This window comes from Alkalimarinus coralli, assembly GCF_023650515.1.
Lineage (GTDB): Bacteria > Pseudomonadota > Gammaproteobacteria > Pseudomonadales > Oleiphilaceae > Alkalimarinus > Alkalimarinus coralli.
The window spans coordinates 280,686-338,356 of record NZ_CP096016.1 but is presented as its reverse complement, the minus strand read 5'-3'; the positions used below and the strand labels follow the sequence as shown (position 1 = coordinate 338,356).

General features: G+C 46.8%; 47 protein-coding genes (1 of these 47 only partly in view). 23 read left to right on the top strand and 24 right to left on the bottom strand.

What is annotated here, in order from left to right:
* Nucleotides 1–258 precede the first annotated feature (258 nt).
* From MY523_RS01480 to MY523_RS01470, 3 genes are all read left to right on the top strand, one after another.
* The gene (locus MY523_RS01480; RefSeq protein ID WP_250657041.1) at nucleotides 259–1,554 is read left to right on the top strand and encodes an NCS2 family permease; all 1,296 of its coding nucleotides are present in this window, start codon (nucleotides 259–261) and stop codon (nucleotides 1,552–1,554) included.
* A gap of 11 nt (nucleotides 1,555–1,565) precedes the next feature.
* Nucleotides 1,566–2,144, top strand: a complete 579-nt coding sequence (locus MY523_RS01475; protein WP_250657040.1) for an adenine phosphoribosyltransferase — start codon at nucleotides 1,566–1,568, stop codon at nucleotides 2,142–2,144.
* Between the two features lie 288 nt (nucleotides 2,145–2,432).
* Nucleotides 2,433–2,987 (top strand): outer membrane beta-barrel protein, encoded by a 555-nt coding sequence (locus MY523_RS01470; protein ID WP_250657039.1) that lies wholly within the window; start codon nucleotides 2,433–2,435, stop codon nucleotides 2,985–2,987.
* A gap of 111 nt (nucleotides 2,988–3,098) precedes the next feature.
* On the opposite strand, the gene MY523_RS01465 is transcribed toward MY523_RS01470, so the two are convergent.
* Nucleotides 3,099–4,070 carry a zinc transporter ZntB gene (locus MY523_RS01465; RefSeq protein WP_250657038.1) on the bottom strand — a complete coding sequence of 324 codons (972 nt, stop codon included), beginning with the start codon at nucleotides 4,068–4,070 and terminating at the stop codon, nucleotides 3,099–3,101.
* Between the two features lie 30 nt (nucleotides 4,071–4,100).
* Nucleotides 4,101–6,212 carry a mechanosensitive ion channel family protein gene (locus tag MY523_RS01460; RefSeq protein ID WP_250657037.1) on the bottom strand — a complete coding sequence of 704 codons (2,112 nt, stop codon included), beginning with the start codon at nucleotides 6,210–6,212 and terminating at the stop codon, nucleotides 4,101–4,103.
* Between the two features lie 221 nt (nucleotides 6,213–6,433).
* Between MY523_RS01460 and MY523_RS01455 the strand changes: the two genes are divergently transcribed.
* On the top strand, nucleotides 6,434–7,882 hold the full coding sequence (locus tag MY523_RS01455; RefSeq protein WP_250657036.1) for an OmpA family protein: 1,449 nt from the start codon (nucleotides 6,434–6,436) through the stop codon (nucleotides 7,880–7,882).
* A 188-nt stretch (nucleotides 7,883–8,070) separates the two neighbouring features.
* On the opposite strand, the gene rimK is transcribed toward MY523_RS01455, so the two are convergent.
* The 5 genes from rimK to MY523_RS01430 all read right to left on the bottom strand — a co-directional run bounded on the left by rimK (nucleotide 8,071) and on the right by MY523_RS01430 (nucleotide 13,203).
* Nucleotides 8,071–8,976, bottom strand: coding sequence for a 30S ribosomal protein S6--L-glutamate ligase (gene rimK / locus MY523_RS01450; RefSeq protein ID WP_250657035.1), 906 nt, complete (start codon nucleotides 8,974–8,976; stop codon nucleotides 8,071–8,073).
* A 274-nt stretch (nucleotides 8,977–9,250) separates the two neighbouring features.
* The gene (locus tag MY523_RS01445; RefSeq protein ID WP_250657034.1) at nucleotides 9,251–9,823 is read right to left on the bottom strand and encodes a mechanosensitive ion channel domain-containing protein; all 573 of its coding nucleotides are present in this window, start codon (nucleotides 9,821–9,823) and stop codon (nucleotides 9,251–9,253) included.
* Nucleotides 9,824–9,993: 170 nt separating this feature from the next.
* A complete protein-coding gene (locus MY523_RS01440) occupies nucleotides 9,994–11,334 on the bottom strand; it encodes a magnesium transporter (protein WP_250657033.1) in 1,341 nt (446 codons plus the stop codon).
* Entirely contained in the window at nucleotides 11,331–12,188 is an 858-nt protein-coding gene (locus MY523_RS01435; protein WP_250657032.1) for a magnesium transporter MgtE N-terminal domain-containing protein, read from the bottom strand. Before MY523_RS01435 ends, MY523_RS01440 begins: the two co-directional genes overlap by 4 nt.
* A 1-nt stretch (nucleotide 12,189) precedes the next feature.
* On the bottom strand, nucleotides 12,190–13,203 hold the full coding sequence (locus MY523_RS01430; protein ID WP_250657031.1) for a mechanosensitive ion channel family protein: 1,014 nt from the start codon (nucleotides 13,201–13,203) through the stop codon (nucleotides 12,190–12,192).
* Between the two features lie 294 nt (nucleotides 13,204–13,497).
* Here MY523_RS01430 and MY523_RS01425 point away from each other — a divergent pair, with 294 nt between their 5' ends.
* Nucleotides 13,498–14,610, top strand: a complete 1,113-nt coding sequence (locus tag MY523_RS01425) for a peptidase M42 (RefSeq protein ID WP_250657030.1) — start codon at nucleotides 13,498–13,500, stop codon at nucleotides 14,608–14,610.
* A gap of 83 nt (nucleotides 14,611–14,693) precedes the next feature.
* Nucleotides 14,694–15,203, top strand: coding sequence for an MgtC/SapB family protein (locus MY523_RS01420; RefSeq protein ID WP_250657029.1), 510 nt, complete (start codon nucleotides 14,694–14,696; stop codon nucleotides 15,201–15,203).
* Between the two features lie 24 nt (nucleotides 15,204–15,227).
* Here the strand turns inward: MY523_RS01420 and rluF are convergent, their stop codons facing one another.
* Both rluF and MY523_RS01410 read right to left on the bottom strand, forming a co-directional pair.
* Nucleotides 15,228–16,184, bottom strand: a complete 957-nt coding sequence (gene rluF / locus MY523_RS01415) for a 23S rRNA pseudouridine(2604) synthase RluF (protein WP_250657028.1) — start codon at nucleotides 16,182–16,184, stop codon at nucleotides 15,228–15,230.
* Nucleotides 16,185–16,277: 93 nt separating this feature from the next.
* Nucleotides 16,278–17,585 (bottom strand): ABC1 kinase family protein, encoded by a 1,308-nt coding sequence (locus tag MY523_RS01410; protein WP_250657027.1) that lies wholly within the window; start codon nucleotides 17,583–17,585, stop codon nucleotides 16,278–16,280.
* Between the two features lie 392 nt (nucleotides 17,586–17,977).
* Between MY523_RS01410 and MY523_RS01405 the strand changes: the two genes are divergently transcribed.
* A complete protein-coding gene (locus tag MY523_RS01405; RefSeq protein ID WP_250657026.1) occupies nucleotides 17,978–18,547 on the top strand; it encodes a PEP-CTERM sorting domain-containing protein in 570 nt (189 codons plus the stop codon).
* A gap of 152 nt (nucleotides 18,548–18,699) precedes the next feature.
* Here the strand turns inward: MY523_RS01405 and MY523_RS01400 are convergent, their stop codons facing one another.
* A complete protein-coding gene (locus MY523_RS01400; RefSeq protein ID WP_250657025.1) occupies nucleotides 18,700–19,365 on the bottom strand; it encodes a fumarylacetoacetate hydrolase family protein in 666 nt (221 codons plus the stop codon).
* A 205-nt stretch (nucleotides 19,366–19,570) separates the two neighbouring features.
* The gene (locus tag MY523_RS01395; protein ID WP_250657024.1) at nucleotides 19,571–20,965 is read right to left on the bottom strand and encodes a D-2-hydroxyglutarate dehydrogenase; all 1,395 of its coding nucleotides are present in this window, start codon (nucleotides 20,963–20,965) and stop codon (nucleotides 19,571–19,573) included.
* A gap of 236 nt (nucleotides 20,966–21,201) precedes the next feature.
* Between MY523_RS01395 and serA the strand changes: the two genes are divergently transcribed.
* The gene (gene serA, locus MY523_RS01390; RefSeq protein WP_250657023.1) at nucleotides 21,202–22,431 is read left to right on the top strand and encodes a phosphoglycerate dehydrogenase; all 1,230 of its coding nucleotides are present in this window, start codon (nucleotides 21,202–21,204) and stop codon (nucleotides 22,429–22,431) included.
* Between the two features lie 82 nt (nucleotides 22,432–22,513).
* On the opposite strand, the gene MY523_RS01385 is transcribed toward serA, so the two are convergent.
* Complete coding sequence (locus MY523_RS01385) at nucleotides 22,514–23,170, bottom strand: YiaD family glycine zipper/OmpA-like lipoprotein (protein ID WP_250657022.1); 657 nt, start codon at nucleotides 23,168–23,170, stop codon at nucleotides 22,514–22,516.
* A 59-nt stretch (nucleotides 23,171–23,229) separates the two neighbouring features.
* Entirely contained in the window at nucleotides 23,230–24,189 is a 960-nt protein-coding gene (locus MY523_RS01380) for an alpha/beta hydrolase (RefSeq protein ID WP_250657021.1), read from the bottom strand.
* A 300-nt stretch (nucleotides 24,190–24,489) separates the two neighbouring features.
* On the opposite strand from MY523_RS01380, the gene MY523_RS01375 reads away from it, so the two are divergent.
* From MY523_RS01375 to MY523_RS01355, 5 genes are all read left to right on the top strand, one after another.
* The gene (locus MY523_RS01375) at nucleotides 24,490–25,224 is read left to right on the top strand and encodes a DUF1538 domain-containing protein (protein ID WP_250657020.1); all 735 of its coding nucleotides are present in this window, start codon (nucleotides 24,490–24,492) and stop codon (nucleotides 25,222–25,224) included.
* Between the two features lie 19 nt (nucleotides 25,225–25,243).
* Nucleotides 25,244–26,041 (top strand): DUF1538 domain-containing protein, encoded by a 798-nt coding sequence (locus tag MY523_RS01370; RefSeq protein ID WP_250657019.1) that lies wholly within the window; start codon nucleotides 25,244–25,246, stop codon nucleotides 26,039–26,041.
* 50 nt (nucleotides 26,042–26,091) lie between these two features.
* On the top strand, nucleotides 26,092–26,442 hold the full coding sequence (locus MY523_RS01365) for a P-II family nitrogen regulator (protein ID WP_250657018.1): 351 nt from the start codon (nucleotides 26,092–26,094) through the stop codon (nucleotides 26,440–26,442).
* Nucleotides 26,439–26,846: a CBS domain-containing protein gene (locus MY523_RS01360; RefSeq protein WP_250657017.1), complete on the top strand. Its 408-nt coding sequence runs from the start codon at nucleotides 26,439–26,441 to the stop codon at nucleotides 26,844–26,846. The genes MY523_RS01365 and MY523_RS01360 overlap by 4 nt, the downstream gene beginning before the upstream one ends.
* 174 nt (nucleotides 26,847–27,020) lie before the next feature.
* Entirely contained in the window at nucleotides 27,021–28,322 is a 1,302-nt protein-coding gene (locus MY523_RS01355; RefSeq protein ID WP_250657016.1) for a DEAD/DEAH box helicase, read from the top strand.
* A 441-nt stretch (nucleotides 28,323–28,763) separates the two neighbouring features.
* Here the strand turns inward: MY523_RS01355 and MY523_RS01350 are convergent, their stop codons facing one another.
* From MY523_RS01350 to tkt, 7 genes are all read right to left on the bottom strand, one after another.
* Entirely contained in the window at nucleotides 28,764–30,113 is a 1,350-nt protein-coding gene (locus MY523_RS01350) for an SPM autocatalytic domain-containing protein (RefSeq protein WP_250657015.1), read from the bottom strand.
* Between the two features lie 120 nt (nucleotides 30,114–30,233).
* The gene (locus tag MY523_RS01345) at nucleotides 30,234–31,814 is read right to left on the bottom strand and encodes a phospholipase D family protein (protein WP_250657014.1); all 1,581 of its coding nucleotides are present in this window, start codon (nucleotides 31,812–31,814) and stop codon (nucleotides 30,234–30,236) included.
* A gap of 22 nt (nucleotides 31,815–31,836) precedes the next feature.
* Nucleotides 31,837–32,775 (bottom strand): RT0821/Lpp0805 family surface protein, encoded by a 939-nt coding sequence (locus MY523_RS01340; RefSeq protein ID WP_250657013.1) that lies wholly within the window; start codon nucleotides 32,773–32,775, stop codon nucleotides 31,837–31,839.
* Nucleotides 32,776–33,011: 236 nt separating this feature from the next.
* On the bottom strand, nucleotides 33,012–34,061 hold the full coding sequence (gene fba / locus MY523_RS01335; protein ID WP_250657012.1) for a class II fructose-bisphosphate aldolase: 1,050 nt from the start codon (nucleotides 34,059–34,061) through the stop codon (nucleotides 33,012–33,014).
* A 165-nt stretch (nucleotides 34,062–34,226) separates the two neighbouring features.
* Nucleotides 34,227–35,390: a phosphoglycerate kinase gene (locus MY523_RS01330; protein ID WP_250657011.1), complete on the bottom strand. Its 1,164-nt coding sequence runs from the start codon at nucleotides 35,388–35,390 to the stop codon at nucleotides 34,227–34,229.
* A 61-nt stretch (nucleotides 35,391–35,451) separates the two neighbouring features.
* Nucleotides 35,452–36,522 carry a type I glyceraldehyde-3-phosphate dehydrogenase gene (gap, locus tag MY523_RS01325; protein ID WP_250657010.1) on the bottom strand — a complete coding sequence of 357 codons (1,071 nt, stop codon included), beginning with the start codon at nucleotides 36,520–36,522 and terminating at the stop codon, nucleotides 35,452–35,454.
* Nucleotides 36,523–36,617: 95 nt separating this feature from the next.
* The gene (tkt, locus tag MY523_RS01320; protein ID WP_250657009.1) at nucleotides 36,618–38,612 is read right to left on the bottom strand and encodes a transketolase; all 1,995 of its coding nucleotides are present in this window, start codon (nucleotides 38,610–38,612) and stop codon (nucleotides 36,618–36,620) included.
* A gap of 247 nt (nucleotides 38,613–38,859) precedes the next feature.
* Here tkt and MY523_RS01315 point away from each other — a divergent pair, with 247 nt between their 5' ends.
* From MY523_RS01315 to MY523_RS01275, 9 genes are all read left to right on the top strand, one after another.
* Complete coding sequence (locus MY523_RS01315) at nucleotides 38,860–39,885, top strand: ArsR/SmtB family transcription factor (RefSeq protein ID WP_250657008.1); 1,026 nt, start codon at nucleotides 38,860–38,862, stop codon at nucleotides 39,883–39,885.
* Between the two features lie 148 nt (nucleotides 39,886–40,033).
* Nucleotides 40,034–41,194: a methionine adenosyltransferase gene (gene metK, locus MY523_RS01310; RefSeq protein WP_250657007.1), complete on the top strand. Its 1,161-nt coding sequence runs from the start codon at nucleotides 40,034–40,036 to the stop codon at nucleotides 41,192–41,194.
* Between the two features lie 166 nt (nucleotides 41,195–41,360).
* Entirely contained in the window at nucleotides 41,361–42,758 is a 1,398-nt protein-coding gene (gene ahcY, locus MY523_RS01305) for an adenosylhomocysteinase (protein ID WP_250657006.1), read from the top strand.
* A 94-nt stretch (nucleotides 42,759–42,852) separates the two neighbouring features.
* On the top strand, nucleotides 42,853–43,722 hold the full coding sequence (gene metF, locus MY523_RS01300; protein ID WP_250657005.1) for a methylenetetrahydrofolate reductase [NAD(P)H]: 870 nt from the start codon (nucleotides 42,853–42,855) through the stop codon (nucleotides 43,720–43,722).
* Nucleotides 43,723–43,880: 158 nt separating this feature from the next.
* Nucleotides 43,881–44,615: a 16S rRNA (uracil(1498)-N(3))-methyltransferase gene (locus tag MY523_RS01295; protein ID WP_250657004.1), complete on the top strand. Its 735-nt coding sequence runs from the start codon at nucleotides 43,881–43,883 to the stop codon at nucleotides 44,613–44,615.
* Nucleotides 44,616–44,769: 154 nt separating this feature from the next.
* Nucleotides 44,770–46,032, top strand: coding sequence for an efflux RND transporter periplasmic adaptor subunit (locus MY523_RS01290; protein ID WP_250657003.1), 1,263 nt, complete (start codon nucleotides 44,770–44,772; stop codon nucleotides 46,030–46,032).
* On the top strand, nucleotides 46,029–49,256 hold the full coding sequence (locus MY523_RS01285) for an efflux RND transporter permease subunit (RefSeq protein ID WP_250657002.1): 3,228 nt from the start codon (nucleotides 46,029–46,031) through the stop codon (nucleotides 49,254–49,256). Before MY523_RS01290 ends, MY523_RS01285 begins: the two co-directional genes overlap by 4 nt.
* A gap of 580 nt (nucleotides 49,257–49,836) precedes the next feature.
* Nucleotides 49,837–51,063, top strand: coding sequence for a DUF445 domain-containing protein (locus tag MY523_RS01280; protein WP_250657001.1), 1,227 nt, complete (start codon nucleotides 49,837–49,839; stop codon nucleotides 51,061–51,063).
* A gap of 301 nt (nucleotides 51,064–51,364) precedes the next feature.
* Nucleotides 51,365–51,574, top strand: a complete 210-nt coding sequence (locus MY523_RS01275) for a hypothetical protein (RefSeq protein ID WP_250657000.1) — start codon at nucleotides 51,365–51,367, stop codon at nucleotides 51,572–51,574.
* A gap of 44 nt (nucleotides 51,575–51,618) precedes the next feature.
* Here MY523_RS01275 and MY523_RS01270 read toward each other — a convergent pair whose 3' ends face one another.
* The 4 genes from MY523_RS01270 to MY523_RS01255 all read right to left on the bottom strand — a co-directional run bounded on the left by MY523_RS01270 (nucleotide 51,619) and on the right by MY523_RS01255 (nucleotide 57,342).
* Nucleotides 51,619–52,929: a YhjD/YihY/BrkB family envelope integrity protein gene (locus MY523_RS01270; RefSeq protein WP_250656999.1), complete on the bottom strand. Its 1,311-nt coding sequence runs from the start codon at nucleotides 52,927–52,929 to the stop codon at nucleotides 51,619–51,621.
* Between the two features lie 32 nt (nucleotides 52,930–52,961).
* Nucleotides 52,962–55,802, bottom strand: coding sequence for a response regulator (locus MY523_RS01265; protein WP_250656998.1), 2,841 nt, complete (start codon nucleotides 55,800–55,802; stop codon nucleotides 52,962–52,964).
* A 112-nt stretch (nucleotides 55,803–55,914) separates the two neighbouring features.
* Nucleotides 55,915–56,334, bottom strand: coding sequence for a secondary thiamine-phosphate synthase enzyme YjbQ (locus MY523_RS01260; protein WP_250656997.1), 420 nt, complete (start codon nucleotides 56,332–56,334; stop codon nucleotides 55,915–55,917).
* A 21-nt stretch (nucleotides 56,335–56,355) separates the two neighbouring features.
* A complete protein-coding gene (locus MY523_RS01255) occupies nucleotides 56,356–57,342 on the bottom strand; it encodes a D-2-hydroxyacid dehydrogenase (RefSeq protein ID WP_250656996.1) in 987 nt (328 codons plus the stop codon).
* Nucleotides 57,343–57,646: 304 nt separating this feature from the next.
* Between MY523_RS01255 and MY523_RS01250 the strand changes: the two genes are divergently transcribed.
* A protein-coding gene (locus MY523_RS01250) for a PrkA family serine protein kinase (RefSeq protein WP_250656995.1) crosses the window boundary here: on the top strand, nucleotides 57,647–57,671 show its 5' end (the start). It continues 1,898 nt past the right edge of the window; only the first 25 of its 1,923 coding nucleotides appear in the window; it begins with the start codon at nucleotides 57,647–57,649; its stop codon lies off the right edge, out of view.

The following is a 57,671-nucleotide window of genomic DNA, read 5'->3' as shown; positions in this document are numbered from 1 at the left end:
CTACGCATTGCATTATCTATATACCTAACGTTATCTATATACGTAACGTTATCTGTATATACTTAAGGCAGTATACATAAAAAGAAGCTGTTATAATTTTTGGCCGCTAGCGGACAAATACTGAGTCTAGTCAATAATTTACCAGAATAAAAATATTTTTTTCAAATTTATTTCCCATACTCTTAATGATTGTGCTTTAAAGAATAGCTTCGAATGATTAAAATCTGCTCCTTTTTTCGTTCGAACAGGTCCAATTTCATGCTAGAAAATCTATTTCGGTTGAAAGAACACGGCACGGATGTCAAAACAGAGATAATTGCAGGTGTTACCACCTTTCTCACCATGGCTTACATTATTGTAGTCAACCCAGACATTCTGTCGGCATCTGGCATGGATTATGGTGCTGTTTTTGCCGCCACCTGTATCGCGGCAGCCATTGGCTCTTTGATCATGGGTTTGTTTGCGAACTATCCTATTGCACTGGCACCAGGCATGGGGCTCAATGCCTTCTTTGCTTTTGCGGTTGTACAGGGCATGGGGCACACCTGGCAAGTGGCACTCGGGGCCGTTTTTCTTTCCGGCCTGATATTTTTCTTCTTAAGCGTATTCAAAGTGCGCGAATGGATAATCAATAGTATTCCTTTGTCACTGAGGTTTGGCATCTCGGCAGGCATTGGCTTTTTCCTTGCGCTGATTGCGCTCAAAAATGCAGGTATTGTCGTTGACCACCCTGCGACCTTTGTCTCACTGGGAGATGTCACGAGCATGCCCAGCTTGCTGACGCTTGGCGGTTTCTTCGTTATCTGTGCCCTTGCCTACCGGCGCGTAACCGGCTCAGTAATGATTGGCATTATCACAATAACCGTGATTGCATTAATACTGGGCATGATTGAATACAAAGGTTTCGTTTCTGCACCTCCAAGCCTGGCCCCCACATTTATGCAGATGGATATATCAGGCGCTTTGAATGTTGGTTTAGTCAGCATTGTATTTGCGTTTCTTTTTGTTGACCTGTTTGATACCTCAGGAACACTTATTGGTGCCGCTCACCAAGGCAAGCTGCTGGACAAAGACGGTAAACTTCCTCGTCTCGGCAAAGCCCTAATGGCTGACAGTGTTGCCACAATGGGCGGCGCAGCACTTGGCACATCAACAACCACAAGTTATATCGAAAGTACCGCGGGTATCTCTGCGGGCGGCCGAACAGGCTTAACTGCGGTCGTGGTTGCAATTCTGTTTTTGCTCTGCCTGTTTCTCTCGCCAATTGCTTCTATCGTACCGGCCTACGCAACCGCGCCTGCCCTGCTCTATGTATCGGTACTAATGGCAAGCGGCTTATCGCATGTTGAGTGGGATGATATTACCGAAGCCGCACCTGCCGCCATTACCGCACTGATGATGCCGCTCACCTTCTCTATTGCAAACGGAATCGCCATTGGCTTTATCGCCTATACTGCAATCAAACTTTTCAGCGGAAAGCTCAGCGCTCTGAACATCAGCCTGGTACTTATTTCGATACTGTTTATTCTTAAGTTTGTATTTTTGGGCGCTTAAAGGGGTTGGTCATGGATAATAAACTTAATGAAAGCCTCCGCTTAAGCGAAGAGTACTTTAGCGATGTGGTGAAAAACGCAATCAGGACTGTGCCAGACTGGCCGGAGCAAGGTGTTATGTTTCGGGATATCACCACGGCGTTGCAAGACCGAACGGTATTCAGAAAGCTAATAGACGCGTTCATTCACCGTTACCACCACCTGTCCATTGATGCCGTCGCGGGCGTCGATGCAAGAGGGTTTATCATTGGCTCAGTGCTGGCCTATGAACTTAACGCCAGCTTTGTGCCAATCCGCAAGAAGGGTAAACTCCCATTCGATACGGTGTCTGAGAGCTACGAGCTGGAATACGGTAAAGCAGAAGTTGAAATCCACAAAGACGCCTTTAAGCAGGGTGACAAAGTAATACTGGTTGATGACCTGATTGCAACGGGCGGAACACTGCTCGCTGCATCCTCGTTAATTGAACGGCTCGGGGCAGAAATCATTGAAGCGGCAGCCATTATTGACCTGCCAGATCTTGGCGGTTCCAGAAAACTTCAAGACAAAGGTTTGGCGGTTTATAGCGTTTGCCAGTTCGAAGGCGGTTAATCTAATTTAGCGTACCGATTGCATCTACCAGAACATTTAAGTTCCTTGTGAATATTCTGGACTTACGCCGGTGAAGTACTACACTAAGTCGCCTGTACTAAATTAAGTAGCATGTACTACATTAAGTTGCATGTACTGGATTTAAATCGCGTCTACCGCAATAAATACGCCTGTACTATCGTGTTTCTATAGGCCATCATTTGTACCCGGCAAGGTCTTTGCGCGACAACAGAGCATACGAAGACATACAAAAATACGACGTTAAAAAGTGCTAAAAGGGAGAAAGCAATGAAACGCATTGTACTGATGATAGTCGCTGTATTAACCATGAGTTCGGCCTTCGCAATGGCAGCACCAGAAAAAAAGTTCTCCACGTTGGGGACGTATTTCGGGATTGCACAAGGCTGGGTTGAGGTTGAAGAAAACAACCTGAACAATGAGTTCGAGATGTACACCTTTGACCTCATCGGCGGTGCAACATTTCACCCTAACATGGGTATAGAAGGGCGCCTTGGTTTTGGTGGATCAGATCGGTCTGGCAGCAAAAGCTACTCTCTGGATCATTATTTCTCGCTGTATTTTAAGCCACAATATACCTTTGGCCGGTTAAATACCTATGCTCTGATCGGCGCAAGCCATGTCTCCTCAGAGACCAGTCAAACCATCTGCGGTGTTTTCTGCTTTCAGTCCAAAAATGAAAATAGCGAATTCTCACTTTCATATGGTGCAGGTGCCATCTATTACTTTGACCGCTTAATGCTTGGCCTGGAATACGTTAAAGTGCTGGATAAGGATCGGGTTGATATTGATCGCGGAGGATTACTGTTCGGATTTGTTTTCTAACAGCCTAAACCAATTGCCCCTGCGGCCAGGGGCAAGGGCAATATCGAAAGGTACTATTGCAGAGTGCTATCGCGGAATAAAACCTCACACATGACGCGCCAAGCCGTCGCATTAAAACCACCGCCTAACCTTGAATAGCCATACCTGTAGGCTGACCACAACCACTAAGAACAATATAAATATCATAAACGAGTCAGGGTTTTCTGCCCCCGGAATGCCCCCGACATTGATGCCTAAGAGCCCGGTAAAGAACCCTAACGGTAAGAAAATTGCGGCAACAATCGACAGTACATACATGCGGTTATTCAACTGCTCGGATAACCTGTTGACCAGCTCTTCCTGAGTCACTGCCGCGCGGTCTCGCACTGAGTCAAGATCTTCAATGTATCGAATCAGGTGATCTGTCGTCTCCCTTAAACGAACAAGATCATCCGGCTTAAACAACACCATTTTCTCACTCTGCAATTGCAGCATTGCCTCCCGCTGCGGAGCCAGATAACGTCTCAACGATATTGCCTGCCGCCTTAAGTCTGCAATCTCGCTGCGCAACGAGTAAGACTCTGCCGTAAGCACCTCTTCTTCAATCTGGGCAACCCTATCCTCAGTATCTTCTATCGTATCCTGCATTCGGGCAATTAAACGAGCAGCCAACGTTGCTACAAACTCGCCTGGTGTTTCAGGGCCTTCGTCTGCATCAATCAGCGCGACAATGTCCTGTGCCGACAGCAATGGCCTTTTGCGGGTACTGATCACTCTCTTTTCATCAATCCAGACCCTAATAGCCACCATATCTTCTGGGTTAGAGCCAGAAGTGAGGTTGACGCCACGCAGTGATATCAACACCCCGCCTTTCAGGTAAGTGGCGCGTGGGCGAGTTTCTTCACTTAAAAGGGCATCAATAACCACCGGCTCCAAATCGCTTTCTTGTCTAATCCACGCGATGCTATCGGGGTGAGTATAATCAAAATGCAGCCAACTACAGCCTTCATCAGAGACGCCTTGTTCAACTTCTTCACCGCTAATAGGTTTTCCTTTGTTTGGCCCACTCAGCCGGTAGCCATAAATCAATGAGTTTTTATCCACGTTGAGCCTCTTAATTTAGCAGTGTTTTGTTTAACTCTGCGTATTTTTCTTGTTATCAACCGGGTTTAGAGATGAAAATATGGCTGTATCCACAGATCGTACGTGCAGGTCTCGCTGGGGGAATGGAATCTCAACACCATACTGGGCAAGCGCTGTTTCGATCTCCCAAAGATAAATGGCTTTGGGATTGCCACGTTTGGGTAATGTATTACCTTTTACCCAAACAACCAACTCAAAATCCAGGCTGCTGTCGCCATAGTTGATTAACCACACATCCGCCTGATGGTCATGATTAGTCAATGTATGAGGCACTTTCTCTGCTGCTTCCAGTACCGCTTTACGCACTAACTCCTTGTCACTTCCATAGGCGACACCAAATGGTATATGCAGCCTTCTAAGATCATCTGAAAAGGTATAGTTGGTGACCCGGCCACTGATGAACTCTGAATTAGGTACCAGAATATCGATATTGTCCCAGGTTGCAACCTGAGTACTTCGCACATTGATCGATCTGATCCGGCCGCGCACACCGGATTCCAGTTCGATCAAATCTCCCACTTTCAATGGCCGCTCAAATAGCAAAATAAGACCGGATATAAAGTTGTTAAAGATCGACTGTAAGCCAAAACCTATACCAACACTCAACGCGCCTGCCACTAACGCCAACTTTGACAGGTCAATACCTAACGTTGTAAATCCGATAAGCACCGCCGAAACAATAATAATATAGTGAAGAATCCGCCCGATGGTGAAGAGAGAAGACTCTGAGATAGACTTCTTGCTTTCACCGAAGCGTACTAAGGCCTTACGGGTATGGGCAGAGATCAGGATGGCAATCACCATCACCAGCAACACCCAAACCAGGTCTTTCAAGGTAACTGGAGACTCGTTGATTGAAAACAGCGGGTAATAGAGCACCTCTCCCACAACCGCCACGGCGGAGCGCCCCCAGGAAACCGTTTGAGCTAAACCACTCTTCCAGCCCCCATTACGCTCTCCCGATATCGTTCGATATGTTTTTAACAGCCGCTCTACTTCACGTTCTCGCAGCTCGCTTTCATGCATGTACTGGCGCGCCTGTTGAAGTTTCGCCCACGCCTGAGAGCGCTCAGTGTCAGACATTTGGTCACTGCTTTCATTCATAGCTCGAAACAAGTCATTAAATTGAGCACTCAATTTTCCTTTTTGCACGCCCCACTGTTTTAAGACGGTTTCTTGAGGAGCCGACGATGCTGCATTGCCGCCTTCTAGTGCGCTGTCAAATGCTGTTTTCAACTCAATTAATGCCAACGTAATGGTTTGGTTGGCCAGCTTTGCGGAAAGAGCCAACGCTTCAAGTCTAACCTGTAGCGGAAGGATATCAGGCTCATACCCCACCCCCTGTTCTAACGGGTAAAGTGACTTGCTGCCAGCCTTGATATCCTCTAACAGCACACTCCTCTGCTGTGTCCAGATTTGGCGTTTCTTGGGGTCAGGTTTAAGCTGCGTAATAGCGTTTTCGAGCAGCGTTTGCTGCCCTTTATATCTCTTTTCCAAATAGCTCTGACGTTTTTTTAGATGACCCATGCGCTCGCTGGATATTAACGCCGTTAGCTGCAAGCGTAATATCTCAACCGCAAGAACAGCTCGCTCCTTTGAGCCTTCGGCAAGACGTCGATAATCGACCAGCTGCCGGGAAATAGCCTTATCACGCTCATTATTTAACAGCGTTAATCGCGCCAATTCTTCCGTCAACAGGGCAGCATCACGCTCAGAACGATAGGTTTGATTATAAAACGCCAGCCACTGTTCAACTGTTTCCGGTGGGACCAGCGCATCTTTTGTTTCCTCAATACCCGGGGTTGCACTCTCCGCCTTGCTGTATTGGACAGATAGTTGCTGTATCAATGGTGGTATTAACGCGGCATTTTCACTGTTTTCATCAAGCGATGTTTTTTTCAGTTCACGCTTAATGTCCTGCTCTAACAACGACAGATAATCCAATTTGTTTTCGATTGAAAGCGATTCAAGTTCTGTCCACCAGTCTGCACTGAGTGCGCTAAGGGATATCGGCGTGTATTTCAGGTTCTTTGAATCATCCTCCACAGCCCATACCGATGCCCCACACCAACACATCAACACTATTAATAAGATACTTCGCACCCACTCTCTCCACTTGTCATCGCTATCACCACATCATAAAAATACGTTATTTCATTGGCAAATAGTCATTTCTATAAACCGTAAGAGTATAGCTAATTCGCGTCACAGGGCACGCTTTAATGGGTATTTGTTCTAAGCAGGACAGAAAGTTCCACTGAGAATTGCCTAAACTTAGTGCACTGAACTCCATAAACCTGAACGAGTACATAGGGGATATGACGATGAACATGTTACGGAACGCTGGATTAATCGTAAGTTTAGTTCTGGTTATTTCAGCCTGCTCTTCAAATACGGTGTTAACTGAGGCTACCATGCACCAGCAGTACCCTGCTGTGGCCGAGCTAAAAAGCCAACTTGCCGAAGCTGAAGCCGAAGAGGTTAATCTACTATCGCCAAAAAACTTCAAACGGGCCAGCGAGTCATACGCTGAAGCCGTCGAATGGGCGTCAAGCGATAACCCCAAAGGAGAGGACTTCGCCCGCGAAGGGTTGTCGCAGCTATCTGCAGCCCAGACCAATGCGCTGCAATCGAGAGATATTCTTGAGTATGTGCTTGAAGCGCGCGGAAAGGCAATTTCTGCTCAGGCAAATACCAGGCAGTACTCACAATTTAAGGAGGCGGAAGAAGACTTGCTGGAACTGACTTCGATGATTGAGTCAGGCAAAATAGTGGAAGCCAAAAGTGGGCGTACCGAATTAACCGAAGCGTACAAACAACTTGAGCTGCTTGCGTTAAAAGGCGATACCGTTGAAGACGCCAAACAAGCACTGGCCAATGCAAAAGAGAATGACATCGATGATCTTGCACCAAAAACACTAAAATTAGCCGAAGAGGAATACAAACTCGCACTTGATGTGCTGGATGCAGACCGAACAGACCTACAGAAAGCTGAGACCCATGCCAACAAATCACTTTGGTACACCGAAAGGGCTAATCACATTGCAGAGACCCTGCAACACTTTGATTCCTCCGATTATTCAGAAGAAGACAAAGTGCTTTGGTATCAGCAGCAAATCTCAATGCTGGCTTCTCCTATCGACAACGATGTCGCTTACAACCAACCAAACAAAGATGTGATCAAAGGGTTAAACGCAGAGATACAAAGTATTCTGGATGCAAATGCAGCCCTACTGGGAGAGCTTGAAGCGTCGAGCGCAGGCAAACGTCAGCTAGAAAGAGAGAAAGAAGAAGCGTTGATGCTTTCTATGCTTGAACAACGGGAAAATGAAGCCTCAGCCTCCAAGTTTGCCTTTGTTCAGTCGCTATTTGAACAGAATGAAGCAGAAGTTTACCGACAAACCAATGATGTATTAATCAGAGCTCACGGCTTTTATTTCCCATCAGGAAAAAGCGAAATCGAGTCTACGAACTTTGCGCTCCTGAATAAAATAACCGAAGCAATCAAAACCTTCCCTGATGCAAAAGTTGTGGTATCAGGCCATACAGATAATGTTGGAAGTGACGATTTAAACATGAGCCTTTCAGAGTCCCGCGCTGAAAAGGTCGCCAAGTTTCTAAACCAGGTCGGCAATATCCCGATGGATAGAATTCAGTTCAAGGGCTACGGGAAACAAAAACCGGTTTCAAGTAATGAAACAGAAGAAGGCCGAGCGGCTAATCGCAGAGTAGAGATACTCATTATCAACGATAAACTGCAACGAACCTCATAAGGCCAAGCTCAACAACACCGTTAAGCTAAGCAGCACCACGAAGCTACAAGCAAGCCCCTGCGGAACAGTTAATCAGCTGTTCCGTAGGGGCTTGGTTCCGACATACGGCAGCACGCAGGAACTGTATAAGAACCACTGTCAGATCAGGTATAAACGTCTACGACTCATCAAAATGTATTAACTACAAACTAGCCTTTTCCTTTTGTTCGGGTGCGGTTTGGTTTGGCATTTTCCTCAATAAACTTTATGATCGCGCTTGCCACATCTTTACCCGTTGCGGTTTCGATGCCATTCAGGCCTGGGGATGAGTTCACTTCCATCACCAACGGGCCACGCTCTGCGCGAAGCAGGTCAACGCCCGATACTTTCAAACCTAAGGTTTGCGCCGCTGTAATGGCTGTTTTGCGCTCTTTCGGCGTCAGTTTTGTCAGCTGCGCACTTCCGCCGCGGTGAAGGTTAGAACGAAACTCGCCCGCCTGCGCCGTTCGCTCCATAGCGGCAACCACTTTATTATCAATAACCAGGCACCTGACATCACTGCCACCCGCTTCCTTAATGAACTCCTGAACCAGAAAGTTGGCTTCTAACTCCCTGAAGGCATCAATAACACTCTCCGATGCCTTAAGGGTTTCAGCCAACACGACCCCCCTGCCCTGAGTGCCTTCAAGCAACTTAATCACTAGCGGAGCACCTCCCACCAGCTTTATTAAATCCTTAGTATTATCAACACTGTGAGCAAACCCGGTAACTGGCATTCCTACATCTTTACGCGATAGCAGTTGTAACGCTCTAAGCTTATCTCTTGAACGGCCTAAGGAGACGGACTCGGTCAAGCAGTACACCCCCATCATCTCAAACTGCCGAATAACCGCCATGCCATAGTTCGTAATAGATGCGCCAATACGCGGTATAACCGCATCAAAACCCAGCAATTTTTCGCCGTTGTACCATACTGCTGGTTTGGTGGAGGTGATGTCCATATAGCATTTCAATGTATCGATCACATGCATTTCATGACCACGAGCCTTTCCGGCTTCCACCAGTCGACTGGTCGAATAGAGTTTTTTGTTTCTTGAGAGTATTCCAATTTTCATTGTCAAGCCTCTACGATCCGTTAACGTATTATTAATCCTCAACAATCGGGCATTTATTTACACACTGAGACCTTGCGAATAACAAAAAAGTGCAGCCCACCTCCATTAACTAAAGTTCATTCCACGATAAAACGCAACTTGACGCTTACAACAGATCAATGAGTTAATCGACAATCACTGCCAGCCAGCCACGCACTTTTTGGCCAGCTACCACTAACTATAGGGGTGGGTTATTTTTACCAGTCAGAACAGACCGATGTTGAAACCATTGGAGTTATTTAGCTTTATCTGCAACCATCATGGTCAGCTTACCTACGCCCTGAAGGCGATCCCGCGGGTTTACCAGCGTCGGTCTGGAAAGGAGTAAATTATTGGGGTAGATAATAACTTCACGGTCTTCACTGATCAGCTTAGTATTGAACAGGTTGATTTCTGATATATAGCCTTCGATGTAGTTATCTGCATCAATAATGCGGATAAAGTTCCCTCTCCGGTATGACGTGTGTGCCAGCAACAGGAAAAATGCAGTCACATTACTGAGTATTGACCACCCGGCAAACAACGCCACGCCAGTCACCGCCAATATACTGGCTGACAACGTCAGCAGCCCTTTGAAGTCAAATCCCCAGACAATCAAACTGCTTGATAACGCGCCGATCCCCAACAGTATATTGAGCGTCGAAAGCGCCTTGCTGATTGCGTCATCTTTTAATCGTCCTTGTGCCGCCTGCTTCCTGATTCGTGGGCCTGCGATAAAACGAAAAACGAGATAGATGGCCAGAATGACAAAAGTCGTTGCCAGATTAAATTTATACTCAGCCATCCAGTCGAAAAAAACGGTTTGCACAACACTATCCTAAAAACTTGAAATTAATATTTGCAGTAATTCACCGGCATAATACACAGTTTGTCAGCAATAATAACCAGGTAGATCATTTAATTAGCGATAGCAATACCACGGCCTGATCACATCAGGAATCACCAAACTAAACAGGCCTGAATCATGTGCCAAATTCTCTATACCAACAAGCGAGATAACGCGGTTGCTATCCCCAGAAATGACATAAAACCTGCAATGTCCGTGACTGTTGTTAAGATAATAGAGGATGACTGCGCAGGATCCTGCCCAAGTTTTTTTAAGCAGATCGGTACCAGGGCACCTGCGGTGCCAGCAATGGTCATCGAAATAACCATCGCCATAGCGATCACCATTGCCAACCCGATACTCTGGCTCCAAAAGTAGACGCCTACACCACAGGTTAAGGCAATAGCAATGCCATTAATAAAGCCCGCGCCTGCTTCTTTTAGCGTCACTCTCAACCAGTCACGGGTAGTGATTTCTCGCAGCGTCAAACCTCTCATGGTAACCGCCAGAGCCTGGGCGCCGGTGTTACCCGACTGACCAGCCGCCACAGGCATCAGCACAGCTAACGCCGTAAATTGAGCAATAGTGCTTTCAAAAAAGCCGACCACTGATGCTGCTAAGAACCCCGTTAACAGGTTGATCTGTAACCATGACTGGCGTTTTCGCACGGCAAAAAAACTACTGGATAGTGCCCGCTCATCGCGACTCGCCCCCACCATGGTTTGTAAGTCAGAGGCAATATCTTCTTTGAGTGTTTCTATTGCACTGGCACCTCGAATAACCCCTAGTAGACGGTGGTGAATATCAACCACCGGCAAGGTGTCGATTACATTCTTTTGCAGCTTGTCCGCAACATCACTCGTAGGATCTAGCGCTGCGACAAAATGCACAACCGAAGAGCTGATTTCCGCCAGGGTTTGACCAGGCTCTGCACAGACCAGCTTCTCTAGCTCCACCTGACCAACCAACCGCATACTGTCATCTAATGTGTAGATACGACGACGCATAATCGCCGGGTACTGCTTCAGCTGCCCCATTACATCCGACGCGGTCATCTCTTGATTTACACTCAAAACCCGCGTGTCCATCATGTAGCCAGCAGTATTAGAGGGGTAATCCATAAGTTCACGCAGTTGGTGTGCGTCCTCTTTTCCCAATAACGCCAGGTAATGGTCTCGTTCTGCGTCCTCGAAACGGCTGAGAAGTGCAGCACAGGGGCCTGCATCCATCGACCTCAGAAGTTCTGACGCGATAGTATCATTGGTTTGCTTTAACAGTTGTGCAGCAATCGGTGCAGTAATAAGACTATAAACTCTTTGCCGCACAAAGGTCGGCGCTGAAATCAAAATGCCGGCTGCGTCCTCAACCGCCATGGTTTCCAGTTCACGAGCGGCATCTCTGGGGAAATTTCTTAAGAATGCCTGAGTGAGAACAGAAGCAGCACTCATGCCTGATTCATTTTCAAGCGGTGTGGAACCCGTCTCGGTACTCATTTTTGCTTTCCTATGATTGTAGAGCGGCTACTCGTTGGACTACCACTGAAAAGGTTAAGAATGCCTGCCAATACGCTGACATAAACCTGAGCGCTATCAGACACCACATCAGCCACTGGGTCTGGATGTATATCTGCTGTAGGTTGTTCTAGCCCTCTCCGTAAATCAACATGGCGCAAAATCCCAATCAATTGCTTATACCTGTTTAGCACCACCAGTGTATCGTATCGTTGCCAGCCAGCATGATCCAATACTGACCGCAGGCTGGCCCGGCTTGAGAGTGCTGGCCGTGTTTCATCGATTAGCTGATCAATACAACTGTCATCCTTGGCATTGAGCAATGTTCTGACACTGACAAGCCCAACCAAATGCGTATCACCGTCGACCAACGGGATTGAATCGCTGTCACTTAAACCGTGTGAATCAGCCAATCTGCGAAGCGCCGAAGCAACGGTAATACTTCTTGGCAACATCACAATATCTGCCGTCATCCAGGCACCAACGGTATCCTTCGAGTAACTCAGCAACAGTAAACAGAGTGCAGCAATTTTATCAGGCATGACCTTTAGCAGTGTTTTACGCTTTGCACTAGGCATACAGCGTAATATTGCCACCACATGGTTTGCGTCCCCTCCTGCCAGCAAACTGGCAGCAAGTTTAATCGGCAACTGGGCACACAGGCGTGCCGCATAGGGCGGTAGCATATGCATCAGTATACGATGAGCCTGCGTGGCGGGAAGCGCTTCAAGTAGTTCACGGGCCGCTTCCACGGGTAACCCTTCAAGCTCACGGGCGGCTGCGTCTACATGCGTTCGGATAAAGGTTTTGGCTATATTGAGATCACGAACCGCCATATTACTCTCCAGGTTTTAACTCTCCAGGTTTTAACTCTCCAGGTTTTAACGCGCCGCTGTTCGGGTCATTCGTTTCGCTCTTCTGCTCCTTACTCTGACCCGCAACATCTTGCTGCCAGGCGTCATCTTTATGATCCTCTTTCTTTTGAAACAGGTTGCGCAATAATGACCCTCCTGCCGAGTGGGGTTCAGAAACAAGCTCACATACTTGGTCGTTAAACAGCTTGGCTGGCACCGTTGCGCGCCCCTTTTCCGTATCGAGTATTAATGCAGTAGGCGTTATTTCCAGTAACTCTCCATCAACGCCTGCAATCTTTAGCTGTTGCCCTATCTGGAAATGTTTTCTGGCAACCTGCGCCCCAATAATATTGGCAACGTACTCCCGCGCTCCCAAGCCAAATGCCAGAGAGACCCCAGCCCCCATAACGCCGGTAATGACAATCAGCGTTGTTGTGAGAAAGTCAACATTTATACCGAGCTGTTGAACACCAATAACTATCGACGTGAGTATCACTATCAACTGGGCGGTTGTTGCCAGCAACTCTGATCGTTCAATACCAGCCGATTGAGCGGCGCTGGTCACCGCAGTGCGAGTCAGCCCACTGAAGGCTAAGCCTGCAAGTATAATTAGCAGCCCGGTTAATAAATTCGGCAAATACGCTAACAGCGCACTCGATATACCTGAAAAGAAGTCCCACTGTAATAGGTTTGCACTGGCTGCACCAAAAAACAAAAACACAGCCCAGAAAACAATGTTGCCCCCCCAGCGAGCATAGGAGCGAAGTTGTGCCTGTAAGTTTTCGCGCTTACCTAGGTTAGTTGGCAACATCGCAGTCAATGCCAACATCATTTTACGCGCTAACGCTCGAAGCAAGCGGGCAGCAATCCAGCCGACAACCAGCAATAACACGGCGGCAATCAACTGAGGTAAGAGTTCCAGCACCTGGTTAAAAAATTCATGGTATGTCTCTTTCAAGGCGCTCTGCCAATCAAAGAAAATCCGCTTTTCAGCCATTGTATTTACCTGTAAATAGACGTTGCTCAATCACAATAATCATACTTAACTACTTAAGTTCATCGCAGGTTAAAAATCAATAAAACATAGCGTTTCAATCGAACAACCCGCTTCATAACAACAGTTTATCGGGTATAAAAATACATTGTCTTAGTTGAACTAAAATAGTTATTGAGAAGATCAGGCAAAAGTGATATTTAGCACTCTTAATTCACTTCCGTTGGGAAGCCCAGACCGTCAGTTCTTGATGTGGCAAGCACCAACCCAACGCGACTTAATTTGGACTGACGAAAAATGAATAATTCCACTTCAGATTTTTCAGCGGGAGTCACAAGCCCAGCTACCCAACTACCTGCAGCATTCCTCAACTTATTAACGTCATTAATTAGAAGTCCAAGCGTGGTCGGCGCTGAGCACTCTTTTTTTCGTATATTAGAACGAGAACTTGAAGAGCGTGGGGCAAAGGTCGCCTGGTATGAAGGGGTTTTGGTCGCACAAGGCTCAAAACCAGACAGCATTATGTTTTCTGCACACATTGATCGTCACGGCCTGATGTGCACAGGCCCCAACGAGTTTCAGTATGCGGCCTTCGTTGCAGGCGCCCGCTCAGACCTGCTCGGCAACTCGGTGGGCGAGCAGCTGATGAGAAAAATTGTTGATCGTTTTGCAACTGAGTCAGTTTTTGCCTATGAACCCTGGTCAGGTGCCTACCGTGGCCAAGGAGTCATTGACCGTGCCTATATTTGCGAATATCGCAACAATTTGATTTTTGAGCTAAAAGGCATGGAGCATCTGGTCGCGGGAACGCCCGTTGCGTTTACAGACCGCTTGAAAATCACCGATGAAGCACTGGTGGGCCAACTGGACAACGTGCTCACCGCTGCAGTCTTGGTTTACCTGTTCGAACTCGGCTTTCAAGGCACTCTATTCTTTACCGCACAGGAAGAAGCAGGAAAAAGCTGGCGATACCTGCTGGAGTGGTTCCGCCGCTTTGGGGGGTCAACAAACCAACTCATTGTTGTTGATACCAGCCCTTATCCTGACCTGGATACAGCCAAAAAACAGAATCTGGTACTGCGGAACAAAGATGCCAATGCTTCGTTCAACCGTGAACTGACCGAAAGACTCTCCACGTTGTGTGATCAAAATGGTATTAGCTATCAATACAAAGACGTGTACGTAGAACAGAAAAACGCTGAACTCGTTGCCAGAGGGGAAGAACCCGGCTCAATCGGGTCAACTGAAATGGGGCGCATTATCTCTGCCTCAAACGGGCTGGTTGACGGTACCACTCTCCAGATACCGACCTCGGGTTATCATACGCTGTCAGAGTCCGCTCCGCTTGAATCTGTCAGCACGTTTATTCAGGCCCTGACCATGCTCGCCAATATTAATACCAACAAATAGCGCAAGTAATTACAGCAAACTAGTATAGCTGGCTATGCTAGATGACCACCAAACGCCAAACACACTAATACGAGACCCATTACATGAGTTGGGCAACACTGTTTGATATAACCCCATATGATTGGCCAGCTATCGGCACGGCCATCTTCTGTGGCTCAATCATAGGCCTTGAGCGTCAACTACGTGGTAAACCTGTGGGCATCAGAACCTCTGCGCTGATCACCCTGGGTACTTATTTATTTCTCTCAACCGCGTTTATGCTGGAAGGCGATATCGTAGACCCGTCTCGCGTGGTAGGCCAGGTTATCACAGGGATAGGTTTTTTAGGTGCTGGTGTAATGCTGGCGAAAGAAGGCGTTGTGGTTGGGGTGACATCCGCAGCATCAATTTGGGTGCTGGCCGCTATTGGTGTGATTATTTCTACAGGTTCTCTGCTCCCAGCGATAAAGCTCTCGATATTAGTCGTCGGAATTCTTTACGGTGTCGACTTTCTGGAAGAGCACACCAAGGCATTTAGCCGTGGGGTGCATACTAAGGTAAAGCAGTTTTCAGCCGATAGAAGGCAAAATCAGCGAAAAGATAACTCTCAGTAGCTCTGTTAAAAAGCTACGACCAGGCTATCTTGATCTCGTCTTTTTTACCTGCGGTTTTGATGACTTGCGCTTCGCCGTTTGTTTTGGCTTATGAGCGCCTGTTCGAGACTGCTTCTCGTTATGCTTGGCACTTTTAGTGGTATTTCGGGTATTGGAGGCCCTATTTCGCTTAGCTGAACCTTTGGCAGGTTTGACAGGGTTGCTGTCAGTTTCTTGGGTGCTCTTTCGAGGTTGAGCCGTATTGACAGCCGTTTTGTTCGAGTACGCAACCGCCTGGTTAATCTCTGCCATTTCATCATCGGTCAGGTTGCGCCACTGGCCCGGTTTCAGGGCGCCTAAATGAACAGACATAATCCGGGTACGTTTCAACTTTGTCACTTCATAACCCAGATACTCACACATGCGCCGTATCTGCCGGTTTAACCCTTGAGTTAGGATAATCTTAAATACAAAACGGCTTTGTATCGTCACTTTGCATGGTTTAGTGACCGTATCGAGTATTGGCACACCACGAGACATACGCTCAACAAAACGCTCGCTCAACGGCTTATCTACCGTCACCACATACTCTTTATCGTGAGCATTTTCGGCCCGCAAAATCTTATTGACAATATCGCCATCACTGGTAAGAAAAATCAGCCCTTCTGACGGTTTATCCAGCCGCCCAATAGGAAAAATACGCTGCTTATGGCCAATATCATCAATGATATTACCTTTGACTTTGCGCTCTGTCGTGCAGGTGATGCCAATAGGTTTATGGTAAGCGATATAGATTCGGTCAGATTTGTTTTCAGCACTTGCTTTTATGCGGCGACCATCGACCAGCACCTCGTCCCCCGGCGCGACTTTGGTGCCTAGCTCTGGCAACCTTCCGTTAATGGTGACACGATTGCTTTCTATGAGTTTGTCAGCCTCACGACGTGAGCAAAAACCTGATTCGCTAATATACTTGTTAAGGCGTTTCTCGTTACTGGAATCCACACATTGTTCCGATAAATAATAGTTCTGAAAAATAATAGTTCTGATAAATAATTGCTGATCAAAAAGCTGTTTTAGCTACGCGTTCAGCATTTTTTACTTCAAATACTCTTCCAGCTCATTTCTAAACGCCGCTTGCACGCCCAGATTTTTCATCATCCAATAGTGCCCAGCAATCAAGCGATCGATAAATAAACTCTCTACCGGCGGCCTGAATGAGTCCAGATGCTTGAATACCGAAGGGGCTTTCGAGGCCACCTGAGTGTGCAAACTCGCTTGGGCAAAATCATAGATCTCATCTTTATGCTCAAACGGTGTAATGAATATATCCCGCCACATGGCATAGTAGCCTTCATCCAGTGCGGGTTTCCCCTCTACTCTGACCCCCAGCTCAATCAGGCGTTTATCCAGTAGCTTATAATCCTTGCCAATACCGGCATTTAGCGCCGCTTTATATGCCGTCACTATTTCTGGTTTTAACTGTTTAACGCAACCAAAGTCGTACATAATAACCGTGCCATCAGGGCGGAACGCAAAGTTTCCTGCATGAGGGTCGCCATGAATGCACTGAAATTTAAACAACTGGTCAGCCATAGTGGTGAAAATGCGGTGACCGATAAGGTTGATAACGTCCTGGGTATACACCGTTGAATCAAGTTCGCTGATATGGTCACCTTCAACCAGCTCCAAAGTGAGCACTCGTTGGGTCGATAGTTCATCAATAACCGTTGGGATAATCAGCCCTGAGTCATCCTGATGAAATTCCTGGAAGCGTTTAATGTTATTGGCTTCGTTCTGGTAATCCAGTTCCTCGTGTAGGCGCGCCAGTATTTCTTGAAACAGCTGGTCCACGCTTTCTTTGGGGATCTTGAGTAATCCCCCCAGCTTGAGCGTCATCCTTAATTGCTTGAGGTCTGAGTCGCAGGATTTATCAACACCCGGATATTGAACTTTTACAATAACGTCTCGCCCATCTTTAGTCATCGCCCTGTGAACCTGGCCAATAGATGCGGCTGCATAAGGTTTCTGTTCAAAGAAGTCAAAAATCTCTTCTGGCTCTCCCCCCAGCTCATTCACTATCTGCTGGCGAATCAGGGAGAAGTCCATTGGCGGCGCTTCTTTCTGCAATTTTTGCAGTGCCGTTGAAAACTCTTTGGGTAAGAAGTCTTGGGTTTGCGAAGCAATTTGCCCCACTTTCATCACCGCGCCTTTTAACTCCCCCAAGGTCGAAACGATATCGTCAGCCATTTTATCGTAGGTTTTAGAGCGGCGTTCTTCTTTCTTCTCGTCGGAGCCAAAACTACTTCGAACTTTCTCCGAAGCGTAGCGCCCTGCAACACTGGCGGTCATGCCTGCCAATTTCATAAAGCGACCAGTTCGAGTGGTTACTGATTTTTTGGCCATAGAAAAGCTAACTCAAATGATTAATTGAAATAGACGCTCATTATCTTATGACTAAACATCACCTGAGTCTAATGCAAAAACGGCATTGGCATAGCCGTAAGTACAAGCATAGGCATTGCGCTTATCCCCCAGTATATTGCTGTTACCACACGTTAGCCTGGAGAGATACCTGCAACAACCTTTTACAAATGACCTTCTCAAATAGCGATATCAATAAACGTCATGTTTATTTACACATTCACAATTCAAAGCATGCCTGAATAACAGTAACCTGTTATTTGTTATAGATTTATGAAACAAAGGTCTTATTTTTGCTGACTAAACCAACCTGACTGACCGTTAAACGAGCTAATGGAAGTCTTCACTCGGATTTTGATAACAAGAAGGATTTAATGATGAAATTATTAAAAATTGGTTTAGCCGTCGCTGCTATGTCAAGCAGTGCAGTATTTGCAGCACCCATGTTAGGTGGTGTGACTTCTGGGCCAGATTCCAGCTTTTCAATTAACTTTGATTACCTAAACACCTCTACCACGGGTGACGTAATCACTTCACTATACATGGATGGTAGCACTGCAGCGGCTTTCCCTATTTTATGGGATAGCGTCGGTTCACTATCAGGCCAGACTGCAACTGTTTCCGGTGTAGATACCCAACTAGTTAACTTCGACTTCACAAGCTCTTGGGATGCTGGCGAAAGCTTCTCACTATCGTCTGTTGATCCAGATGGTGTTCCTAGCCCAGCAGGCGTAACTATCGGTCAATTACTGGGTGTTCAGGTAGGCGTTGAGTTCGCTTCAGGTGCGAGCCTGCTTTACGCATTTGTTGATGATACCGCTCAAGGTGCTGGTCTAATGCTGGAACAGATAACAACTAGCGTACCAGAGCCAGGTTCTTTGGCACTACTTGGTTTAGGTCTGGCAGGGCTAGGTGCAGCTCGTAGATCTAAAAAAGCGTCTTAATAATACGCTCCCCTCTCCGCCTCAGGAGAGGGGCTTTAAGCGCCTATAGCTAATAGTCCAGTCCAATCCAATGTAAGTCTAGTTCAACGTAACCCTAGCCCAGCATAACTCTGGCCAAACAAGGCTCTTTCCAACCCAAACAGTTAGCGCCGTTAGTTAACAGCCACACCCTCTACCAACGGTTGCGACTCAAGATCGGCATCCAGCACCATACCCGGCTTAAGCACCCCAACGCCTGCAGGCGTGCCCGTTAGCACCACGTCACCCGGCATTAGGGTAAAGTGCTTGCTAATGTAGGCAATCAATGGGGTTACAGCTGTAATCATCTCAATGGTGCGGCCATGTTGGCGCAGTTCACCATCAATCTTCAATCTGTACTCAATATTTGAAGGCTCTTTAATAAGTTCAGGTCTTAAAAAAGCAGATAGCGGACAGGCTCCATCAAAACTCTTCGCAATCTCCCAGGGGTGGCCTTTTTGCTTCAATTCACTCTGCAAATCCCGCAATGTTAAATCCAACCCAAGGCCATAACCCGCAATCGCACCAGTGATGTCATTCACATCTGCATTCGTAAGTTGTTTACCTATCAGAACAGCCAACTCAGCTTCGTAATGCGTATCGCCCTTATCTTTGGGTAATACAACAGATTCGGAAAGCGGTACGGCCGTTGTTGCAGGTTTGATGAAAAGAATCGGGGTGGCAGGGACTGGGTTATTAAGCTCTTTCGCGTGTTCAGCGTAATTTCGGCCTACACAGACCACCTTGCCCAGAGGGTAATCAAAGGATGCACCATCAGAAAACTGATGTTGATAAGGCATAGTATCTCCACTTCTTTTATGATGAAGGTAGAGCCACGACTCAAAGGGGGTATTCTTCAGGCTCTAGTAATCAAGTGGTGCGCTGGCGCACCCTATAAGGGATTAAGAAAGCAGGCATATTGGGTATGCCTGCACACCGATCAATATACTATAAATCGACCAATATACTATAAATCGACCAATATACTATAAATCGATCAATATACTATAAATCGATCACTTTCCCTGGGTTCATAATATTATTAGGGTCAAACACTCGTTTTATCCCTTTCATATACTCAATTTCAATCGGGCTTCGGGTATAACTCAGGTAGTCCTTTTTGGTTAAACCAACACCATGTTCGGCAGAGACGCTACCATTGTATTTCTCAACAATCTCAAACACCCACTTATTGACCTTCAGACATTTTTCAAAAAACGCTTCTTTAGGTAAATCTGCAGGCTTAAGGATGTTTAAGTGGAGATTCCCATCACCAATATGGCCAAACCAGATAATTTCGAAATCCGGGTAATGCTCTGTTACTACCTCGTCAATCTCTTGCAAGAACTGAGGTACTTTAGACACCACAACTGAAATATCATTTTTATAAGGCGTATGGGGCGCAATGGACTCGGAAATACCTTCACGCAAACGCCACAGGTTCTGAGCCTGGGTTTCGCTCTGGCTGATAACGCCATCGACCACCCACCCCTCTTCAACACACTTCTCAAACAGCGCCATGGCATCATCCATAACGGCATCCGAGGTCGCTTCAAATTCGAGTAGCGCGTAGTAAGGTGCTTCTCCTTCGAATGGTGCCTGTACATCGCCATGCGCCAAGACATGCCCCATCGCCTGATGAGAAAAGAATTCGTACGCCGTTAGGTCAATCTGCTGCTGAAAGGCTTGCAGGACATCCATCGTATTGTTTAGGTCACTTAGCCCCAAAACCAACACCGTAAGGTTGGTCGGCTGACGCGTTAACTTCATCGTCGCTTCTGTAATAAACCCCAAGGTACCTTCTGCGCCAATGAAAAGGTGGCGAATATCATATCCGGTGTTATTCTTTTCGAGATCTTTATTAAGCTCAATAATATCTCCATTACCGGTTACCACGGTTAACCCGGACACCCAGTCACGACTCATACCATATCGAATAACCTTGATTCCACCCGCATTGGTCGATAAATTTCCGCCCAATTGGCTCGATCCTGCAGATGCAAAATCTACCGGATAATAGAGGCCTTGCTGATCAGCATAGTCTTGAAGTTGTTCTGTAATCACGCCTGCCTGGCACTTAACGGTTCTGTCACTGGCATTAAAATCAATAATTTGATTCATGTAGTCGAACGAAACAACGATCTCACCATTGGTCGCAACGGCCCCTGCGCTCAATCCTGTTCGCCCGCCCGAAGGGACTAGTCCAATGTTGTGCTGATTGGCAAACTTCACAACAGATTGAACTTGCTCAGTGCTTTTTGGAAATACAATCGCCAGTGGCTTTGGCTCATGAATTTTTGTCCAGTCTTTGCCATGGGTTTGTAAGGAGTCTTCGTCGACCCTGACTTTACCTTCATCAACCAAACCTTTAAGTTCTTCAATAATCTGTTCTGGGGCCATAACGCTCTCGAAACCTATAATTCGCTTAAAACCATATAAAAACAGGCACGACTGTTATTAATAATCGCGCCTACTCTATTTGATGCCGTGCACTCGTTGCCAAATATGGTATCATACCGCGCTTATTCTGTTGATCCCGGCTTGCTAATTCAATGCAAATTTCTTGGAAAAGCGATTTCATTATGACTGCCAGCCTGATTGTATTGCTTCCTACTTGTAAAGGTTAATGTAACATCATGACTACGACGTCACTCGATAAGAGCAAGATTAAATTCCTTCTTTTGGAAGGTCTACACCAATCTGCCGTCGATACTTTGAATGCTGCTGGCTATACCAATATTGAATACTTAACCACTTCACTTTCAGAAGAAGAGCTGATTGAGAAAATTAAGGATGTTCACTTTATCGGTATTCGATCCCGTACACAGCTCACAGAGAATGTCTTTGCAGCAGCAAAAAAACTCATCGCTGTCGGCTGCTTTTGTATTGGAACCAATCAGGTGAATTTGCTGGCAGCCCTGGCTAAAGGTGTTGCCGTATTTAATGCACCGTACTCCAACACACGAAGTGTCGCTGAGTTGGTATTAGCACAGGCGATATTACTGCTTCGTGGTGTTCCGGAAAAGAATGCGATGTGCCATCGCGGCGGATGGTTAAAGTCTGCGAAAGACAGCTATGAAATTCGTGGTAAGAAACTGGGGATTATCGGTTACGGTAGCATCGGTACTCAGTTTAGTGTGTTAGCTGAATCACTGGGTATGAAGGTCTACTTCTACGACATCATCACCAAGCTGCCACTAGGCAACGCCACACAAGTTGGCTCATTGAAAGAGCTACTCGAAATGTCGGACATCGTCAGTCTGCACGTCCCTGAAACTGAGGCAACCAAGTACATGTTTGGTGCAGAGCAGTTTGAGCAAATGAAGCAAGGCAGCATTTTGATGAATGCGGCTCGCGGTACCGTGGTTGATATCGATGCACTCGCTGATGCAATTAAGAGCAAAAAACTATTGGGCGCAGCAATCGACGTATTCCCTGTTGAGCCGAAGTCAAATGCCGAAGAGTTTGTATCACCGTTGCGCGGCCTCGACAATGTGATTTTGACGCCTCACGTGGGCGGCAGCACAATGGAAGCACAAGAGAATATCGGCGTAGAAGTTGCCGAGAAGCTCGCGACCTACAGCGACACCGGTACAACCATTTCGTCTGTTAACTTCCCTGAAGTGGCATTACCCGCACACCCAGAGAAGCATAGACTGTTGCATATTCATGAGAACGTGCCTGGTGTTCTATCAGAGATTAACAAAGTATTCTCTGATAACGACATCAACATTGGCGGACAGTATCTGCAAACCAACGATAAAGTGGGCTACGTCGTTGTTGAAGTCGACAAAGAGTATAGTCAACTGGCATTAGAAAAACTGAAAGCCGTTAAGGGTACTATTCGTTGTCGGGTTCTCTACTAAAACTCGTAGCGATTGACCATGAAAAAGGGGGCTGCATTTACTATGCAGCCCCCTTTTTTGATGTGCCTGAGTCCATCCCGAACTATTTCAACGGCAATAGTTTCAACTCTACTCGACGGTTAGCTTCTCGGCCAGCAGCCGTATTATTTGTCGCTACCGGATAACGAGGGCCTAAGCCCGCCGCATGTATACGTCCTGATGCAATTTGTTGAGACTGCAAGAAGTACTTAACACTGTTCGCGCGCTGCTCGCTCAATGTCTGGTTAAAGCTTAAAGAGCCAGTAGAGTCAGTATGCCCATCAACCTTTATTGCGGTCTCGTCAAACTCCTTCAATACAACTGCAACGGATTCCAATACGCCAGTAAAGTTGCCCTTAATATCAGACTTGCCGGTATCAAAGGTAATATTTCCTGGCATGACCAAGGTAATCTGGTCACCAGTTCTCACAACCCTAACACCAGTACCTTCAAGCTGCTGACGTAATTTAGACTCTTGCATATCCATGTAGTAGCCAACACCACCACCCATTGCACCACCCGCGGCGGCACCAATAAGGGCGCCTTTTCCTCGGTCTTTTTTACTTGAGGTAGCTGCACCAATAGCTGCGCCAGCCACCGCACCAATAGCGGCCCCTGTTGTCGCGTTTGATACTTTTTCCTCTCCGGTATATGGGTCATATGTCATACAACCCGATGCCAACACGGATACAATTGCGATACTCAAACATTTACGAATCATTCTGCTTATCTCTCCTCAAACTACATAAACAACTATTTACTGCCACTGGGTGACTTAGACTAAGACGATGCGATGACACCATCAATAAAACTAAACATATCCTGCCGTATTTCTGTGGACTCATTAACTAAATGGTGTCGCCCTTTAGGTAGATAATGTACGTTGACCCTGGAAAATTTCTGTTGGATTATCGTAATATTGTGACGCCAGTCAACCGTCATATCTCTTTTTCCCTGAACAATCGCCACCGCTCCATCGATAGCATCTGCGCTCTCTATCTCCTTTATCCAACGCCTCAGTGCTGTCACCCAGTCGATAGACATTATTCGTGATTGAAGCGGGTCATGTTTTTTCAAGAACTTAATAAAGGCTGGGTCATTACTGTTTTCTGAAAAAACTCGCTTCCAGGTACTGACAAACGGCCCAATGAACGAGTGCATAAACAGCGCGCCCCGCCAGCCAACAGGCCTGACCAGTGGCGCTAACAGAATAACTTTTTTAAATACCGATGACTCATATTGCTGCACTCGGTTTAATAAGTGATCAACCAGTACCGCACCGCCAGTGCTTTGACCAATCGCATAGAAAGGTTCTTGAACGTTGCCCTGACAGAGATTGAGACAGCTTCTGAGTGCAAACTGATAATCATCAAAAGACTTAATTGCGGTTGGGCGACCCGAAGATAGCCCGTGTCCGGGAAGGTCATATGCAATGACCGCCAAATTCTGTTCAAGGCAATGCTTGATCAGGTGCCCGTACAACCCCACATGATCAAAGTAACCATGAAAAATGAATACGGTTCCCTTTATCGATTTGGGCACGTAATAGTGCATAGCCATGCGGTACCCCAAGGAGTCAAAGCTCCCCAGGTAGTGCTTAACATCTGGCAAGGTATCAAAAAAGTCGATGTTGTAGTAACGGCAGTACCGTCTCGCTTCGTCCGTCAATTCAGGCAGGTTATTAAAGTCAAACACTGGCATTCCAGCGATCAGCTTACTTCTGGTCCAATCATGCTTCATAAACAGAATTCAACAATAGTGGCGTAGATTAAAAATTACGACAAGACTAACTCAAAGCGTAAAAAATGGCTAAAGAAAATCGTCCCGCTCTCCCAGCGCACGCAACACATCCATCATTACCTTCATTAATTGATCTATGTTGGTATTTAGACTTGCCCGCCATGATAGCCTTTAAACGATTAAATATTACCTATTTGTAGTTAGATTTTGTACGCAGTGCATTGCTCGCTGGATCATTGCGTCAGGTCATTCCTACACATAGCCCCCAACTATACCTTTAGCAGAAACGGGTTAACTAACGTGCAAAGTGGACTTATCGCGCTCGCTAAATCACTGATTAGTAGCTTAAGAGATTTAACTCCTATAATTCTGGTTATCCTGTTTTTTCAGTTTCTGGTCTTGCAACAGCCCCTGCCTAACGTCGTTTCACTCATTGTCGGTCTATTGTTTGTTGCCGCAGGCCTGACATTCTTCATCTACGGACTTGAAATGGGGCTGTTTCCTATAGGGGAGTCTCTTGCTCATGCGCTTGCCCGAAAAGGCAGCCTTATTTGGCTCATGGTATTTTCGTTTGCATTAGGCTTTGGTACAACCATTGCCGAACCGGCACTGATTGCCGTTGCAAACGAGGCGGCGGAGATCGCGGCAGCAGCTAATGTGATTGAGGCGACGACACCTGCCATAGAAGGCTATGCCGATGGTTTACGCTTCACAGTGGCCTTTTCGGTCGGGCTGGCCATTGTCATTGGCGTATTCAGAATCGTCATGGGCTGGCCTATCCAGTGGTTTATTATCGGCGGATATATTCTGGTGGTGATCATGACGCTTTTCGCGCCCCGCGAAATTATTGGCATTGCCTATGACTCTGGAGGCGTCACCACGTCTACCATCACGGTTCCATTAGTGACGGCGCTTGGTGTCGGCCTTGCTTCATCAATTAAAGGTCGAAACCCTATGATTGATGGTTTTGGTCTTATCGCCTTTGCATCACTCACGCCCATGATTTTTGTAATGGCTTACGGGATGATACTGTGACCGGTGGAGTAGCAATATTATGCTGAGCGAAGTCCTCAACACATTCTTATCGACCTTCCTGTCAACGCTGAGTGATGTCATCCCGATTGCCGTTATTATCTTTGGCTTTCAGTTTCTGGTTATCAGAAAGCCAATTGCTAACTTAAGGCGCGTTCTGATTGGCTTTGGTTACGTCATTATTGGCCTGACACTATTTTTGATGGGGTTGGAAAAAGCGCTGTTTCCAATAGGCAAATTGATGGCGCAGCAGCTCACCAGCCCAGAGTTTATATATGACCACTTAGAGACGATCCCCGATGTCTTTGTCTGGTCCGACTATTATTGGGTTTATATCTTTGCGTTTACCATTGGTTTTAGCACCACCATTGCAGAACCTTCCCTTATTGCCGTGGCTATTAAAGCCAGTGAAGTATCAGGGGGCGCTATTGGCGTCTGGGGGCTGCGTGTAGCGGTGGCCTTTGGCGTCGCTATTGGTATTTCTTTAGGCTGTTACCGCATCGTCACAGGGTTGCCAATACACTACTTTATTATCTGCGGTTACATCGTGGTGGTCGTTCAAACATTTTTTGCCCCGAAACTGATCGTGCCACTCGCTTACGATTCAGGCGGTGTCACCACATCGACCGTTACAGTGCCGCTGGTTGCCGCGCTGGGTTTGGGTCTGGCAGAAACAGTTCCGGGAAGAAGCGTACTGATCGATGGTTTTGGGCTCATCGCATTTGCCAGCCTGTTCCCGATAATTTCAGTCATGGCCTACGCCCAGTTAGCAGAGCTGCGAAGCCACCGGCTGCATCACCAATCAAATAACGATGCCTAAAATAACAATGTTTGGTAGCAATAGAACCGAGCAACCCAGGAGGTTATTCAATGCACTTTAAGCTGATCGTCGTATTTGTCGAAGATTCAAAAACTGACTGTGTGCTTGCAGCAGCAAGAAAAGCGGGCGCTACAGGGTCTACGATCATTAACAATGCCCGAGGTGAGGGCCTAAAGAAAAGTAAGACTTTTTTGGGCCTGACTCTCGAAACACAACGGGATGTGCTGCTGTTTATTGTAGAAGAGCACCTAAGTCGACACATCCTTGAAACTATTGCCGAGGCGGGTGAATTTGATACATCGCCCGGCACAGGGATTGCCATCCAGCTTGATGTTGAAGATGCAGTAGGCGTTGCGCATCAGGTCGAAAAGCTAACCGAGACTCTGGAGGATAAACTATGAGTGATCGCAAAATAATAAAAGTCCGAGATGTCATGAAAGACCACTTTATAGAAATGGAAGGTCTAATGACGGTGCAAGATGCTATTCGGGCGCTGCAGAGAGAGGATGCTCATACACTGATTATCAAAAAGCGTCATGAAGATGACGAGTATGGCATTGTCGTATTGGGAGATATTGCCAAGAAGGTGCTGGCAAAAGACCGTTCACCCTCCCGAGTTAACCTATACGAGATCATGACAAAACCGGTTATGTCGGTCTCTCCTCATATGGATATACGCTATTGCTCTCGGTTATTCGATCAATTTGGCCTGGCCAGCGCCCCTGTTCAAGAGCACGGAAAGGTCATCGGTGTTGTAACTTATCAAGAGATTGTATTGCACGGGCTGATTGAAGACCTGGAATAAAGCACGGGTCTGGGAGCCAATCAAAACCGAGACTTGATTGACCTGCGATACTTTTAAGCTGAGACTGACCCACAGTAAGCATAACTCTGAAGTGAAATGAGCTCACTAAGTGAGGCGAAATCCTTTATAATCCGTGATCAATTTTGACTGTACGCGATTTACATAGGATATATCATGATTTTTTCATCTTTAGACCTGGCTCCTGAAATTCAGAAAGCCCTTGATGCCTGTGGTTACAGCCAAATGACTCCTATTCAAGAGCGTGCAATTATCCCTGCAAGACGAGGCAAGGATATATTAGCCAATGCTCAAACAGGCACAGGAAAAACCGCCGCTTTTGCCATACCTATTTTGCAACAGCTGCATGATCGCCCCAAATCCACGCAGCCAGGAACTACCCGAGCATTAATTCTCACTCCTACCCGAGAGCTGGCGGAACAGCTAGCCGATACCATCAAGCGCTATGCCCAGCTTCTACCCCTCTCGGTGACTGCGCTTTACGGTGGCGTAAAAATGAGCGGGCAACAAAAAAAGCTAAAAGCAGGTGTTGACGTATTGATATCAACCCCCGGTCGCTTGTTGGAGCATATGGAGCAATGCAACGTTAACCTTTCCAAAGTCGAGTTTGTCGTGCTTGATGAAGCCGACCGAATGCTGGATATGGGGTTTATTGCAGATGTTCAGTCTTTACTGCAAAAAGCGCCCAAGAAACGCCAAACCTTACTTTTCTCTGCCACCCTATCTAAATCAGTCAACGAGCTTGCTCACAAATTGCTGATCAATCATGACGTTGTTAGCGTCGCAAAACAGAATGCCACCGCCGATACCGTCGAGCATACGGTTTACCCTGTAGAAGAACGCCGAAAAGCAGAGCTATTTGTTGAACTCATCAATATGTATAACTGGTTTCAGGTGCTGGTCTTTACCAGTACAAAAGCTCAGGCAGACACCTTGATGAAGACACTCAAAAAAGAGAAATTTGACGTTGCGATCTGCCATGGTGACAAAAGCCAAGGCTCTCGACGCAGAGCACTAGCTGACTTTAAGTCGGGAAAAATTCAGGTATTAATTGCAACCGAAGTGGCTGCCCGAGGGCTCGATATCCAAGGGTTGGAGCATGTTGTTAACTATAATCTCCCCTACCTTGCTGAAGATTATGTTCACCGTATTGGACGAACAGGCAGAGCCGGCACAAAAGGCCAGGCTATTTCGTTCGTGAGTCGCGAAGAAGAGCGAGTACTGGACAACATAGAACGCCTTATCGGCTACACCATAGAGCGTGAAAGCCTTCCAGGCTACGAAGTTGGTAGCCGTGAAACCCTCTGGAATAACCTGGCTCAAAAGCCTCGTGCAGCCCGAACCAACAAAGCGACTCAAACCAAGATCGTTCGCAATAAGACAAGTTCAGCAAAAAAGGCCAGCAAAGGCCCCACTAAAGGTTCAGCAAAAACATCGAAGAAGAAAAGAAAGTCTTAGGTAAATCAGGACAGGCCAGGCTCTAGCCATATAATAATTGCTCTAAGAAGCGCATTCTGCCCCTCTTCTCTCACACCTTAGCTTCAACACCGCTGTCGCCTATGGCTGCGTATGTGGTGTTAAACTATAGACCTTCGCCCCCCCCCTCGTAAAAGATCCACACGTAACCACATAACAAGAGTGTGAACGGGTTCCACCACCTTTCACTTTTTACAATATTTCAAATTGCTGACACCAAACATCTATTTCGAGCAGGTACAATTGGAAAACAATCCACACACATAAAATTAATAAATAATATGCAAGAACTTGAACCCTTATCGCAGGCAAAAATAGGTTTGAACATTACAGAACGTATTATATTAGTCACCATTGTTGGCATTCTGCTTTCTTTTGGCTTATCTCTACTATAAGAATACGCTGCACAACACGCATGGCTTGTCAGTACGATAAATAACGACCTGCTTGCTCCCTGTATGAGTAATCAGCTTTTTCTCTCTGCTTCTCAAGCATTTCAAGGCGGATTTTCTCCATTTTTTCCAGCAGCTCCGTCAATGGCGATTTTGCTTCCAACCGATTGTCCAGCAAGCGTTCTGAATATGCTCGCTGCTGCTCCCGTATTTCCTCAAGTCGTTCCAGTGCGTTATTAATCGCAATCGACTTAAGCTCTATCGAGCTGTCTGGTTCTTCATTCTCCATCATTCGAGCATCAACCGGGATTGGAGTACCTGTTAGTATTGGGACGTCTTGCATGGCATTGGCGTCAGGCTCAGACAAGTCTGCCAAATCAATTTCCTGAATTGTTCTGACTTCGCCACTTTCCATCAAAACAATTCCAGACGACTTTATATCCCCCAGCACCGCCCCCGAAGATGAGTGAAGATTAAAGTGCCCTTCCGCACTTCCCAGGTAAATGGCCCCAACCCCAACGTCTTTTAGCGACTTAAGCTGTTGTCGGCCATTTTCATCCCCTACCCATAGTTTCAGCTGTGAAAAAATATCATCATTTTCATCGATCCAGAGATTGCCATCATTATCAAATGCGGCCAACTCTGAAAACCCTTGCCCTGTTCTTGTGCCAAATAGCTCGCCGCCATTATCAACCATGCCATTGGCATTTTTGTCCAAAACTAAATAACCACTCCCCGAGGCTAAAGAGGCAATCAACTCATCATCGCCATCTCCCTCCAGATCAAACTCAAAATATTGGTCTGTTAAGCTAACCGAGTCCGCAGCAAAATTAATCACTAATGGGTCTCTCATTTGCTGAACCTCCATCACAAATGACTCTGTCGTCTCATAAGTCGCTTTTTGGTTTAGCTGAAGATACAGCGAGAAGTCTATTTCACGCCCATCTTCTGTCTTTATTGCGCCATGAGAACTCAACGTTAAGTCTTGTGATTCTGTAGCAAACTGATAGCGCGAGAACTCAACGGTTGCCGTGCCGGAAAAACCCGGAATCGCAGGCCCTAATGGTTGGCCATTTTTCATCGTCAACGCGCGCACAGCTTGCTGCCCACTCAACGCAACATCAACGACGTCGGTTAGCAGTTGGGTATTTAAAATATCGCTGGTATTTTCACCATTGCGAGAAACATGACTGTTAGAGTATAGATATAGCCGGTCTTCTGCATGGTACTGATACGTTGCTTCATGCTCAGAGAGAGCGTTGCCAGCTGCCACTGTTGATGCACCGCCAGAAGAAATTAAAGATGCTTGTTGCTGTTGCTCCAGCCTTTTGGTTTGAGCTGCCTGTGCAGTTAACTGAATTAAACTCGATTCGATTTTCACGTTCTGCTCCCCCTACAACAAGCACGTCGAAACAACAGGAGCCCTCCCCCGCTGCTTGAACAAGCATAAGTGTTTAGTCTCTTATCTTATCGGCCGAACTTGGGGAAGCATGAGGGGAAGTTAAAGTTGTGACTCTATGGGGAACAAGCCAAGAAAATCGACCCAACGCCTCAACCACCAACTGGTACCAGGGTCATGGTCATAAGATGAGACACCATCATTGTTATAGTCAAGCCACATGATACGTTTTTCATTTTCATCCCAGCTAAGCACGTATGCGAGCTTCTGTATATCCGAGTCAAACCACTCCCCTACTGCTTGGGCGACATGCTTTGAATAGATTAACATGCCGATCTCTGTATTTTCGTTGAATGACCTGGGGTCTATATTTAGAGAACCCACAAACAATGATTCGCGATCAATAACAAATGTTTTAGCGTGAAGACTGGCTTTTGAAGAACCGAAGCTGTGTTTATCAAGGTCAACATCTGATGCCAACCCTGCTTTCATTTCATAGAGTTCAACGCCTCCTCTAAGCAACGCTTCACGTGATGACTTATAGCCAGCATGAACTATTGACACATCGGTGGATGCCAAGGAGTTAGTCACTACTTTGACTTCTACCCCTCTCTCTTCAAGCCCCAGCATAAACCTTACCCCTTCATCTGTGGGGACAAAATAGGGAGAGATGATAAGAAATTCACTCTCGACCACGTCAATATGCTGGCCTAAGGCACCAGACAAATGGAGTTCGGTCTGGTCACGTTTGCTGGTGATCTTGTCCGGCAGATCATACAACAACTCAACCTCACCTGAAAAAAATTCCAGATTACCAGCTAACAGCTGTTGTAAAAATGATGACTGGCGAACGTTATCAGCAAATGCTGAGTGCTTTTGTTTAGCCGCAAAGTCTGATATTTCCGTTCGTTTCTTCTCAGCATATTCACTGTCAATTAACTCAGGGCGCAGAAGCTCCACCGGATAAGCTAATGGGCTGTTCCAGTAGAGGTCAAATACTGACGAAACCTCTTCAACCACTGGGCCAATAGACAACACATCAAGGTCGGCAAACTCCAGTTCACTATTTGCGCCAAAGTACTCATCACCAATATTTCTACCACCAATAACGCTGATTTGGCCATCAACCACAAATGATTTGTTATGCATACGCCGGGTAACATCACCAAAGCGCGTAATCATCTGGCTTGCTTTCGCAGTATTTCGACTGAATGGGTTAAATATACGTACAGATATTTTGGGGTGGCTTGCAATCAGCGCTAACCCTTCATCGTTGGCAGCTGAAAGATTAATATCATCAATAAGTAGGCGAACCCTAACGCCTCTCTCTGCAGCATTGATCAGCTCATTGATTAATAGGTTTCCAGTAAGATCGCCATGCCATATATAGTACTGAGCATCAATACTCACCTCAGCAGCAGACACCAGTGCCATCCTGGCCACAAACGCATCAATTCCCTCATTGAGCAGTAAAAAGGCCGATTCACGATTGTTTTCCGGCATATTGTCTGACGCAAACTCGCTCCAGACTGAGCTAGAAGGCGCAACTAAAGCAACACTTTTAACCTGTTGCTCGTTTTCCGGAAGCGAGGCACATCCCGCAGTGAACAGCAAAATAATTGTGATCAGAAATTGGATGTTACACTTCTTGCTATGAGCGTCATATCCCGCTTGTCTCATCATAAGTTCCCTGAGAATGTTCCTGTCATTCTACCGGCTCCCATTTTCCTTCACTGTTAACACATAAATCATTGTTCACAGACTCTTCTGCACCTGCTTTTGTCTTGAAGGTCAGTTGGATCGTTCTACATTCTGCACCTTTATACTGGTAGGCCTTCACAACCTTTAACATGCCGCCATTTCCTGTCGTTGGGTTTCTCCACGCTTGCTCACGCTTATCATCAGATTGCAGGAGTTTAGCTGATGCCTCATAAACCAACTCAAAGTCTTCATCCGTCAAAAGGCGCTCGTTTTTAAGACTCGACCGTATCGTTCCCTCTGTTCCTTTCAGTAACTCAAAGGGCGTTGATACGATTCCTTTAAAGAACCCTGTCACCGCTCCCTTTCCGGCCTCTTCGCTGATCCCTTTGGTGTTTTCTACAATCTTCTCCACCCGCGTCAAATAACCCGGGATTTCGGCACGCGTTTTCTCCACCTCTCCCAAAACCTCTGGCACTAAGGGAATAATCTTATCTACCCGCTGATTGGTTTCCTTAACCGAATGGGTCACGCCATCAACCGTTTTCAATATTGCTGGCAATTCTTTCTGTAGCTGATCAACCTGGTTTTGCAGCCTATCCACTCGATCCAAAATCGAAGGAAGCGAGCCTCTGACCGCTTTCACTTCGCTCAAAACGCCAGGCACAATCTTTCTTACTTCAGCTACTTCATTTAAAACAGCAGGGATTGAATCGGTTGTTTTTTCAACCGTTTTCAATATATCTGGAACTGAGTCTAAAAGTGGCTCAATATTTTGGGTGGTTCGATCAACCTGGCTACTGACCTTGCTAACCTGCGCCAATATATCAGGAATATGCTGGCCGATAGTCAACAACGAGTATGCTAGATAGGCAATTGAAAGCGCCATAAGCGTCAGCGCAAACGACAGGAATGTATCCTTCACAGGTTTGTTATGCTTTTCCATAAGAGTTATGCCATTCAATGTAGGTCTGAGTGCAATGTGTTAATAGATTACTAAATCACATGAGTGATCGTAAGGCTATTTCAGTTTTTGTATTCTTTTATCAGGCATCGTTATCCTGATAGCTTAGCCCGCCAAGACAGGCAACGCGAGTCAGTATGAGGCAAACAGCGTAAAGTTGCAGGCGAAAAAAAACCGTGAAATTACACGGTTTTTTTTCTGCTGGCACTGAGGCCTGTTTATAGCTCGCCAGAGTCATAACGCTGGAACATCACTTCCAGTGAGTCTGCTTTAATTTTGCTCGCATTACCCGATGTGCCAAATGCATCGTAACGCGCAATACAGATCTCAGTCATCGCCTTAACCGACTCTTTCAAGTATTTGCGTGGATCAAACTCAGCCGGGTTGTTACCCATAAAGCGACGGATAGCGCCTGTTGAAGCCAAACGCAGGTCTGTGTCGATATTCACTTTACGAACACCGTGCTTGATACCTTCAACGATTTGCTCAACAGGAACACCGTACGTTTCAGGAATTTCGCCGCCATATTCGTTAATCACTGCCAACCATTCCTGAGGAACAGATGAAGAGCCGTGCATAACCAGGTGCGTATTCGGAATACGGGAATGTATCGCTTTAATACGATCAATCGCTAAGATATCATCAGTCGGCGGACGGGTAAATTTGTAGGCGCCGTGGCTCGTACCACAGGCTATTGCTAGCGCATCGACACCTGTTTTTTCGACAAAGTCTGCTGCTTCTTCAGGGTCGGTTAACATTTGATCCGCAGTTAATGTGCCTTCTGCGCCAACACCATCTTCTTCACCCGCTTGTCCGGTTTCCAAAGACCCCAGACAACCCAGCTCACCTTCGACAGAAACGCCGCATGCGTGGGCCATATCAACCGTACGACGAGTTACATCGACATTGTATTCGTAAGACGCCGGTGTCTTTCCGTCTTCCATTAACGAACCATCCATCATGACAGACGAGAAGCCAAGCTGGATTGAGCGCTGGCAGATAGCTGGCGAAGTTCCATGATCCTGGTGCATACAAACAGGAATATGTGGAAACTCTTCAATAGCTGCAAGGATCAGGTGTCGTAAGAACGGCGCTCCCGCGTAGCTTCGAGCCCCTGCGGATGCCTGAACAATCACCGGACTATTGGTCTTATTTGCGGCCTCCATGATTGCACGCATCTGTTCCAGGTTATTAACGTTAAACGCGGGTACGCCATACCCAAATTCAGCTGCGTGATCGAGCATCTGACGCATACTAATAAGTGCCATGAGCATTTCCTTTTATTTGTCGAGTTGCACGTAAGAGTACATGCAAGTGTAATTCAATTTGTTTAAAAATTTACAGAGAAAAGTAAGTACCCGTTTTATAAAACGATACTCAATTTTCTTGCCATCCTCGCCAAGGCGGGAATGACGACAGTTCCAATACGTGTATTACTTGGTGCCGCGCTCTTCTAGCATAGCCACAGCAGGCAGTGTTTTACCTTCTACAAATTCCAGAAACGCACCGCCGCCCGTTGAAATGTAAGATACTTTGTCTGCAATATCATATTTATCAACTGCGGCAAGAGTATCCCCTCCCCCTGCAATTGAGAACGCGTCACTTTCGGCAATCGCCATTGACAGCGCTTTAGTTCCTTCGCCAAACTGGTCGAACTCAAATACGCCTACCGGTCCATTCCAGATGATCGTTTTAGCTTCTTTCAATGTCGTTGCAAGGGCCTGAACCGAGTCTGGGCCAATATCAAAGATCATGTCGCCTTCAGCAACATCGGTAGCGGCTTTTAATGTTGCTTCAGCAGATTCAGAAAATTCCTGACCGACTACAACATCAGAAGGCACTGGCACTTCTACTTTTTCCATCAATGCTTTGGCATTTGGTATCAAATCATGTTCACAAAGCGACTTTCCTACCGGGTTGCCAGCAGCAGCCAGAAACGTATTGGCGATGCCACCGCCGACAATCAGTTTATCTACTACATCAGACAGCGACTCAAGCACCGTTAGCTTGGTTGATACCTTTGAACCACCCACAATGGCGACTAAAGGTCGCTCGGGGTTATCAAGCGCTTTACCCAGTGCTTCCAACTCACCCGCCAATAAAGGCCCAGCACAAGCCACAGGCGCATATTTACCGACGCCATGAGTAGACGCCTGCGCACGGTGAGCCGTACCAAATGCATCCATTACATAGATATCGCACAATGAGGCGTAAGCGCGTGATAGCGCTTCATCATCTTTCTTTTCGCCTTTATTGAAACGGACATTTTCAAACAGCACAACCTGACCATCTTCCAGCTCAACGCCATTCTGCCAGTCAGCGACCACTGCAACATCCTGCCCAAGTAGACCTGACAAATGCTCTGCTACAGGCTTCAATGAGAACTCTTCTGCATATTCGCCCTCGGTTGGGCGGCCCAAATGTGTCATCAACATCACCTTTGCACCTGCCTCTACTGCCAACTTAATGGTTGGCAAAGATGCTCTAATACGTGCATCACTGGTAACCTTTCCATCTTTAACGGGGACGTTAAGGTCTTCGCGGATCAATACTCGCTTTCCTGCAAGATCAAGATCTGTCATTTTGATGATCGCCATTATCTATCCTCATTTACTCAAAATTTAAACAATAATTTAAAACAGTCATTTAAGATAACAATTAACGCTTGCTGGCAGAACCTAGCCACACTGATGCGACATCCAGCATGCGGTTAGCAAAGCCCCACTCGTTATCAAACCAGGTTAATACCTTAACCAGCTTGCCGTCACTCACCTGAGTCTGGCTGCCATCAACAATTCCTGAGCGTGAATCATGATTAAAATCACAGGACGCCAGCGGCTCCTCAGTAAAGCCTAAAACGCCACTTAAACCATTTAGCGACGCTTCCGACAAGATCTGATTTACTTCCTGAATAGTGGTGTTTCGGCTGACATTGATCGTTAAGTCCAGCACCGAAACATTGATGGTCGGCACTCTTATTGCCACGGCACTAAATCGTCCTTCCATTTCAGGCAACAAACGCTCAATGCCCTTCGCCAACCCGGTATCGACCGGTACGATATTATGCATTGCACTGCGCGTGCGTCTCAAATCATGATGGTGGTATGCATCAATGGTTGGTTGATCGTTCATCGCCGAGTGGATCGTCGTAATAGTGCCACGCTCGATGCCTAACTTATCATGAAGAACCTTGATGACAGGAACAATACAGTTGGTGGTACAGGATGCATTTGAGACGATGCGGTCGGCATTCGACAATAAGGAGTGGTTGATCCCGTAAACAATGGTTTTATCTACATTCGCGTCGGCAGGCTGAGAAAACAGCACCTTACCAGCACCTGCACTTAAATGAGCTTCACCGCCGGATCTATCACCGAATGCCCCCGTGCACTCCAACACAAGGTCTACATCCAGCTCCGCCCAAGGCAGAAGCTTCGGAGATTGCTGGTTAATTACCTCGATATGATCATGATGCGCATTCTCATCATACTCGTTGGCGTTGTAACGACTACCACTTTTTATGCACAGCCGGTCAGCATTCACATTAACCGAGCCTGAAAAACGGCCATGGGTAGAGTCATACCTTGTCAGGTAAGCAATAGTATCGATATCCGACAGTTCATTAATGGCAACAATCTGCAACCTGTCACGATACCCATTTTCATAGAGTGCTCGTAAAACACATTGCCCGATACGTCCATATCCATTTATTGCCACACGGTATGACATCTATTGAAAAACTCTTGGTAATTAAGCTTATGAGCCTTCCTCTGCAAAGAGAGGAAGGTCATCACTTTAAAGGTCGTAATTTAAACCGTTATTGACTAAAGCAGCTCTTCAGTGACAGCGACAATGTTATCAACCGTAAATCCGAACTCTTCATATAACTCGCCGGCTGGTGCAGATTCGCCGTAGGTAGACATTCCAACAATGCGTCCATCAAGGCCAACATACTTGTACCAGAAGTCCTCTATACCTGCTTCGACAGCGACGCGAGCAGTCACTTCAAGTGGCAGAACCTGCTGCTTGTATGCTGCATCCTGCGCATCAAACACATCGGTAGACGGCATCGACACAACACGTACCTTGGTGCCCTTTTCGCGAAGAACAGATGCAGCGCCTTGTGCCAAACCGACTTCCGAACCTGTTGCAATCAAAATCACATCTGGCTGACCTTCCGAGTCTGACAACACATAAGCGCCACGAGCGATTTGTGCAACCTGCTCAGCGGTTCTTTCCTGATGTGGCAAACCTTGACGAGAAAAGATCAGTGAGGAAGGGCCGTCCTGACGCTCTATGGCTGACTTCCAGGCAACAGCAGATTCAACCGTGTCACAAGGACGCCACAAGTTCATGTTAGGCGTTGTTCGCAAGCTAGCCATCTGCTCGACTGGCTGGTGAGTCGGTCCGTCTTCACCTAAACCAATTGAGTCATGCGTATAAACGTTGATCACCCGCTGCTTCATCAGTGCAGACATGCGAACAGCATTACGTGCGTATTCCATAAACATCAGGAATGTCGCACCGTAAGGGACAAATCCACCGTGCAGTGCAATACCGTTCATAATGGCGGACATACCAAATTCACGCACACCATAGAATATGTAATTGCCTGATGCATCGTCTTTTTCCAGCCCTTTACAGTCTTTCCAAAGAGTCAGGTTTGAACCTGCAAGGTCTGCAGAGCCACCTAACAGCTCAGGCAATAGAGGCCCAAATGCGTTCAGTGTGTTTTGTGACGCTTTACGACTTGCAACCGTTTCACCTTTCTCCTGACACGCCTGAATATACGCCTGGGCTTTTTCAGAGAAGTCAGCTGGCAGGTCGCCAGACATACGACGAGTCAGTTCAGCCGCCAGTTCAGGGTATTCATTCTGATAGGCTGAGAACGCGTCATTCCACGCAGACTCAGCCGCCCCACCTTTCTCTTTGGCATTCCAGCCGGCATAGATTTCATCGGGTACTTCGAACGAGCCATGAGCCCAGCCCAGTTTTTCACGGGTTGCAGCAATTTCATCGCCACCTAACGGTGCACCGTGGCAGCTTTCTGTTCCTTCTTTGTTTGGGGAACCAAAACCGATCACTGTTTTACAACAAATAAGCGTCGGCTGATCAACGTTCGCTTTTGCTTGTGCGATAGCATCGCGAATAGCGTCTGAGTCATGGCCATCAACAGCAGGAATGACTTGCCAGCCATAAGATTCAAAGCGCGCTGGCGTGTTGTCAGTGAACCAGCCCTCTACTTCACCGTCAATCGATATACCATTATCGTCATAAAACGCAATTAATTTGCCCAAGCCTAAGGTACCAGCCAACGAGCATACTTCATGGGAGATTCCTTCCATCAAACAACCATCACCCATAAATACATAAGTATTGTGGTCGATAATGTCGTGCCCATCGCGATTAAACTGAGCTGCCAGGGACTTTTCTGCAATGGCCATACCTACAGCGTTTGCAATTCCTTGTCCTAATGGCCCAGTCGTTGTTTCAACACCTGGGGTATAACCATACTCAGGATGGCCTGGGGTTTTGGAGTGCAGTTGTCTAAAACTTTTCAGATCATCGATACTCAGATCATAACCTGTAAGGTGCAGTAGAGAATAAATCAGCATTGAGCCGTGACCATTAGACAGAATAAAGCGGTCACGGTTAGCCCATTCAGGGTTAGCCGGGTTATGAGTCATGTGGTCATTCCACAGAACCTCGGCAATATCGGCCATCCCCATTGGAGCACCCGGGTGCCCCGAATTGGCTTTTTGAACAGCATCCATACTGAGTGCACGAATTGCGTTTGCTAGATCTCTACGAGATGGCATTAAATTGTCTCCCACCGACAGTTTAAATGTTTGAGCATTTCAGGGAGCCAATCAGCACGTACGGCCCCTCGGAATGCACAATAAAAAAAGGCGGTTATTTTCCCCTATATCGGGCTATTGAGCAAATTTATTGGGTTTTAATTCGTAACCCCCATAACGTGAACAACCCCTCAATGCAAAATATCTATATCAATTTTTTTTGATATAGATATTGAATGATAAAAAATCCACTGCTAGACTGCCTCACATGTTAAATAACTTCACATGCCCAACAGAAGAATCTGCAAGCAACACAGCAGTAAGCGAATCAGCCTCTGCACCGCAGAGCCTGTCCTCCATAGCCCCTATCCTAAAGGCCAGTGGTGACCCTTTGCGCCTGGAAATATTACGGGTGCTACAGCGCGACACTTTCGGTGTGATGGAGTTATGCAATATATTCGACTGTCGACAGTCAGGTATGAGTCACCACCTAAAAGTGCTCCACAAAGCAGGCCTTGTAGAAACCCAGCGCGAAGGCAATTCAATATTTTATCGCCGCCCAATCAAGCAGGACGGTGAAATTAATGACGAACTCATTCACTCATTATTCGGGATTATTGATCAAACGGCTGTAGCACCGGCTACCGTTGACAGTATCAACCTCATAAAAGGGCAGCGTGCAGAACAGTCACAGGCATTTTTCTCTAAGCACGCAGACAAATTTAAAGAGCAGCAAGAGTTAATCGCCAGTTTTGAGCAGTATGCACTGCCAGTAGCTGAACTCATCGACGCACATGACTTTTCAACCTCATCCACCGCGATGGAGATTGGCCCTGGGGAAGGCGCATTCTTAAATCAGCTCTCTACGCGTTTTAGCCAGGTTTACGCAGTCGATAACTCCGAAGGGATGCTCAACAAAGCAAAAGCTCACGCCGAGTCACACCAATTATCAAATATTGAGTTTGTCTTGGGCGAAAGCAGCAAAGCACTACAGCAGAACATTTCAGTTGATGCCATCGTACTGAACATGGTGTTGCACCACATACCCAGCCCGGCGGATATCTTCGCGGACTGCGCCAAACTACTTAACAAGAATGGCATCATGCTGATTAGCGACCTCAGCCATCACGACCAAAACTGGGTAAAAGAAAATTGTGGCGACCTGTGGCTTGGGTTTGAAAGTGAGGAACTTTCAGTGTGGGCCAGGAATTCAGGCATGGATGAAGGTGAAAGCCTCTATATTGGCCTTCGCAATGGATTCCAGATTCAAGTTAGAGAGTTTATTAAACGATAGCCCATCGCTTCAAGAAAGTAGCATTAAAAAAGCAGCATCGAGAAAAACTTGGTACTGCACAAATAGTACAGAACAGATAGCACGGTAACAAGGCATTAAAAACTAACAATTATTAATAGAACACCTCTGTTAACACAAGGAAAAAACAATGAGCGAATATTCTTTATTTACTTCAGAGTCCGTTTCTGAAGGCCATCCAGATAAAATGGCAGACCAGATTTCTGATGCCATTGTTGATGCAATCATCGCCGAAGACAAGCACTCTCGAATTGCCGTTGAAACAATGGTAAAAACGGGCATGGCGGTTATTGCCGGTGAAGTGCGTACCAGCACTTATATTGATCTGGAAGATCTGGTTCGCGAAGTCATTCTGGATATCGGTTACAACAGTTCAGAGGTAGGCTTCGACGGGGCATCTTGCGCAGTACTGAATGCTATCGGCAAGCAGTCTTCAGACATCGCAATGGGCGTTGACGAAGGCAGCGATAAAGATTTGGGTGCAGGCGATCAGGGCTTAATGTTTGGTTATGCGACCAACGAAACTGACGTATTGATGCCCGCCCCTATTTATTACTCTCACCGACTGGTTGAGCGTCAGGCACAATTGCGGAAAAAAGGTATTTTGCCCTGGTTACGCCCAGATGCAAAAAGCCAGGTTACACTGCGCTATGAAAACGGCAAACCTGTTGCCGTTGATGCCGTCGTTCTTTCAACACAGCATGACGAAGGCATCTCTTTAGGTGACTTGCGCGAAGCCGTTCTGGAAGAAGTGGTTAAGCCGGTACTGCCTTCTGAGTGGTTGCACAGCGACACCCTATTCCACATCAACCCAACCGGAAACTTTGTGATTGGCGGGCCAGTAGGTGACTGCGGCCTAACAGGGCGTAAGATTATCGTTGATACTTATGGCGGCATGGCTCGTCACGGTGGCGGCGCGTTCTCAGGAAAAGACCCATCAAAGGTTGACCGCTCGGCAGCCTACGCAGGCCGATATGTTGCTAAGAATATCGTTGCGGCTGGCTTGGCAGACCGTTGTGAAATTCAGGTTTCATATGCCATCGGTGTCGCAGAGCCGACATCTATCTCCATTAACACCTTCGGCACACACAAAGTCGATGAAGCAAAAATCGAGCGTCTGGTTCGAGAGCACTTTGACCTGCGCCCGCAAGGCATTATCGACATGTTAGACCTGCGTCGCCCCATTTATAGAGCCACTGCAGCATACGGACACTTTGGACGCACCGAGCCAGAATTTACATGGGAAAGCACAGACAAAGCCGCCGCACTAAAAGCAGCAGCCGGTCTTTAGTCTAGTAGATACAATACCGGCATACCCGGTCATTCCCGCGAACAAGGTGAATTGCGAAGCAAGAGATAGCACCCTGGGGTGAGCGGGAATCCACCGATCGGAGCCCAAACCAAACAATGGATCCCCGCCTTCGCGAGGATGACAAACAGATACAGGAAACAGAACAATGAACGCAGCAGTTGAAGCAGGATTTACCGATTATAAAGTCGCTGATATTTCACTGGCCGATTGGGGGCGCAGAGAGATAGAAATTGCAGAAGGCGAAATGCCTGCATTAATGGCGCTTCGCCGTAAGTACAAAGCGTCACAACCATTGAAAGATGCGCGCATCATGGGTTGTATTCACATGACCATCCAAACAGCCGTGCTGATAGAAACACTGGTAGATTTGGGTGCAGAGGTTCGCTGGTCTTCATGTAATATCTTCTCAACACAAGATCACGCAGCAGCAGCAATTGCAGCAGCAGGCATCCCGGTTTTTGCCTGGAAAGGTGAAACTGAAGAAGAGTTTTTATGGTGCATCGAGCAAACAATTTTGTCTGAAAAAGATGGCTCCGAGGTCTGGAACGCCAACATGATTCTTGATGACGGTGGCGACCTGACTGAAATGGCTCACAACAAATACCCTGACATGCTGAAGGATATCCACGGCATCTCTGAAGAGACCACGACAGGTGTTCACCGTTTGTTGGAAATGCTTGAAAAAGGCGAGCTGAAAGTCCCTGCTATTAACGTAAATGATTCAGTCACAAAGTCTAAGAACGACAACAAGTATGGCTGCCGTCACAGTCTGAATGACGCAATCAAGCGTGGTACTGACCACCTTTTATCAGGCAAAAAAGCACTGGTTATTGGTTACGGCGATGTGGGTAAGGGCTCTGCCGCTTCACTTAGTCAGGAAGGCATGATTGTTAAAGTAACAGAGATCGACCCTATTTGTGCAATGCAGGCATGCATGGACGGCTTTGAAGTGGTATCTCCGTTTATCGATGGCGTTAACGATGGCACACTTTCATCTATTAATACCGAGCTACTGCAAAAAACAGATCTTGTTGTAACGACCACGGGCAACTCAAACGTGTGTGACAAGAACATGCTTCAGTCACTCAAGAGTGGTGCGGTTGTTTGTAACATCGGCCACTTTGATAACGAAATCGATACGGCGTACATGCGTGAGAACTGGGAATGGCAGGAAGTTAAGCCACAGGTTCATAAAGTTGTCCGTAATGCAGCAGACAACGACCACCTGATCCTTCTTTCAGAGGGGCGTCTGGTTAACCTTGGCAACGCAACAGGCCACCCATCACGTATTATGGATGGTTCTTTTGCAAACCAGGTACTGGCACAAATTTACTTGTGGGAAGCAAAATTTGCAGATCTTCCAGAAGATGAAAAAGCTGACAACCTATACGTTAAAGTACTGCCGAAGAAGCTGGACGAAGAAGTTGCAAAAGATATGGTTGAAGGGTTCGGAGGTGTTTTAACTCGCCTCACGAACGAACAGGCAAACTATATCAACGTTCCTGTTGATGGCCCATACAAGCCAGAAAGCTACAAGTACTAATTAGCATTAACCCTGAATAGCTGTCATTCCCGCGAAGGCGGGATGACAGGCTTAACCAAGAGCCATTAGGGTAAACTCCCCAAGGAATTAGAGCATGAATTCGCAAAGACAATTTAAGCAACGCTTCAGTTTTGAGTTTTTCCCGCCAAAAACACCAGCAGGCATGGAAAAACTCCAGACCGTCCGTGATGAGTTGGCGAAACGTGAACCCGATTTTTTCTCTGTCACCTATGGTGCAGGCGGCTCCACACAAGAGCGCACGATCAATACAGTGATCAACCTGCACAAGCAAGGTATCTCTACAGCGCCCCATTTATCATGTATTGGTGCAACAACCGAGACATTGACCGAGCTGCTAGACCTCTACAAAGCCAATGATATTCAACGTATTGTCGCGCTTCGTGGCGACCTGCCTTCGGGTATGGGAGCTCATGGAGAGTTACGATACGCAAATGATCTAGTCGAATTTATCCGCAAGCACAGTGGCGATCATTTCAGTATCGAAGTAGCTGCATACCCGGAATTTCACCCCCAGGCGGCTAATGCAGAGCAAGACTTAATTAACTTCAAACGTAAAGTCGACGCAGGCGCTAACAGTGCCATTACTCAGTACTTTTACAACGTAGACGCCTACTTCTATTTTGTGGATAGAGTTGAAACAATGGGGATCGATATCCCGATTGTGCCGGGTATTATGCCTATCACCAATTACTCAAACCTGATCAGGTTCAGCGACATGTGCGGAGCAGAGGTTCCCCGCTGGATTCGCAAACAGCTTGAAGCCTACGGTGACGATATCGAAAGCATCAAGAAGTTTGGTGAAGAGGTGGTCACTGAAATGTGTGAGCGCCTACTGGACGAAGGTGCGCCAGGCCTGCATTTCTACACGCTCAACCAGGCCGAGCCAAGCTTAAATATTTGGGACAACCTGAATCTAAGTAATCACGAAAAAATTGCATTTTAGCCATGCAGACTGGAATCGAGAACGCCCTCCTGGTTCCAGTCATCCCTCCCTACTTCGCGGTGACATGTAAATTTCCTTCACTTTTTGTCGCACGATCATGTACAGTCTATCTTCTATTATTCATATCGTTAGACAAACTAATTCTAAGTAATAACAACATGAGAATACCGCGAATCTATACGCCCATGGCATTAGCCGAGGGTAGTTCTGTTGAACTCGACCCTTCCGCTTCCAACCATGTGGGAAAAGTCCTCAGAATGAAACCGGGACAACAGCTGACCTTATTTAACGGGAACGGAACAGACTACACGGGGCACATTAGCGAAGTCACTAAAAAGCACGTCTCGGTTTCCGTTATAGCCGCCCGGGAGGTGAATACAGAGTCGCCACTTAAAGTCCATATCGGCCAGGTTATCTCTCGCGGCGACCGAATGGACTACATGATCCAAAAAAGCACCGAACTGGGCGCTACCGAAATAACTCCGCTCACCAGTGAGCGTTGCGAAGTGAAATTGAAAGGTGACCGAGAAGAAAAAAGGGTAAAACAGTGGCAACAAATAGCCATCAGCGCCGCAGAGCAGTGCGGGCGTGCCGTTGTCCCCATTATTCACCCTATTTCACCACTCGACGAATGGGTTAACAACAAGCCGGAAGAGACCCTCCGCCTGGTGCTTCACCATCGAACAACCCAGCAAATCGCTGATATCGAAAAACCTCACAGTGTTAGGCTGTTGGTTGGGCCTGAAGGCGGGTTAACAGAATCAGAAATTGAGCGCGCAATTGGCTGTCAGTTTATTGCCTCGACCTTTGGCCCTCGCGTGTTTAGGACAGAAACGGCCCCTGTTGCAGTACTGTCTGTTCTTCAATGGTTATGGGGAGATTTTAACCCTTAAATAGTTGCACATGCAGTCATCTATACGCTTTCATCTAGTATGTGAGTCGTTAACATCGCTGTTGCCATCAGCGCTAAAGTTATTGCCATGAGCGCTAAAAAGGCCGCATGATTTAAAGCAAAGCTCTATACAGACCCCAAGCAGGAAAATAAAAATGGAACATGCACCAAAAAGCAAATCGATAGTTAAGCGTTTTCTGCCGTTAATTATTATTGCTATCACGGTAATCATTATTTTTTTTCTAATGGCATCTCGGCCTGTCCCTCCGACCAAGGAGCAAGAGGAGAAAGCTTGGGCAGTGAGCACTGAAGTAGCAACCAGGCAACCAGTGCACCCCCAATTAGAGCTGCTGGGAACTGTAGAGTCCCCCCATACTACGCAACTGTCTGCAGCGATAAATGCAGATGTTATTGATGTACCCGCAAAAGAAGGAGCCTATGTTAACAAGGGCGACATTCTCGTCGTACTTGATGATGCCGAGGCATTGCTCAACCTCCAACAAAAGCAAGCCGATGTAGTTGAGTTACAGGCCTCCATCACCGCTGAAAAAAACCGTTACCAATCTGACCTCGCAGCACTTAAAAGCGAGCAGGCACTGTTGGATATCGCCAAACGCTCGGTAGCGCGGCAAAAGAAACTGGCAAAGTCCAACCTGACATCCCAGGAACTGATTGATAACTCAAGCAATAAGTTGGAGCTGCAAGCACTATCAGTTAACAGTCGCGAGCTGAGTATTGCCGACCACAGCGCTCGACTTAATCAGCTTGAGGCCCGGCTCGCCAGGGCAAATGCCAATGTAGAAAATGCACAGCTAGATGTAGCAAGAACCAAAATAACAGCCCCTTATAATGGACAAATCACCCGAGTAAGCGTATCTCCTGGTGGTCGCGTCAGGCCAGGAGAATCTGTTGTAGAGCTATACGACAGCAGTCAGATTGAAGTTCGCGCTCAAATACCTGATAAGTCGGTCAACCTCGTCCAGTCATCACTAAAAGAAGGTAAGCCGTTACAGGCTTCTGTTTCAATTTATGGCAACACCGTCACTCTTACCCTGGATCGGTTATCAGGCAAAACAAACACGGGAGCAGGTGGCGTAGACGGCCTATTCAGAGCGACCAGCGAGAATCCCCCATTCATCATAGGCGGGTCAGTCAAATTGACCCTCAACTTACCGCTTATAAATGAAGCGATAACGGCACCTATTTCTGCGGTTTACGGCACCGGCCGCATCTACAGCATAGAAGATCAACGGCTTGTGTCGGTAGATGCTGAAATAATAGGCGCCTATTTTGATAAAGCGGGAAAACAGCGGCTGATTCTGGATACACCATTGCGCTCTGGCGCAACATTCATCACCACACAACTGCCGAATGCCATCAATGGTTTAAAAGTTAAAGCCAGGGAGCCTCGATCATGAGTTCGAAAACGCCCGACACGGCTATTCCCGGTTCTTCCAAACCTGCCACGCCTCCTTCTGGAGGCGCATCGTCATTTCATCACCAAGACTTGATTGGCCGGTTTGCCCAACACAAGGTGGCGGCGAACCTGTTGATGATCATTATGCTGCTGGCCGGCATCATTGGCCTTAGCCGGTTAAATACCCAGTTTCTACCCAACTTTGCGCTGGACTACATTACCGTCAGAGTCGTATGGCCCGGCGCAACCGCCGAAGACATTGCACGCTCAGTTACAACACCGCTGGAACAGGAACTCAAAAATCTCGACTTTGTTAAGGAGATGCGATCTGTTTCGAGCCGGGGATTTGGCACCATAATTATAGAATACGAAGAAGGCAGCGACATGGGCCTGGCACTTGATCAGGTAAAGGAGTTTGTCAGCCTGGTTCGCAACCTACCCTCCGATGCGGAAGAGCCAAAGGTCACTAAAGTGGTACGCAATGAGGATGTCGCCACACTGATCCTGACGTCTGACAACTCCCTCGAAGAACTGCGCCCTCTCGCCTATCAGTTTGAGCGAGAGTTATTAGCCAAAGGCATCGCAAAAGTCAATTTCACAGGGCTGCCCGAACAGGAAATTGCCATTCAAGTGCCAGCCCAAACGATTGAGCGCCTGAAGCTCTCTTTGCCTCAGCTAGGTCGCCTGATAACCAACCAAAGCCAGGACATACCAGCAGGTACCAGCGGCAAAAACGAAGTGGCCAGGGAACTTCGCAGCCTGGAACAGCGGCGCACAGACAAAGAGTTCAAAGAGCTTGCAATACTCACGTCTCGCTCACCTCAGCGAATAGCATTAGACGAAATTGCGGAGATAGACCAGCGTTCGAAAGATGGCCAGGTCGAGGTGTTTTATAAGGGAAACCCCGCGATATTAATGAAGATAATGCGCACCGAAAACTCTGATACGCTGAAGTCAGCCGAAGTGCTGCACGACTGGCTGGAGAGCGCAAAACCCAAGCTGTCGCCAGGTACCGAACTTCACGCCTTCAATGAAGCTTATGTACTGGTCGAAGAACGAATCGATCTGCTGTTAAAAAACGGGCTAGGCGGCTTAATACTGGTCATCGGCATCCTGTTTATCTTTCTTAATGGCCGTGTTGCATTTTGGGTGGCATGGGGGATTCCCGTATCGTTTATGGGTACCCTGGCGGTCTTATATCTGGTTGGCGGCAGTATCAACATGGTCAGTCTGTTTGCGTTAATCATGGCGCTAGGGATCATTGTTGATGATGCAATCGTCGTCGGTGAAGACGCGCTTACCCACTACACCACCGGCGAAAGCTCGCTTCAGGCGGCTGAAGGAGGCGCACGCAGAATGTTTGTGCCCGTCGTTTCCTCGTCACTAACCACGATATCCGCCTTTCTACCGTTGATGATGGTCAGTGGCATTATTGGTAATATTCTGAGTGCAATTCCACTGGTGATTATCTGCGTGATTATTGCCTCCCTGATCGAGAGCTTTTTAGTTCTGCCAGGCCACCTGCGGCACAGCTTTCACCGGAGCCATCATAAAACACCAGGGCCATTTCGCATGAAGCTGGACAAAGGCTTCGAACAGTTCAGGGATCTGCGATTTCGGCCATTAGTGACCGCTGCGATGGAACATCGGCTCACGACCGTTATGATTGCCATCTGCGCACTCGCATTGGCCATATCGCTTATTGTCAGCGGCCGGATTCAATTTACTTTTTTCCCCTCCCCTGACAACAAAGTACTCATCGCTAGCGTAAAGTTTGCAGCGGGCACGCCACCGGAGAAAGTGCGAGCCTTCGGCATGGAGATGGAAAAGCAGTTACAGCACACCAACCAGCAGCTGAAGTCAGACGAGGATATTCTGGTACACAGCGTACTCCGAGTGAACACAGCCACATTTGATGGTGGCCAAAACTACTCTTCAGGCGACCAGTATGCATCAGTTCACGCAGAACTAACCTCCCCTGATCTTCGCGAGGTCAGCAACACCGAGTTTGTGAACACATGGGAAGCCGCCATGAATGTACCTGATGGCGTCGAGCAACTCAGTGTTACCAGCCCCAAAGGGGGGCCACCTGGAAAGGATATTGATGTATTCTTATCGGGTATAGCCCCTGCACGCCTGAAGGCCGCCGCTGAAGAAGTGAAAGAAAAGCTGAAAAGTTATGCGGGCGTCAATAATGTACAAGACGACTTACCCTACGGCAAACAGCAGTTTATCTACGAGCTCACACCTCTAGGGCACTCACTGGGCTTAACCGTTGCGGATGTTGGCAACCAGTTGCGAGCAGCGTTTGACGGCCAGTTGATTCAAATATTCTATGATGACAACGAGGAAGTTGAAGTCAGGGTAATTCTGCCCGACGAAGAGCGGGACAGCTACGCCACCCTGGAAACATTTCCAATCATTACCTCCAACGGCAACAGTGCGCCTCTAAGCAATATCGTAAATCTAAACAGCCGTAAAGGTTTAGAGCTACTGAGGCACACCAATGGTCAACTCGGCATTCATATCACTTCTGAGGTTGATACCACCGTCAACAATGCCAACATCATTCTCGACGATATGCAGGAAACATTCTTTCCGGAACTAGCCAGCCGATACGGCCTCAAGGTAGACCTGAAAGGTAAAGCCGAAGAGCAAAGAGAGACCGGCAGTGATATGAAAAATGGCGCTCTTATCGCCTTGGCTCTTATCTACCTGATACTAGCCTGGGTATTTGGGTCATATACCTGGCCATTTGCCATTATGGTGGCTATCCCATTTGGTTTGACTGGGGCGATATTTGGTCATGCGTTGCTAAATATAGACCTCACCATACTTTCATTATTTGGTTTCTTTGGCCTCTCAGGTATTGTGATTAACGATGCAATCATTCTGGTGACTTTCTATCAGGAGTTGAGAGAAAAGGGGCTGGCCATTAAGCAAGCAGTTATTGATGCCGCCTGCCTGAGACTTCGCGCGGTACTGCTCACTTCACTTACCACCATTGCTGGGTTAACCCCGCTTCTGTTTGAAACATCACTGCAAGCACAGTTCCTCATTCCAATGGCGGTAAGTATTTCATTCGGGCTCGCTTTCGCTACACTGTTAGTGCTCATAGTCATCCCTGTTATCCTGTCGTTAATTGAGGATGGTAAAGCCTTTATGCAGCGTCAGCTAATTAGCAGCAAAGCAACGCCGGCACATGAAATTCATGACGGCTCATAAAAAAACAGAGCAGTAAAACTAACTAGGGAATCCTGAGAATTGTTAAAATATGGCGCGAAAATCAATAATTTTAAAGGGTTAAAGAGTTACCCACATTTTCTGTGGATAACTCTGTGAATAGTTTTTGGGAAACACGCGCTTGGCCCTGTTTTATCTAGCTTCATGACAAATTGGCCGAAAAATAGACCAAGAACGTTTATTCTTTAAATTCAACATGTTATAAATGTCAATATTGTCATATGACATTTTTTTACTTTTTTATGACGCGGAGATCAGATCATTTTGTCAACTGTGAATATCATTTTATATTGCTGCAAAATGTAACCATTAAAAGCGAACAAAATGTGAGCTAATGCGTGTTTTGTTACAAATAGTATCAGGCTGCCTTTTCAATGCCTTTTCCATCGATATAATACGCACCAGTTTAAAATGTTCGTTTTCAAACACTGCCATATATAATTCGAAAACAGCTATTCTCGAACGATTTATTATTGTCCTGCATAGTCTGGACACCTAAATAACTCTGATATTAAATGCGAGCCCCCACCGGTCTCTGCATTTGAAAAGGTGAAGTAGATAAATGATGGAACTATTACAAAACCCAGAGTTTTGGAAATACGTCAGCATTCCTTTTATTGCCGGACTCATCGGCTGGACGACCAACTGGCTGGCAATCAAGCTAACCTTTTTACCATTAGAGTTTATCGGTATTCCCCCACTCCTTGGTTGGCAGGGCATCATTCCATCAAAAGCGCGTAAGATGGCAGCCATTAGCGTTGATGCAACCATATCGAAAATTGGAACTGTTGGCGAAATATTTGATCAGATTGATCCCACGGTGCTGGCCTCCCATATTATTGAAACCGTAGAACCAAGGATAGAAGAGTATGTTGATGAGCTGATGCTGAAAGAGCACGCAACATTCTGGGAAAACCTGCCCACGCCAATGCGCCAAATGGTCTACGACCGAGTAAGGAAAAGTGCGCCCGATCTGGTAGACAATCTGGTAGAGGATCTGTCTAACAATATTGAAGAGCTTTTGGACATCAAGGGCATGGTAATCGACCAGCTGTCTGAAGACAAAGTACTGCTGAATCGTATTTTCCTCGAGTGTGGAGACAAAGAGTTCCGCTTTATCATCAATTCCGGTGCCTGGCTCGGCTTTCTATTTGGCCTTGTTCAAATGGCTGTCTGGTACTTCTTCAAGAACTGGTGGATTCTTCCTGTTGCCGGGCTTATCGTCGGATACGCAACCAACTGGATCGCACTGAACGTAATTTTCCGTCCCCTTAACCCGGTTAAGGTTATGGGCATTGAGCTGCAAGGGTTGTTTCTGAAGCGACAAAAGGCTGTTGCACACTCTTTCTGCGCAATTATCACCCACGAAATTCTGACCATCGGTAACATTATTAACGCCATACTTAATGGCCCCAGTGCTGACAGAGCCAAGAACATGGTTAAAAAGCACATTAAACCTATTGTCGATGATACTGCGGGTATTTCAAAACCGCTAACCCAGATCGCCTTTGGCCCCAAGGGCTTTGCGCACCTTAAGCATCAGGTAGGCGAGAAAGCGATTGCAATATCCGCCGAGGCATTTTCTGACCCCGTTTTCAACAATGACAGAGCTGAGGCGGTAGAAAACATAATGAGAACGCGAATGGAAAACCTCTCCTCAGAGGAGTTTCAGGATCTACTCAGGCCCTGCTTCCAGGAAGACGAGATTAAGCTCATTCTCATTGGTGCCGCGCTAGGGTTTGGCGCAGGCCTTGCTCAGCTAGTGTTTGTATTCGGTTCTAACTTTTAGCTTAGCATCAACGCCTACCCCGACATCCACCCTCCACTGAGTAGTAACAGCCCTGTTTCAGGGCTGTTTACTCTCACTAGTAGCGGAAAGACACATCTCCCTTAACTATATTTTCCATCAAGCACTTCTTGCCAAGAATACGCAACAAACTCATTAAAATATAATAAGTTACAAAAGCTTTATAAAAATATTACGAAGTTTTTGACTTATCTGCATTGATGAGCTTAACTTTTCCTTGGAATGTGATTTTTTGTAAAATTTTATTACCGTACATTCAAACGGATGCACTCAGGAGAGCGAAATGGCAAGCGAACTCTGTCAGATACGATTGGGAAAAGAAGTTAAAAAGCGCAATCAGATTAGAAGGCAGCTACTACAGGAAGTCAGCCAACTTATTCAAAAGCTGGAAATTGAAGAAACCCAGCGTACAAGACCCTCCTTTGGCACACTACGTTCCTACGAGTCTATGATTCACGAACGTTGTAGCATGCTTGCACGCTTATCCGGGTAAGCGCGCAAGACTATAATCAAACCAGCAACAAGACGCTGGTCAGGCTAAGCGGAAGGCCTCACCAGTTGCTGTAACGTCAACCCCTTTAGCTCAGCTTCCAATGCCTGTTCGATTGAGTCATAGAATTCTGATAGATTACCGGCCTGCCTCAGCCGTATAGCAATATTTTCTTCATCTGCTCGCACCGCCTTGACGACATCAAGCAAGGAAAGCTTGTCCAACGATGTTGCGGGTACCAGGGCATCGCCATTCTCTCCCGCGACCATCAGCATTGACTGTCTCAATAACTTATCTGAAACATCCCGAGTTAATACCGGAGGCACCGGCAACATCTCCTCCAGCTTAAGCTGGGTAATCGGCTTTTCTGAGCGATCATACCGGCGAGCGACCTCTTCCATAATGGTCAATGCAAGCCGTTCAGAGATTTCAGGAGAAACTTTCACCTGATAACTACGTGTAATATGACTAAAGTTCTGATCATAATAAGCAATGCTGGAACCCAATAAAAGAACCAGCCAGCACACATAGAGCCATATCAGGAGCACGATACCCATCGCAAAGCCGGAATAGATCGCTTCATACTTTGCCGAATTAACGACAAACGAGGCGAACAACACACCAATCATCTGCCAGGTAATACCGCTGACAATGCCACCTATTAACGCGCTTTTGAAATGCACTTTAGTGTTCGGCATAAACAGATAAACAAAGGTAAATGCAGTGATAATCAGCAGAAATGGCATCAGCTTGCTGGCACTGGCTATCAAAAACCCAAAAGGCTCTATTTGCATGACCTCAAGTACAAAAGACGAGTTCATCACCGTGGCAGATACGCCAATTGCCGACGCCATAAGCAATGGCCCCACCATAATAACGCTTAAATAGTTACTAAACCTCTGGCTCACAGACCTCAGTTGAGGCACTCGCCAGATATAGTTAAATGAACGTTCTATTTTCTGGACAAGCGAGATCACGGTATATATTAATAGCACCAACCCCACTGAGCCCAGCACCCCCACCTTGATATTGTCTACAAAACCCAGAACGTTATCTGCGATGTTAACGCCTTGCTGCCCCATTGGCTCAAAGAAACTATATAGAAGAGGCGTTAATTGATTGTGCACACCCATGGCTTTCAATACAGAAAAGCTTAGGGCTAAAAGAGGCACAATTGAAAGCATAGTGGTATAAACAAGCCCCATCGCGTGTAGCGTCAAATTACCACTTAGCACATCGCGAATAACAGCAAACAAAATGCGGCCTATCCGGTGCAGCAATGACATGATACCCTTAAATTCTTTTTGGCTTGTAAACAACCAGCGTTCCGCCTGCTCAAACTTGTTGTTTAAATTCATTTGCATTCCTGTATTTTAATCCGCTATGCCGATTATTTCGCTTCCTCACTTTTGAGGTAGTCGTCAATGAAGGCAAGGACTTTACTTAAATGATCAACGACCCAGGGAAACCACTCCAAAGCCTCAATTTTCTTGTTCTCTTTCAACATCTCTTCCAGGTCTGCAGATAACTCTCTGAGCCTTTCAGCCGAGATGTTTGATGCACTCCCTTTGAGTGAGTGAGCCAGACGATACAAGGTTTCATCATCTGATGCATCCAGCGCATCCATAAACTCGGTTTCAAAATTACAAAAGCTCTCTTTAAAACTCTGAAAGATGCGCGGAATAATCGTGGGGTGTGCTTTAAAGCGAGTTTCAAGGTCGTCCATCGATACCACTGCGCCAGATGAAATGGTCGCGTCAGTCGAGACTGCATCCAAGGGCACAACGCGCTCGGCTGTCACTGCACGATCACTTGCTGCGATATCAGAGAGGCCATCACCCTGAGGCGCCTGGTTGAGTTCAGAGTAACTTGCACTGCCCTTACTCAGACGCACCCAGTACGAAAGGACTTTAAAAAGCGTTTCGCTATCGATTGGTTTTGTTAGGAAGTCACTCATACCGATTTCAAGGCAGCGCTTTTTCTCTTCCGTTGTGGCATTGGCTGTTAACGCAATAACTGGCAGGCGATCACCGTATTTTTGCCGAATAGCTTTCGTTGCGCCATAACCATCCATCACCGGCATATGCACGTCCATTAACACCGCATCATAAGTGATGAACTTGTCTTCCAGCCGGTTTAACGCCTGTTCACCGTTATCAGCAACACGAACAATCACGCCTGCGGACTCGAGCATTTCGCGAGCCACCAATTGATTGACCTGATTGTCTTCTACAACCAGTATTTTCGTCCCCCTCAGGCTTTCCTCAGTGGCAGGCAACAGTCCATGACCACTTTCATCGCGAGGCAACATCACCGCATCCATTAGGGACTGGCAAGCCCTTCGTTGCAAAATCGGCTTGGTCAACACTGCCGCTATATAGGCCCCCTCCTCTTCAGACTCAATTTTATCCCGTTGGCTAACCGTTAATATCGGCACCAGTCTACATGCGGACGGGTCTTGTAGCTGCGAAATTTTCTCTGCGACTTCAGAAAAGCTCACCCTGACATTATTAATATCGATGTAGATCACCAGCGGAGCATTGGCTGGACGTAACGGCTGATTGTTTTTCTCACCCTCAGAAAGTTCGGTTAAAAAGCTGATCACTCCCTCGCCGGAGTCCACCCGCTGAACATTCAGCTTTTGTTTGCTGAAAATAGCAAACAGCTCATCGCATGAACGGCTGTCTCCAACAACCATGACATCAGGCACATTGCCTTGCAACATTTCAAACGGGTTATCACCCTCTTGCCAATCTGACATAACAGAAAAGTGTGCAGTAAACGAGAATTCACTTCCTTTTCCTAGCTGGCTTTTGGCACTGATCTCGCCATTCATTAGCTCAACAAGCCGTTTACAGATTGTAAGCCCTAACCCCGTTCCCCCGAATCGTCGGGTAGTCGAACCATCCGCTTGAGTAAAAGAGTCAAACAATGTGTTCAATGCGTCATCTGCAATGCCCACGCCGGTATCTGTAACCACACCTCTGATGACAATATCTTCGTTGTTACGACTGACCGGCTCAATCGATACCGTAATTTCTCCGCTTTCGGTAAATTTTATGGCATTACTGATCAGGTTGATCAGTACCTGACTGAACCGCATGGCATCGCCTTTGAGCCGGTCAGGAATATCCTGGGAGATTCTGACAATGATATCGATGCCCTTATTGCCTGCCACAAAAGATTCGACATCAGCCACTTTCTCTATCGTTTCGGCCAGGGAAAACTCAACCTTTTCAAGTTCTAGCTTGCCTGCTTCGATTTTTGAGAAATCCAGAATATCATTGATGATTGCCAAGAGTATGTCAGCAGAATTTCTAATTCGGTGCAGATAACCGCCCTGTTTTACATTGAGGCGGGTGCGGCTTAACATTTCTGCCAGCCCCTGTATGGCATTCATGGGCGTTCGTATCTCATGGCTCATATTAGCCAGAAACTCACTCTTGGCACGGGCTGTTTGCTCCGCAATATCTCTCGCTTCTTCAGCATCCTTTTTCGCAGCCTCTAACACAATATTTTTGTCTTTTAAGGCCTGTTCAGCTTTATCCATCCCGACCAGATTTTTATTGTACTCTTCAATCAGCGTTCCCAGTTCGTCTTTTGATCTCCATTCCACCAGCTCTCGCTTTCCGGAGTTCTGATATGACAAAATAGATGTGTGTACCATTTGCAAAGGTTTAAGCACCGTCGCTTTCAGTGCAACAGTAAAACCAATAAGGAAGATAACAACATAAAGTACAAAGAGAATCAGTTCGCTAAGGAGCGACGCGACTAACGAGTCCCCTACCTGACTCAAATCGAGTGTCGCCTCAAGCAGGCCGGTCTTAACCAGTTGGCCATCATAGTCATAGGTAACATCTGCGCTAACCCGCTCAATAGCGCCTATTTCACTGAGCGCCTCTTCGCTACAGTTGCCCACCTGATGGGATTGCCTCACCACATCACTGTAGCTTTCGTATTCTTCAAGCCTTGCACAAACAATATAATTGGGTTCACCGAGACTCTGCACCAGCGATACCACAGTCTCTTTATCAAACTGCCAGACCGGAATAGATAACTGGGTCGCCAATAGTTGAACTTCGTTATTTACTCCCTCTAATTGCCTATCTCTAAGTTCATCTGTTTTCAAATAAACGTAAACAACATTGGCAAAAACCAAAAGAAGCAGTAGAGGCAGTGCTGCGGCCAATAAAAACTTTGCTAACAGTGACGAATATACTGGGGGTGTCATCCGATACATACCTATAAAGAGACATCCCTTTAGCATAGGAATCAAATGTCATTTTTGCAACGAAAGGCCCTTAAAAAACAGGCATTAACCTCTGCTATCGGCTGATAACCGGTTATTCACCTTGCAGGGTTGCAACAACGCATCTTGATCCTCCAAAATTTCGGTGCTCACCCAGATATATTCCCTGCCAGAGCCCCAGCTTCAGATTGCCATCACAGACGGGAATCATCAGATCTACCCCCACCGTGACCGACTTGATATGTGCAGGCATATCGTCGCTTCCCTCCAGTGTATGCCGATAATAGGGCGCACCTTCTGGAACCGAGTGGTTAAAGTGCGCTTCCATGTCACTTCTCACGGTCGGGTCTGCATTTTCACAAATCGCCAATGACGCTGAGGTGTGTTGTATAAAAAGATGTAATAGACCCACCGATACTGAGTTAATTTCTGGCAACTGCTTTAGAACCTCATCAGTGACCAGGTGAAACCCTCTCGATTTTGGGGATAACGAAAGCGCTTTTTGAAACCACATAAAAACCTCACTTAAGATCGGTTAAACGATAAACCGCTCTTGGGTATTAGCGACAAAACGACTGATATTTTCAGCCGTAATATCAATCAGCCGCTGCCTCGCCTCACGACTAGCCCAGGCACAGTGAGGGGTTACAATCAGGTTTGGAATATCCTCTGCCAAAAGCGGGTTGCCATTCACTGGAGGCTCCTCACTCAGTACATCGGTTGCAGCCCCCGCGATGCGTCGCTCCCTGAGCGCATCTGCCAGAGCCGTTTCATCAATCAAACCACCCCGAGAGGTATTAATGAGAATAGCACCAGGTTTCATCATCTCTAACTCTCGACTGCCGATAAGACCTTGCGTTTCAGCACTCAACAGACAATGCAACGAGATCACATCGGACGTCTGTATAAGCGTTTCAAGCGAAACACGATCAACACGGCCTTTTTGTTCTGCCTTATTTTCAGTTCCCGAGTCTCGACTAGCGCCCTGCCTGGCACCGACAAGAACATTCATGCCAAACGCTTCGCCCATTTTGGCAACTCCCTGCCCCAACTCACCGTACCCGATTACACCCAGCGTTTTACCTTCCAGCTCTCGAATCGGGTGATCCATTAAGCAGAACGTTTTACTTTTTGCCCATAAACCTGACCTCACATCGGCAACGTAGTTGATCAAATTATTAGACAGCGCAAGAATTAACGAGAAAGTGTGCTGAACAACCGTTGCTCTGCCATAACCAGTGACATTAACTACTCTTATGTCATGCTTTTTTGCAGCATCCAAATCTATATTGTTCGTACCCGTTGCAGTGACGGCAATTAGTTTTAGATCAGGGGCTTGCGCAAGCTCTGCCTCCCCCAGCACGACCTTGTTAACAATAACAATTTGCTTGCCCTGAATGCGGCTGACGACCTCTTCAGGCCGCGTTCCATCGTAATATTCAATGGACTCGATGTGCTTACCTAAACCAGACAGTGATACACCCTCACCTAAGCTGGCTGCATCTAAGATCACCCCTTTCATTTAACCTCCTAACGCGATTTCTACTGTGAAGTCTATATCTCATATCAGGAACTAAACATTACCATTTCTGTCCAATATTAAAAATCTCGACTAACCTTATAATAAGAATATCTCTTTCTAAACTGGAGCCGTTACTAACAGGCCAGCACGGTTCAGCTAGGTATAGCTCAGCAAGGTTGCGGTTTTGAGAGACGTGAGAAACTAAAAACATTTATTAGAGAAAAGTACCATTGAAAGGACGTTTCATTAAAGAAAGTACAGAGGAAAGCATTGTGTAAATTGGGGTAATATTCCAGGGGGCTTTATGAGTATTTTTAACCACTTCCAGT

What these genes read in the sequence shown, in the direction of transcription:
- MY523_RS01455 (WP_250657036.1), top strand. Translation starts at nt 6,434, where the DNA reads ATGAACATGTTACGGAACGCTGGATTAATCGTAAGTTTAGTTCTGGTT.
- MY523_RS01315 (WP_250657008.1), top strand. Translation starts at nt 38,860, where the DNA reads ATGTTAAATAACTTCACATGCCCAACAGAAGAATCTGCAAGCAACACA.
- ahcY (WP_250657006.1), top strand. Translation starts at nt 41,361, where the DNA reads ATGAACGCAGCAGTTGAAGCAGGATTTACCGATTATAAAGTCGCTGAT.
- MY523_RS01385 (WP_250657022.1), bottom strand. Translation starts at nt 23,170, where the DNA reads ATGATTCGTAAATGTTTGAGTATCGCAATTGTATCCGTGTTGGCATCG.
- MY523_RS01270 (WP_250656999.1), bottom strand. Translation starts at nt 52,929, where the DNA reads ATGAATTTAAACAACAAGTTTGAGCAGGCGGAACGCTGGTTGTTTACA.
- MY523_RS01410 (WP_250657027.1), bottom strand. Translation starts at nt 17,585, where the DNA reads ATGGCCAAAAAATCAGTAACCACTCGAACTGGTCGCTTTATGAAATTG.
- MY523_RS01440 (WP_250657033.1), bottom strand. Translation starts at nt 11,334, where the DNA reads ATGAGTACCGAGACGGGTTCCACACCGCTTGAAAATGAATCAGGCATG.
- MY523_RS01400 (WP_250657025.1), bottom strand. Translation starts at nt 19,365, where the DNA reads ATGCCTTATCAACATCAGTTTTCTGATGGTGCATCCTTTGATTACCCT.
- MY523_RS01260 (WP_250656997.1), bottom strand. Translation starts at nt 56,334, where the DNA reads ATGTGGTTTCAAAAAGCGCTTTCGTTATCCCCAAAATCGAGAGGGTTT.
- MY523_RS01255 (WP_250656996.1), bottom strand. Translation starts at nt 57,342, where the DNA reads ATGAAAGGGGTGATCTTAGATGCAGCCAGCTTAGGTGAGGGTGTATCA.
- MY523_RS01275 (WP_250657000.1), top strand. Translation starts at nt 51,365, where the DNA reads ATGGCAAGCGAACTCTGTCAGATACGATTGGGAAAAGAAGTTAAAAAG.
- fba (WP_250657012.1), bottom strand. Translation starts at nt 34,061, where the DNA reads ATGGCACTTATTAGTATGCGTCAGATGCTCGATCACGCAGCTGAATTT.
- MY523_RS01345 (WP_250657014.1), bottom strand. Translation starts at nt 31,814, where the DNA reads ATGATGAGACAAGCGGGATATGACGCTCATAGCAAGAAGTGTAACATC.
- gap (WP_250657010.1), bottom strand. Translation starts at nt 36,522, where the DNA reads ATGTCATACCGTGTGGCAATAAATGGATATGGACGTATCGGGCAATGT.
- MY523_RS01290 (WP_250657003.1), top strand. Translation starts at nt 44,770, where the DNA reads ATGGAACATGCACCAAAAAGCAAATCGATAGTTAAGCGTTTTCTGCCG.
- MY523_RS01405 (WP_250657026.1), top strand. Translation starts at nt 17,978, where the DNA reads ATGATGAAATTATTAAAAATTGGTTTAGCCGTCGCTGCTATGTCAAGC.
- tkt (WP_250657009.1), bottom strand. Translation starts at nt 38,612, where the DNA reads ATGCCATCTCGTAGAGATCTAGCAAACGCAATTCGTGCACTCAGTATG.
- MY523_RS01295 (WP_250657004.1), top strand. Translation starts at nt 43,881, where the DNA reads ATGAGAATACCGCGAATCTATACGCCCATGGCATTAGCCGAGGGTAGT.
- MY523_RS01435 (WP_250657032.1), bottom strand. Translation starts at nt 12,188, where the DNA reads ATGGCGGTTCGTGATCTCAATATAGCCAAAACCTTTATCCGAACGCAT.
- MY523_RS01265 (WP_250656998.1), bottom strand. Translation starts at nt 55,802, where the DNA reads ATGACACCCCCAGTATATTCGTCACTGTTAGCAAAGTTTTTATTGGCC.
- MY523_RS01365 (WP_250657018.1), top strand. Translation starts at nt 26,092, where the DNA reads ATGCACTTTAAGCTGATCGTCGTATTTGTCGAAGATTCAAAAACTGAC.
- MY523_RS01430 (WP_250657031.1), bottom strand. Translation starts at nt 13,203, where the DNA reads ATGGCTGAAAAGCGGATTTTCTTTGATTGGCAGAGCGCCTTGAAAGAG.
- MY523_RS01355 (WP_250657016.1), top strand. Translation starts at nt 27,021, where the DNA reads ATGATTTTTTCATCTTTAGACCTGGCTCCTGAAATTCAGAAAGCCCTT.
- metK (WP_250657007.1), top strand. Translation starts at nt 40,034, where the DNA reads ATGAGCGAATATTCTTTATTTACTTCAGAGTCCGTTTCTGAAGGCCAT.
- MY523_RS01360 (WP_250657017.1), top strand. Translation starts at nt 26,439, where the DNA reads ATGAGTGATCGCAAAATAATAAAAGTCCGAGATGTCATGAAAGACCAC.
- MY523_RS01330 (WP_250657011.1), bottom strand. Translation starts at nt 35,390, where the DNA reads ATGGCGATCATCAAAATGACAGATCTTGATCTTGCAGGAAAGCGAGTA.
- MY523_RS01470 (WP_250657039.1), top strand. Translation starts at nt 2,433, where the DNA reads ATGAAACGCATTGTACTGATGATAGTCGCTGTATTAACCATGAGTTCG.
- metF (WP_250657005.1), top strand. Translation starts at nt 42,853, where the DNA reads ATGAATTCGCAAAGACAATTTAAGCAACGCTTCAGTTTTGAGTTTTTC.
- MY523_RS01425 (WP_250657030.1), top strand. Translation starts at nt 13,498, where the DNA reads ATGAATAATTCCACTTCAGATTTTTCAGCGGGAGTCACAAGCCCAGCT.
- serA (WP_250657023.1), top strand. Translation starts at nt 21,202, where the DNA reads ATGACTACGACGTCACTCGATAAGAGCAAGATTAAATTCCTTCTTTTG.
- MY523_RS01395 (WP_250657024.1), bottom strand. Translation starts at nt 20,965, where the DNA reads ATGGCCCCAGAACAGATTATTGAAGAACTTAAAGGTTTGGTTGATGAA.
- MY523_RS01285 (WP_250657002.1), top strand. Translation starts at nt 46,029, where the DNA reads ATGAGTTCGAAAACGCCCGACACGGCTATTCCCGGTTCTTCCAAACCT.
- MY523_RS01340 (WP_250657013.1), bottom strand. Translation starts at nt 32,775, where the DNA reads ATGGAAAAGCATAACAAACCTGTGAAGGATACATTCCTGTCGTTTGCG.
- MY523_RS01420 (WP_250657029.1), top strand. Translation starts at nt 14,694, where the DNA reads ATGAGTTGGGCAACACTGTTTGATATAACCCCATATGATTGGCCAGCT.
- rimK (WP_250657035.1), bottom strand. Translation starts at nt 8,976, where the DNA reads ATGAAAATTGGAATACTCTCAAGAAACAAAAAACTCTATTCGACCAGT.
- MY523_RS01380 (WP_250657021.1), bottom strand. Translation starts at nt 24,189, where the DNA reads ATGAAGCATGATTGGACCAGAAGTAAGCTGATCGCTGGAATGCCAGTG.
- MY523_RS01480 (WP_250657041.1), top strand. Translation starts at nt 259, where the DNA reads ATGCTAGAAAATCTATTTCGGTTGAAAGAACACGGCACGGATGTCAAA.
- MY523_RS01280 (WP_250657001.1), top strand. Translation starts at nt 49,837, where the DNA reads ATGATGGAACTATTACAAAACCCAGAGTTTTGGAAATACGTCAGCATT.
- MY523_RS01370 (WP_250657019.1), top strand. Translation starts at nt 25,244, where the DNA reads ATGCTGAGCGAAGTCCTCAACACATTCTTATCGACCTTCCTGTCAACG.
- MY523_RS01475 (WP_250657040.1), top strand. Translation starts at nt 1,566, where the DNA reads ATGGATAATAAACTTAATGAAAGCCTCCGCTTAAGCGAAGAGTACTTT.